Below are 57671 nucleotides of genomic sequence, written 5' to 3'. Positions count from 1 at the left end.
TGGATGCCGGCCAGCAGATGTCGCAGCTTGCGAGCTTCTCGCAGGTCGAGCAGACGATCAAGACCAACACCCATCTGAAGAGCATGCTGCAGGCCGAAGCCCTGACGCGCGCTTCCGACCTGGTTGGCAAAACGGTCAAGAGCGCCGACGACAAGGTCACCGGCGTGGTAAAGGAAGTCGAAGTCTATTCGGACGGCGTCGTCGCCATCACAGAAGCTGGTGACAAAGTGCTGCTGCAGGCCGGTGTGACCTTCTCGAACGGTCCGATCGCGACTACACCTGATAGCGGCACCGATTCGGACGTGCCGGCAGGTTCCTGACATTGAAGAGGCGGCATGATGCCGCCTTTCCGGAATAAAGGATGCGACGATGAACGAGGCCGATGCGCTTGATATCATGCAGGCGGCAGTCTGGACGGTTCTCGTCGCGGCCGGTCCCGCCGTTCTCGCGGCCATGATCGTTGGTGTCGCCATCGCCTTCATCCAGGCCCTGACCCAGGTTCAGGAAATGACGCTGACCTTTGTCCCTAAAATCGTAACGATCATGATCGTTCTCGGCGTTGCCGCCCCGTTTGTGGGCGCGCAGATCGCCCTTTTTTCCAATCTCGTCTTTTCGCGGGTTCAGTCGGGCTTCTGACGCCCGTCCCGTCTGGATGCCATCCTCGCGCAAGCTTCAGCGACTAGGGATAGGCTGAAGCATCGGGCTGAATTGCGTCAGCGATTTTAGAAAACCGGTGCCGCGGAACCGTGCGGCGGCTTTTCCGTCGCCCTTCTCATGAAGAGACAGGACGATTTTATGGCGCAACCACCAGTCATTTCCTTGCCCAAGGTAAGCCCGAGCATGCGGGATGTCGGTTTCGCATTGGGCATCGTGTCGATCCTCTGCGTGCTGTTCCTACCGATTCCGGTCGTTCTGGTGGATGTCGGGCTGGCCTTTTCCATAGCACTTTCGGTCCTCATCCTCATGGTGGCGCTCTGGATCCAGCGTCCGCTGGATTTCTCGTCTTTTCCAACCGTGCTGCTGATCGCGACCATGATTCGCCTGTCGCTGAACATTGCGACGACGCGTGTCATCCTTTCGCACGGCAACGAGGGGCCCACGGCGGCGGGCGGCGTGATTGCGGGCTTCTCCAGCCTCGTCATGTCCGGCGACTTCGTGATCGGTCTGATCGTCTTTCTGATCCTGATCACCGTCAACTTCATCGTTATCACCAAGGGTGCCACCCGTATCGCCGAAGTCGGCGCGCGCTTTACGCTGGATGCCATTCCCGGCAAGCAGATGTCGATCGATGCCGATTTGTCCGCCGGCATCATCGATGAAAAGGAAGCGCAACGCCGTCGCCGCGAGCTGGAAGAGGAAAGCTCGTTCTTCGGTTCGATGGACGGTGCCTCGAAGTTCGTACGCGGCGACGCGATCGCCGGCCTGATCATCACCGCGATCAATATTTTCGGCGGCATCATCATCGGTTACTTCCGCCACGGCATGCCGATCGGCGAGGCTGCCGATGTTTTCGTAAAGCTTTCGGTCGGCGACGGTATCGTTTCGCAGATCCCGGCCCTTATCGTGTCGCTGGCGGCCGGCCTTCTGGTGTCGCGCGGCGGCACCTCGGGATCGACGGATCAGGCCGTCATCAATCAGCTGAGCGGATATCCGCGTGCCTTGATGGTCGCAGCCATGCTGATGGGGCTTCTTGCCGTCATGCCGGGATTGCCCTTCCTGCCCTTCACGCTTTTGGGCGGCATCATGGCCTTCGGCAGCTGGTATATTCCGCGCCAGGTCGAAGCGGAAAGCGCGCAGCGCCGTCAGGAAGAGGAGGACAAGGTTCTCCAGACCAACGAAGCGGAAAAGGACTCCGTCAAGCAGGTCCTCAAGACGTCCGAAATCGAACTTGCCCTCGGCAAGCAGGTTTCGACCCGCCTCCTCGGCGCGCATCAGGAACTGGCTTTCCGTGTCGGCAAGATGCGCAAGAAATTCGCGACCCAATACGGCTTCGTGGTGCCGGAGATCAAGGTCTCCGACGACATCATGATCCCGGAAAAAGCCTACCAGATCCGTGTCCATGGCACGACGATCGCGTCGAGCAATCTGCGCGTTGGCGATGTTCTTGTCGTGACGGGGGCAGGGCGCAAGCCGAGCATTCCGGGCGACGAAATCCGCGAACCCGCCTTCGGCATGCCGGCCGTTTCCATTCTCGAGACATTCACCGAGGATTTGAAGCGCGAAGGTTTCCACCCGATCGACAATGTCTCTGTGGTGCTGACGCATCTGAGCGAAGTCATTCGCAACAATCTGCCGCAATTGCTGTCCTACAAGGACGTCAAGATCCTCATCGACCGGCTGGACCCGGAATACAAGAAGCTTGCCGACGAAATCTGCTCGTCGCACATGTCCTATTCCGGCCTGCAGGCCGTGCTGAAACTGCTGCTCGCCGAACGTGTGTCGATCCGCAACCTGCATCTCATTCTGGAAGCGGTCGCCGAACTTGCCCCGCATGTGCGCAAGACCGAGCAGATCGTCGAACATGTACGGGTGCGCATGTCGCAGCAGCTCTGCGGCGATCTTGCCGACAATGGCGTATTGCGTGTGCTTCGCCTCGGCAACAAATGGGACATGGTCTTCCATCAGGCGCTCAAGCGCGATCAAAAGGGCGAAATCGTCGAATTCGATATCGATCCCCGCCATCTCGAGGAATTTTCCGAGCAGGCATCGAAAGTTATCCGTGAATTCATGGATCGCGGACTACCCTTTGTCCTTGTCACGTCGCCGGAAACACGGTCCTATGTGCGCATGATCATCGAACGACTCTTTGCGACCCTGCCGGTTCTCTCGCATGTGGAACTGGCCAAGGGGCTGGAGATCAAGATTCTGGGCGCCATTTCATGATAACCGACCCGCAAGGGACAATTATCGCATTGTTCCTTGCAATTTGCCGTATCGGCGCCTGCTTCATGACCATGCCGGGCTTTTCCAGTTCGCGCATCTCGCCGCAGATACGCATTCTCCTGTGCGTTGCGGTGTCCATGGCGCTTCTGCCGGTACTGTGGGATACGATCTATCCGAAAGTCTCCGGCGCAAGCCAGGGCGCCGTTGTCGGCCTCATCTTCACCGAGATCGTCATTGGCGCAATGTACGGGCTGATCGCGCGGTTTTACACGCTCGGCTTCCAGTTCACGGGCGCGCTCATCGGCGCATCCATCGGGCTTAGCGCTCCCGGCGGAGCGGATGCCGTTGAAGACGTGCAGGAAAACCAGATATCGAACTTCATCACCTTCGGTGGGCTCATGGTGCTGTTCATCCTGGATTTCCATCATATCGTCCTGCGGGCGCTGGTCGATTCCTACGCCACGACACCGGTCGGCGCGCTCATCAGCGGCCAGAAGATGCTGATAACCCTGACAGACACGCTGCGCGCCTCCTTTTCCATCATGCTGCGGCTTGCCAGCCCCTTTGTAATTTACGGTCTGATGTTCAACGTTGCGGTCGGCCTCATCAACAAGCTGGCGCCGCAGATACCGGTCTACTTCATATCGACGCCTTTCGTTCTCGCGGGCGGTATTTTCATGCTTTACCTGTCGATCGCGGCCCTCATCCGGCAATTCGTGGATGGTTTCGGCCCGGTCTTCATCGGCTTCTGATCTGGAGAAAACGCCATGGCTTCGGACAAGCGTTCGGCCAAACTCAAGCGCCTGGTAACGGTCCAGCGCCACATGGAGAAAATGGCCGAGGTGGAACTGGCCGACACCACCCGCGTACGTGCCGAAGTGGCGCAATCCATGGAGAACGTGCTTGAAGCGATGAGTTCCATGGAGCCGGTCCACCAGACGTTCTCCAGGCACTATTCGGATCGTTACGGCCGCCTTGTCGTCAAGGACCGTCAGCTCTCCGGCGTGCAGCAATTGCAGGAAAACAAGGTGCTCAAGGAAAAGACCAAGGCCGACCGGCTGGAGGACAGGATGCACCTCGCGCGCGATCTCGAGGATCGGGAGGCCGACGACAATGCAATCTACGATCTGTTAGAAATCACGAACGCATCCCGGACACCAGCCTCCAGCAAGGTTGGCGATCCATAGTCTGTCCCGTTGTTGCATCGTTGGGCGTCCAGAGAGACGTATTCAGCGGTGTTTCTTGATTGAGCGAACGCCCCGGTTTTAATGCCGCCCGTTCGTCAGCTCGGGAGTTCTGGACGTGGCGATATCGGTTATAAGCGATCTGGTGATGGATGTGGTTCGCGCTGCGGACCCTCAGGAAGTGCAGGTCGCCCAGGAAAAATTGAAGGCGAACAAGGCGGCTTTCGCTGCGACGAGCCTTGCCGATTCGGGCAAGGGCTTTGGCGCTGCCATTGATATGCTTGACAGCGCCACCTCGAAGGCAGGTCTCGGCAATACCAACATCCGCTCTGCCCGTACCGAAGTTCCGGAAACATATCGCAAGTATGAGGCTTCCGTGCTTCAGACCTTCGTTGCCAACATGCTGCCGAAAGACAGCGAGGAGGTCTACGGCAAGGGCAACGCCGGCGAGATCTGGAAAAGCATGATGGCGGAACAGTTTGCCGACACGATCTCCAGAAATGGCGGCGTTGGCATTGCAGAACAGGCCTACAAGGATGCGTTGCGGAAAGCCGAGAGCAAAGGCATTACCGACGTATCCATGAATGACAAAGACCATAATGCTGCAATTCGGATGGTGGCGGAGTTCGAAAGGCAGGTCCTCGGCGTTTCCAATGATAAAACGGACGAGGCTTGAGCATGATAAATCATAACGAGGAGACAAGCATGGACCTTATGTCGAACGACCACCGCATCAAATCCGTTCTCGGCCGTCTTGAAATGATCATCGACAATGAGAATGACAATATCGGTAAGGACCCCCAGTTCGATTTCAAAGTCTCCAATGCCCATAAAAGCCGTTGCCTCTATGAGTTGACGATGTTGTTCCGCGATACGCCCCATGAGGAAATCGCCGCCGGACATCTCGATCAGGTGCAGGGCATCAAGTCCAAGCTCGCGACCAATGCCAGCCGCGTCGAGGCGCATCTGAATGCGGTTCGCGCTGTTGCGGATCTTCTCAAGACCGCGATCCAGGAAGCCGATACGGACGGCACCTATTCCCAGGAACAGTTCATGTACGGCGCAGCCTCCTGATGTTGAAGCTTCTTCTCACCGGCGTCTGGGTTTGCGCCGTCACGCTCGGCGCGGTGTATTTCTCCGTCCAGATGGCGACGGCCCCCTCGTCGGGAGATGAGGCGGGGGCGAAAAAGGCAAGTCTGCAATTGGTCAAAGGCGAAAGCATCACCATCCCCGTCATCAATGACGGTGGTGTGAACGGTTATTTCCTCAGCCGCATTTCCTTGCGTGTCGACAAGGACAAGATGGCGAAGATCGAACTGCCCGCAACGCAATTGATGACCGACGAACTCTTCACGCTTCTGGCGGGTTCTTCCATGGTCAACATCGCCAATATCTCCACCTTCGACCCTGATGTCTTCAAGCAGCGCATCCGAGAGGGGCTGAACAAGAAACTTGGAGACGAGGTGGTCGGGGACGTCCTGATCGAGCAGCTCGATTATCTATCGAAGGCCGATATTCGCGAGCAAAAGGGCAACGGCTCGCCCCGGTCGGTGAAGCTTGTCGAAGGCGAGAAAGTCGACACCGGAAAAGAAGCGGCCCCAAGCCACTGATGGCGGCGCGGTGCAGGCCACCGGTCTGGTTAATCGCCCCTTTCTATTTTCCGGAATATTCGATCGGTTGCCTTCAGGGTAAATTCAACCAGCACCTGTATAAACAGACCCATGAGCTGCCGTCCCGCAAACCATGCGCCGGATTGGCGGCGGTGGATTTGGCATTCGGGGGCTCGCATGAATTTCGCAGCAGATTTTGCGCGGACGGGATCGCAACGGAATATTCACGGACTGCGCGTCTGTGATCTGGACTGGAACGGGGCGCTGGAAATGGTCAGCGGCCAGGCTTCAGCTTGTGATGGCCACACGATGCTCTCGTTTCTTACCATCCAGAATGCCAGGCTGTCCCTCAAGGACATTGCTTACAGGCAGATTCTGGAAAGCTGTCTGCTTCTGCCGCAGGGCAGGGGGATGAATGCCGCCGCACGCGCCGAACACGGCAAGCCTCTGCCCGAGACCATCGATGGCGTTGCCTTCGTCATGGCACTTCTGACCTATATGGCGGTGCCGAAACGTATCGGCGTTGCGGGGGATGATGCAGCACAGGTCGGAGAGGTCCTCGCCAAGCTGCGCGCACATGCGCCCTGGCATGATTTCGTGATGCTGAACCGGGATACTTCGGGCGTGAAGGTGGATGTCGTGCTGGCGGGCATGCTTGCGGAAAACCAGGAGAAATGGCTGCATCGCAGCATCAATCGCGATGATGCGCGTCTCGTCATCGCGGTCGGTCCCCTGTTCAAGGTGCTGGCGTCCGAAGTGGCTGGCATGCCCGAAATCTTTCGCAAGCTGCATATGAGCTGGCTTTACAGCCTTTGCGCCGAGCCCTGGCACATCGCGCTCGGCAAGGGCTGAGGCGGGTCGGCAAGGCCCGCGTTAACCATTTGTTTGCCACGATCCTTTAACCTCCCGTAAGGTTTTGAAAGCCGCCTGTTGCGGGCGGCGCCGAGCGTGGCAGACGGCTTCAGATGGTTGATCACAGTCCCGATATGATGGCGACGCGCCCTGATGAGGATGGTGTTGCCGTGCCTGCGTCGCAATTTCGCAAACGTTGTCTGCGGCTTCTGACAGCCGGTTGCGTAGCCGCCGCCACCGTTGTGGGGGCTGCACTTCCGCTGCTGCTCATCGATTCCGGTTTTCGCGGATATGTTTCGCAGGCGCATGTCGAGGTTACCCAGACCGGCTACGATGCACCCGATGCGGCACGCTTTCTTGCCATGGCCCGCCGCACCCTGCTTTCTCCTTCCGGTCTGGACCGTATAACGGGCGACCTCAAATTGAAGCCCGCCGACATGGTCGGCGTTCGCAATCAGGGCGAACTTGGCCTGCTTTTCGACCTTTTGACCGGGGCGGATACCCGTTCGCTTTCCCCGCGTGAAGCATTGAACGGTGCTGTGGGCGAGGCGATCCGCCTGGAACTGACGCCGGATGAAAACACGCTGATCGTAACCTCGAAGGCAGCGACGCCGGAAACCGCGATGCGGCTTACGGATTATCTTTCGATGCGTGTCATGGCGGATGGCAAGGCCGGCACCATGACGCCCGCCATGCGCGAGACGGAGCGGGCGCGCACCCGGTTGGACGAGGCGGAAGCCGCCTTGAACGGTTTCCAGATGCGCCACGGCGAGACCGTCCTGGCGGAAGTGCAGCAACTCGAGCAGCAATTGCGCGACCTCAATGACAGCCTTGCGGGGACGACCCAGCAGCAGCAGTCGCTTCAGACGGATCTGGCGGTGGCCACCGGCCTCAAGCCGAATGACGTATTGTCAAAGCCCCTGCCGTCAGGCGCTGCTTTCTCTGTGCTTGAGGACATCAGGCAAAGACATGCAAGTGCCAGCATGGCGCTTTCAGGCGTCTCGGTCGATTACGGCCCGAAACATCCCCGCCGCATCGCCGCCCAGAATGCCGTAGATGCCGTGCAGCCGCTTGTCGCTCCCGCATTGCGTCAGCTGGTCGATGGCTTGCGCGCCGATGAGAAGCGCGTCGCACAGGAAGTTGCAACCGCGAACGCCGAACGAACGAAACATCTCGACCGCCTGAGCAGCCTTGGTGTCACGCCCGGTGAATTCTCCAGATTGCAGGGTGAACTGGAAACGGCGCGAAATACCTATCTTGAGGCGAGCGAGCGTCGGGACATGTCCTCATCCACCACAACCGCCGTTGAGACCCGCCTCACCAGGAAGGCCGGACCGGGCGAATTGTCGCGCGACCTCACACAAGCCGCTATGCTGGCAGGCGGTGGCGCGTTGCTCGGCCTGCTGGGCAGCCTGTATCTCCTGAGCTACCGTCGCCATGACGAGGAAGAGGCACTCATCTTTGATGATGCGCACGTTCTGCCCTCCGAAAAAGCGCCTGAGCAATCGGGGCAGTTTCCCGAGTTCGAGCCGATCGAGCCGGATGTGTTCCATGATCTGGAAGAACTGGCCGCGGATAGCGAATTCGAGCCGGAGGCTGAGTTCGCGGACTATTACGCCGGGGCGGCGAACGATAGCGGATTCGATACCGATGACATTCCGCTGGACGAGCGTGTGCGGCAGGTTCTGATGGGCAACCGCACCGTCAGGAATACCCCCCAGACGACACCGGAGCTGCCGCCATTGCTCAGTGAAGCCCTTGCCGGGCATTTCGATCACGAGCAGGCCGAAGCCGAGGAATTGGCGGAATTGAGACGCGAGTTGGCGCTCTTGAGGGAGCGCCTCGCCGATTACGCCGAGCATCGCGACGACTACCGCAAAACTGCCTGACGAAGCTGCATTTTTGCTTGCATTCCTGCAAAGTCGGCACCATACGGGGCCAACGTAATCCAGCAGGAGCAGGACGCATGGCAGTTGTGATTGACGGAAAGGCAAAGGCGGCTTCGGTAACGGAGGCGGTCCGCAAATCGGCAGAAACGCTTGAGGCGGAACAGGGTGTGAAGCCCGGTCTCGCGGTTGTCATCGTCGGCAACGATCCGGCCAGCCACGCTTACGTGAATTCCAAAAGCAAGACAGCCAAGCAATGCGGCTTCAATTCCGTTCAGCACACGCTGCCGGAAGAAACAACTCAAGATCAGCTTCTGAAGTTGGTCGGTGAACTGAACGCCGATCCCTCCATCCACGGCATTCTGGTACAGCTTCCTTTGCCGAAACACTTCAATTCCGATGAGATCATCCAGTCGATCCTGCCCGAGAAGGATGTGGATGGCCTGAGCGTGCTGAACGCCGGCAAGCTGGCGACCGGCGATCTCGCAACCGGCCTCATCTCCTGCACGCCAGCCGGCGCCATGCTTCTGGTGCGCAGCATTCACGGCGAAGATCTTTCCGGCCTGAACGCCGTGGTCATCGGCCGCTCCAACCTCTTCGGCAAGCCGATGGGCCAGCTTCTCCTGAATGCCAATGCCACGGTGACGATGGCGCATTCGCGCACCAAGGATCTCGCCACCGTCTGCAAGACGGCCGATATTCTCGTGGCGGCGGTGGGTCGCGCGGCAATGGTCAAGGGCGATTGGGTAAAGCCCGGCGCGACCGTCATCGATGTCGGCATCAACCGCATTCCCGCTCCGGAAAAGGGTGAAGGCAAATCGAAGCTGGTCGGTGACGTCGCCTATGATGAGGCAAGCGCAGTCGCTGCTGCCATCACCCCCGTTCCGGGCGGCGTAGGCCCGATGACGATTGCCATGTTGATGGCCAACACCGTCATCGCCGCCTATCGCGCACTTGGAAAGACCGCACCGAAGTTCTGAAATCGGTAGTTACTCTTTCGGAGCCGGTCCTGTGGAGGCGCGGACGACAAGTTCCGCCTTCCAGAGTTCCTGATGAGGTTCGGTCTGGTTAAGCTTGATCCGGTTGATCAGGCGCTGCCCGACACGCACCCCCGCCGCCCGCAAGGATGAGCGGGTGGTGGTGAGCGGCACCGAGAAATTGTCGGGCTTCAACAGCGGCAATACATCGTCATGGGCAATCAGCGAAATATCCTTGCCCGGTTTCAAGCCGCGCTGGTTGAGCGAGCGGATCACGCCGAGTGCCAATGCGGTACTCGCGCATACAATGGCGGTTGGTCGTTCCGGCTGTGACAACAGCGCTTCCATGCCGAGATAACCCTCCTCGTCGGTCATGCTGCTGTGTCTTGTATTTTCCGGGCGCAATGTCAGACCGTTTGCCGTCAGCGCCTTTTCCACCCCGAGACAGCGGCGGAAGGTGAAGTCGTAGCCCTCCGGCCCGTTCAGAAGCCCGATCCGCTTGTGGCCAAGCTGAAGCAGCAGCTGGGTCGCATCGCGAAATGCGGCCTCATTGTCCACGTCGAGAAAGGGATAATCCTCTTCCACGCCGATGGAGCGGCCATGGACGAGGAAGGGCAGGGAAAGCGATTGCATCATGGCGATGCGGGCGTCGTTCTTCTTCATATAGGCGAGGTAGATGCCATCGACGCTGCCGCTCGCCGCCAGCCCCCGCAGGGCTTCCCGTTCCTTTTCCGGCTCCGTGGGCGTGATGACGAGGTGAAATCCGCTGCGAGCCGCTTCTTCGCCTAGACCGCTCAGGAATTCGCCGAAATGCACATCCGAGCGGTGGTGCTCGCCAACCGGCATGACCAGTCCGATGGAGCCGACCTTGCCGGTCGCCAACCGTTGCGCCGCGGCATTCGGGCGATATCCGGTCTTTTCGGCGGCTTCCATGACGCGGCGGCGCGTCTCTGCGCTCACCTCGGGATATCCGTTGAGCGCTCTGCTGACGGTTGTCTGAGAAATCCCCAGCAGTTGCGACAACTGTTTCAGGTTCATGTCTGTTTTTCCTCCATGCGCGCGCATCGGAAATGGCAAAAGCCTCTCCTCTAACTCCCAAAGCGCTTTAGTTTTTTACCAGTCCCTGCCGGTTTTCTCAATCGAAAATGATAGCCGCCTTTCTAAGTAAGTATGACTATTCATACGACAATGCGGCATGTCCAGCGAAAGAGCCTCTTGACTCCTTCTCAATGACAATGAGATGAATAGGCAGCCAAAGCGCTTTGATTTATGGGAGATGCTTTGAGCCTTTTATGTGATGGGAGGTAAATCACATGCAGAAGACCTTTTTGGCGACGGCGGCTTCTATAGTGCTGCTGTCGGGTTCGGCCTTTGCCGCCGATCTGAAATTCGCGCCCGGTCAGGATGCCAAGTTCAACTGGAAAAGCTACGAAGACTTCAAGGCGGCCCATGCCGACCTGAAAGGTCAGACGCTGACGATTTTCGGGCCCTGGCGCGGTGAGGACGAGGCGCTGTTCCAGACGGTGCTGGCCTATTTCTCCGACGCGACCGGCGTGAACGTCCGCTATTCCTCCTCGGAAAACTACGAACAGCAGATCGTCATCGACACGCAGGCGGGTTCTCCGCCCAACATCGCCATCCTGCCGCAGCCCGGTCTTCTGGCCGATCTCGCCGCCAAGGGTTTTCTGGTTCCGCTCGGCGATGAGACCGCAAACTGGGTCAAGGACAATTACGGCGCTGGCCAGTCCTGGGTTGATCTCGGCAGCTACAAGGGCAAGGACAGCAACAAGGCTTACTTTGCATTTCCCTTCAAGGCCGACGTGAAGTCGCTCGTCTGGTACGTACCTGAGAACTTCGAGGAAGCGGGCTATAAAGTGCCCGAGAGCATGGAAGACCTGTTCAAGCTGACGGACCAGATCGTTGCCGATGGCGGCACACCCTGGTGCATCGGCCTCGGTTCCGGCGGTGCGACCGGCTGGCCGGCAACGGACTGGGTGGAAGACCTGATGCTGCGCACGCAGCCACTCGACGTCTATCAGAAATGGACGACGAACGAGGTGAAGTTCACCGATCCGGCCGTAGTTGCGGCAATCAATGAATTCGGCAAATTCGCCAAGAACGAAAAATATGTCAGCGGCGGCGTTGCGGCTGTGGCCTCCACCGACTTCCGCGACAGCCCGAAGGGTCTCTTCGACATTCCGCCGAAGTGCTACCTCCACCATCAAGCGTCCTTCGTGCCGTCCTTCTTCCCTGATGGTACCAAGGTCGGAACGGATGTGGATTTCTTCTATATGCCGACCTATGCCGCAAAGCCGGAACTCGGCAAGCCAGTTCTGGGCGCCGGCACGCTCGTCACCATTACCAAGGAAGCGCCCGCCGCCAAGGCTTTCGTCGACTTCCTGAAAACCCCGATTGCCCACGAAGTCTGGATGGCACAGTCCAGCTTCCTGACGCCGTATAAGGGTGTGAATGTCGATACCTATGCCAATGAGCAGATGAAGCGCCAGGGTGAAATCCTCACCTCCGCAACCACCTTCGGCTTTGACGGTTCCGACCTGATGCCGGGCAAGATCGGCGCGGGTGCATTCTGGACCGGCATGATCGATTTCGTCGGCGGCAAGTCGGCCGATCAGGTCGCTGCCGATATCCAGAAGGCCTGGGACGGCCTGAAGTAACCTCAACAGAGCTTGACCCGGCGGTGATGCCGCCGGGCCTTTGCCAACGGAACGGCCGTCGACCGCATAAAATCAGCGCGGCGCGGAGAGGATCAAGGGAGGGAACATGGCTCAACAACTCGTTTCTGCCATCGGCGTCATGGTGGCCGGCGTTTTTGCCTGCGCTGCCTATTATTGGCTATCCGACAAACTGTTGCAGGTAATCTTTCCCGTCCGCTCGGGAGACGTGTTGCAGGCATCCCGCAACCTCAACCGCCGCGCGTCGGTCAGGCCCTGGCTGTTCATCGGCCCCGCCCTTCTCCTTCTTCTCGTCTATCTGGTCTATCCCGTCATCGCCACGCTCATCCTCTCGTTCTATGACCGGACCGGCGCCGAATTCGTAGGTCTTGCCAATTATCGCTGGGCATTTTTCGATGCCGGCTTCAGGCAATCGATCTTCAACAACATCCTCTGGCTGGCCGTGGTGCCGGCCGCCTGCACCTTCTTCGGCCTCGTTATTGCTGTCATGACCGACCGCATATGGTGGGGCAACATCGCCAAATCCATCGTCTTCATGCCGATGGCGATCTCCTTCGTCGGTGCCTCCGTCATCTGGAAATTCATTTACGAGTATCGCGCCGAAGGTCAGGTGCAGATCGGCCTCCTCAACGCCGTCGTCGAGTTTTTCGGCGGCAGCCCGGAGGTGTGGATTTCCATGCCCTTCTGGAACAACTTTTTCCTGATGGTCATCCTCATCTGGATTCAGACCGGCTTTGCCATGGTCATCCTGTCGGCAGCGCTGCGCGGCATTCCGGAAGAGACAATCGAAGCGGCCGTCATCGATGGCGCCAATGGCTGGCAGATCTTCTGGAAGATCATGGTCCCGCAAATCTGGGGCACCATCGCCGTCGTCTGGACGACGATCACCATTCTCGTTCTCAAGGTTTTCGACATCGTGCTGACCATGACCAACGGTCAGTGGAACACTATGGTTCTCGCCAACCTCATGTTCGACTGGATGTTCCGCGGCGGCGGTGACAGTGGCCGAAGTGCGGTCATAGCGCTCGTCATCATGGCGGCCGTCACCCCGATCATGGTCTGGAACATCCGCCAGGCGAACCGTGAGATGGAGGGCCGCTGAGATGGATATCGTAAAACGTCTGCGCCGCGTCGGCCTGCCGCGCCTCATCGTCCATGCCAGCGTGCTGGTCGTCGTGCTTCTCTGGCTTCTGCCCACACTCGGTATTCTCGTAAGTTCCCTGCGCGACAAGGACCAGATCACCGTGTCGGGCTGGTGGACGGCCTTTTTCAGTTCCGAGCAGACCGCGGCGGTTCGCCTTGCCGACGCTGCCGTGCAGAAGCAGGACGGGAACCGCTACGTCATATCAGGTAATGTTTTTGAAAGCGGACAGGGGGGCAAGGTTGCAGCCTTCGGCGTTCGCGTGCAGGAGCCGACGGCCTTCAAAGCCGGTGAAGCGGCAGATATCGGCGACGGGGAAACGCTGCTCGTCAACACCGATGGCACCTATGAATACAGCAAGGCCTCAAGCTTCGAGGGTTCTCGCGGCAAGCGCGTCTATATTTCCGTCGCGACACCGCCGGTCTTCACACTCGACAATTATCGAACCGTCCTGACCTCCGAAGGCATCGGCCAGTCCTTCGTCAACTCGCTGACAGTCGCCGTTCCGGCAACCGTCATCCCTATCCTCATCGCCGCCTTTGCCGCCTATGCGCTGTCATGGATGAGCTTTTCCGGCCGCAATTTTCTGATTGCGATGGTGGTGGGCCTGATCGTCGTACCGTTGCAGATGTCGCTGATACCGCTCCTGAAACTCTACAACGAAATCGGCAATATCTTCGGCGTACCGTCCAAGACCTATGCCGGCATCTGGCTGGCGCACACCGCCTTCGGTCTGCCGCTCGCCATCTACCTGTTGCGCAACTACATTTCCGGCCTGCCGAAAGAGATCATCGAAAGTGCGCGTGTCGACGGCGCGAGCGATTTCGAAATCTTCGTCAAGATCATCCTGCCGCTGTCCTTCCCGGCGCTCGCCTCCTTCGCCATCTTCCAGTTCCTGTGGACCTGGAACGACCTGCTCGTCGCCATGGTCTTCCTCGGCACGCAGAAGGATGAGCTGGTGCTGACCGGTGCTTTGAACGCGCTGCTCGGTTCGCGCGGCGGCAACTGGGAAATCCTCACCGCCTCGGCCTTCGTTACCATTGTCGTGCCGCTCGGCGTCTTCTTTGCCCTTCAACGTTATCTCGTGCGTGGCCTGCTCTCAGGCTCCGTCAAGGGAGGCTGATTATCCATGAACGCCCATACCAGACAGGATGAGACTATGACCGCTCCGGTGACTTCCGCTTTGACGCCCAACAAGGATTGGTGGCGCGGCGCCGTGATCTATCAGATCTACCCGCGCTCCTATCAGGACTCCAATGGCGACGGCATCGGCGATCTCAAGGGCATCACCGACCGGTTGGCGCATATTGCCGGTCTCGGTGCCGACGCCATCTGGATTTCGCCCTTCTTCACCTCGCCAATGAAGGATTTCGGTTATGACGTCTCGAATTATGTCGATGTCGATCCGATGTTCGGCACGCTTGCCGATTTCGACGGGTTGATCGCGGAAGCGCACCGTCTGGGTATCCGCGTCATGATCGACCTCGTCATGTCGCACACGTCTGACCAGCATCCGTGGTTCGTGGAAAGCCGCGCCAGCCGCAACAATCCGAAATCGGAGTGGTATGTCTGGTCGGACAGCAAGCCGGATGGCACGCCGCCCAACAACTGGCTGTCGATCTTCGGCGGCTCCGGCTGGCAGTGGGACCCCACCCGCATGCAATATTACATGCACAACTTCCTGACCTCGCAGCCGGATCTCAACCTGCATAATCCGGAAGTGCAGGAAGAACTGCTCAATATCACCCGCTTCTGGCTGAAGCGCGGCGTCGATGGTTTCCGCCTCGATACCATCAATTTCTATTTCCACGATCTGGAATTGCGCGACAACCCGGCGCTGGCGCCGGAGCGCCGCAACGCCTCCACGGCACCTGCGGTCAATCCCTACAATTTCCAGGAACATCTCTACGACAAGAACCGCCCCGAAAACATCGCTTTCCTGAAACGCTTCCGCGCCGTGCTGGACGAGTTTCCGGATATTGCCGCCGTCGGAGAAGTGGGCGACAGCCAGCGCGGGCTCGAAATCGTCGGTGAATACACCTCCGGCGACGACAAGATGCAGATGTGCTACGCCTTCGAATTCCTGGCGCCGGATGCGCTCACGCCGCAGCGTGTTGCCGATGTGCAGGCGGATTTTGCCAGGGCCGCACCGGAAGGCTGGGCCTGCTGGGCTTTCTCCAACCACGATGTCGTTCGCCATGTCAGCCGCTGGGGCGAGCATGTCGAGGATAAGGATGCTTTCGCCAAGGTGCTCTCGGCGTTGTTGATGACGCAGCGCGGCTCCGTCTGCATCTATGAGGGTGAAGAGCTGGGCCTTACGGAAGCCGATATTGCTTTTGAGGATTTGCAGGACCCCTACGGCATTCAGTTCTGGCCGGAATTTAAAGGCCGCGACGGTTGCCGCACACCGATGGTGTGGGATGCGGGCCATGCGCAGGCCGGCTTCTCGACGTCGGACAAGACCTGGCTGCCCATTCCGGCCGAACACAAGCAGCGCGCCGTCAGCGCCCAGCAGGGCAACGAGGCATCCGTGCTGGAGCATTACCGCCGCTTCCTTTCCTTCCGCAAAAAGCATCCCGCTTTTGCCAAGGGCGGCATCGAATTCCAGCCAGTGGAGGGCGATGTGCTGAGCTACACCCGCACGCTCGGCAACGAAACCGTTCTGTGCCTCTTCAATCTGTCCGCGACGTCAGCAAAGGCGACGCTGCCGGAAGGGAACTGGGAGGTTCTCGAAGGCCACGGCTTTGCAAGCGATGTGGACGGCAGAAGCGTAGAACTTCCGGCATGGGGCGCTTTCTTCGCCCGTTACGCCTGATAGAGCAGGGAGGAACAACCCATGACAAGTCTCGTTCTCAAGGATATCCGCAAATCATACGGGCAGGTAAAAGTCCTGCACGGCATCGATCTGGAGATCGAACAGGGCGAATTCATCGTTTTCGTCGGGCCGTCCGGCTGTGGGAAATCGACGTTGCTGCGCATGATTGCGGGTCTGGAGGAAATCACCGGCGGCGAAATGTTCATCGACGGCCAGCTGGTCAATGAAATCCCGCCCTCGCGTCGCGGCATTGCCATGGTGTTCCAGTCCTATGCGCTTTATCCGCATATGACTGTTTACGACAACATGGCCTTCGGCATGAAGATCGCCAAGGAGAACCGTCAGGAGATCGACCGTCGCGTGCGCGCCGCTGCCGAAATCCTGCAGCTGACGCAATATCTGGAGCGTTTGCCCAAGGCTCTTTCTGGCGGCCAGCGCCAGCGCGTCGCCATCGGCCGTGCCATTTGCCGCAATCCCAAGGTGTTCCTGTTCGACGAACCCCTGTCGAACCTCGATGCCGCGCTGCGCGTCGCAACCCGCATCGAGATCGCCAAGCTCAATGAGCAGATGGCAGACACGACGATGATCTACGTCACCCACGATCAGGTGGAGGCGATGACGCTGGCCGACCGTATCGTCGTTTTGAATGCGGGTCGTGTGGAACAGGTCGGCCCGCCGCTGGAACTTTATGAAAACCCCGCCAACCTCTTCGTGGCGCGGTTCATCGGCTCGCCCGCCATGAACATCATTGCGGCAAAAATTGCCGTAACCGGGGAGCGGACTTCGATCGAACTTGCCGGCGGCAAGACGCTGAACATCGTCGTTCCCACGCCTGCAACCGAGCAGGGCAAGGCCGCGAGCTTCGGTGTCCGGCCGGAGGATTTGAGCATCGTCACCGGCGACGATTATCTTTTCGAGGGAAAAGTCGCGATCGTCGAGGCTCTCGGTGAAGTGACCCTGCTTTATCTCGAAGCGCCCAAGGGGCAGGAGCCGATCATCGTCAAGGTGCCGGGCATCGTATCCGTCGCCAAGGGTCAGACCCTGCGTTTTGCGGCACCGCAGGCAAAGCTCCATCTCTTTGATGCCGAGGGCAAGAACTACCGCAGATAGTTGCAGAGACAATGGCCGTGAGCTTCAGGAAACATGCCCCGGAACGTCCCGTTCCGGGGTTTTTTCATGATATTTTGCCGCTGTGGAAAAATGCCAAAAATGTTCCGTCTTCGGTCTGTTTAAGGTGACGCTGATATGAATTGTTAAAGACTACGTTTTAATCTTGGAGACGTTGAAAGAGCATGGAGGTCAGGGCGTGCAGAGCAGTGCGGGTGTTATCAAGAACAGTTACCTGACCAAGGAAGAATCCTTCATGTACGACCGCGAAGGCCGGTTTCGCATGGAAGACACCATGAATGCGGCGCGCATCGAATATACCGAGAAGGCCGTCATGCATATGGCCGCTCGCCGTTGCGACGTCATTCGCATTTCCCAGACCGAGGCCGTGCTGGCGCTGCTGACGAAATACAATCTTCCGAACCAGTTCTATCTGGATATTCCCGACGCCCGCATCACCAAGATCGGCTGCGTTATGTTGCGCGTCAACGCCAACAACACCATCCACGTCCGTTTTCTGCGCATGTTGACGCAAAAGGAACTCGACCGCATTTTCGTGTTCAGCACACATCCGGCGCACAAGGACCGGAAGCTCGATATCCGGTCTTTCTAAGGAGCTGGAGAATCTCCGGCTTCAGGAAAGCCCACCCAGAACCGTCTGCTTCAGCTTCACATCCGGCACTTCCGCAAAGGCAAGATCGCTGCGGCCGAAATAGGATTTCTGGTTGGTGGCGGACCAGTCGTTGCAGACCAGTTTGTAGCGCTCTCTTGCGACCGGTTTTTCCGGCATGGCGTAAAGATAATCGCCGGTGCGGTCAGCAAGCGGAATGTTGCCGTCCTGATTGCAGCGCTTGAGGATTTGCGCAAGCGTTTCGCCATCCACTTCCGTCACCATCAGCTTGCCGTCGAAACGCAGCGAGGCGTTGAAATCGTAGCGGCGGATATCACCCCTTGGCAAACCAGCGCCGAAGGAGGTGTGGCCGATGAAGCCGACATCCGCGCCGGTTTTTGCGGCGATCAGTTGCGCCACACGGCGTCCGGCCTCGTCAACTGTCATCGCCTTTTCCGTTTTGCCGACAACCGCCTTCTCTTCTGCCGTCAGATGTTTGTCGAGCGTCTGTTCGATCAGGCCTTTGAGCGCCGGGGAGGAGGGGGCGTCGCTGTCGATGGCGACGGTCTCGATCGTCGGCGCCTTGCCAGCAGCTTCGATCGTCGCAATGGCCATGGAGGTGCACCATGAACCCGTGTGTACATAGCGCGTCGCACCCTGTTCATGCACGAAGTTCAGGTGATCGTGGCCGCCGACCAGCAGGGTGCCATCAGGCAGCAATGGCAGGATATCGCGGTCGGCAACAACACCGGCGTGGCTGAGAACGATGTTGATGGCCTCCGGCTTGACGATTGCCGGCAGATTCGCCTTGGCCCATTCCACAGGCTGCGGAATATCCAGCATCTCACGCGTCGCCTTCGGATAGGTATTGATCGCGTTGGTGGCAAGGCCCGCAACGACGACCGGCCGTCCGCCCACACTCACCTCCGCACTGGCCGGTGCATAGGGTGCGCCGCTGCGCTTGTCGATGATGTTGGACAGCACGTTGATGCCGAGCGCGCGGGCACGACTGACGAAATTGGCGAGGTCGTTATCGATATCCGGTTCATGGTTGCCGATATTGACGACGGTGGGCGCGAGCCTGGCGAGCGCCGAGAGGAACGTCCACTCGATTTCGCCGGACGACCGTGTCGCCACCGCATTGCCGGTTTCGAACAGGTCGCCGTTCAGAAGAATAATGTGGGGTGCCTTGTCAGCTGCGATGCGCATTTCTATGGCTGCTAGGAGCTGCCCGATGCGCTCATAGGCCGAATGCAGGTCGGAAATCACGATTGCACGCAGGGCCACATCCTGCGCCTCCGCCGGCGTTGCCACCACCATCAACGGCAGTATGGCGGTGCCAGCCATAAGCTTCAGCACGTCACGGCGTTTGCTTGAGAAAATCGTCATGTCTGGCCCCATCATCTTGAAATGCGTCATCGTCCCGCGGCTGGCTGAGAAGCCCCTATAGGGCGATCATCACAGCCGCATGACAAGTTTGGCGTTTAAGAGACGGGAAATAAAGCGGTTTCAGCGCGGGTTATGCGGGTCATGCCAAGAGGGTGCGGAGGCGAGGCCGAATCCGGCCTTCGCCTCCGGACGATCAATGGAACAGAACGCTGGCGCCCTGGTCGGCAGGGCCGACATTACGGCGGAACGGGGCGAAAAGTTCGCGGCCCATGCCCCATTCGTTGGCGGAAAGGTCGGCGCGCGCCGGTTCGCGCTTTGCCAGCTCTGCGGCTGGAACAAGCACTTCAAGCGTTCCGGAAATGGCGTCGAGACGGATGATGTCGCCATCGCGGATGAGCGAGATCGGGCCGCATTCGGAAGCTTCCGGCGTGACATGGATGGCGGCCGGCACCTTGCCGGAAGCGCCGGACATGCGTCCGTCCGTCACCAGCGCCACCTTGAAGCCGCGATCCTGCAGTACGCCAAGTGGCGGTGTCAGGCGGTGCAGTTCCGGCATGCCGTTGGCCTTCGGACCCTGGAAGCGGACGACAGCGATGAAATCGCGGTTGAGCTTGCCGTCCTTGAAGGCATCCTGAAGCTCCTGTTGGTCGTTAAAGACGATCGCGGGCGCTTCGATGATATGGCGTTCGGGCTTGACGGCGGAGATCTTGATGACCGATTTGCCGAGATTGCCGGTCAGCATTTTCAGACCGCCGGTCGGCTGGAACGGCATTTCAATGCTGGCGAGAACCTTCGGGTCGTGGCTCTGCTCGGGAGAAGGCTCGCGGGTCACCGCGCCGTTTTCGTCAAGCTTGGCATCCACGGTGTAGGCTTCGAGCCCCTGTCCGAAGACGGTGCGGACATCGTCATGCACGAAGCCCTGTTTCAAAAGCTGCTTGATGAGGAAGCCCATGCCGCCTGCGGCGTGGAAATGGTTCACATCCGCAAGACCGTTGGGATAGACGCGGGCAAGCAGCGGCACGGTATCCGATAGGTCGGAAATATCCTGCCAGGTGAGGATGATGCCGGCTGCGCGCGCCATGGCGATCAGATGCATGGTGTGGTTGGTCGAGCCGCCCGTCGCGTGCAGGCCAACGACGCCGTTGACGATCGAGCGCTCATCGATCATTTCGCCCGCAGGCGTGAATTCGTTGCCCTGCGCGGTGATGGCGAGCGCCCGCTTGGCGGCCTCGCGTGTCAGCGCGTCGCGCAGCGGCGTGCCGGGATTGATGAAGGAAGAGCCGGGCATGTGGAAACCCATGATCTCCATCAGCATCTGGTTGGAATTTGCCGTGCCGTAGAAAGTGCAGGTGCCGGGACCATGATAGGATTTGGACTCCGCCTCCAGCAGCTCGGCGCGCCCAACCTTGCCCTCTGCATAAAGCTGGCGAATGCGGGATTTCTCGTCGTTCGGCAGGCCGGTGGTCATAGGCCCGGCGGGGATGAAGATGGAGGGCAGGTGACCGAAGGAAAGCGCTGCGATGACGAGGCCGGGAACGATCTTGTCGCAGACACCGAGATAGACGGCGGCGTCGAACATGTTATGCGACAGGCCGATGCCGGCAGCCATGGCGATGGCATCACGGGAGAATAGAGAGAGCTCCATGCCCGGCTGGCCCTGGGTTACGCCGTCGCACATGGCAGGCACGGCACCCGCAACCTGCGCCACGCCGCCGGCTTGCGCTGCGGCCTCGCGGATGATTGCCGGAAAGGTCTCGTAGGGCTGGTGCGCCGACAGCATGTCGTTATAGGCGGTGATGATGCCGAGATTGCCAACCCGGTCGCCGGCAAGGAGGTCCTTGTCGGCGGGGGAACAGACAGCAAATCCATGCGCGAGGTTACCGCAGGAGAGAGTGGAGCGATGAACCCCCTTCGAAACCTGCAGCCGCAGCCGCTCGAGATAGGTCTCGCGGTAAGGCTTGGAGCGTTCGACGATGCGGGCGGTAATGGCCTGAATGCGGGAATCGGCGGACATGAGCGTTCATCCTGTTCGTTGGTCGAGAACCGGCGTTCCGGGAGATGAAGGACCGGTTATCGTGTTTTCGTCTTGTGTCGTCGGGCGCTGTCGCGGGGCCGCTTGCGCGGCAACCGCATCCAGTTATGGCGCCCAGTAAATATCCAGGGCGGTTTCTGCCCGGTTCAGCACGGCGCGGATCGGCATTTCGTCCTCATCCTCGCCCGACTGTGCTTTTTCAAGCGCCGCCTTTTTTGCTGCACCTTCGATGTGGAGCACCAGAAAACCTGCATCGTGAAGGCTGGAGAAGTTGAACGTCAACCGTTCTTCCCCCGCGGTTTCCGCCGCCATGGTCAAAACGCCGCGCGGTTCGTCAAGGTCGAGCGCTTCGTAGAGATTGTCGCCACCGGGAAAGAACGATGCCGTATGCCCATCCGTTCCCATGCCCAGCACGACGACATCAAAAGGATCGCAGATCGCTTCGGTCTTGACGGTCGCAAGCGTCGCTGCATCCTCAGGCGAGGCCGCGGGCTGGAACAGCGGCACGAAATAGGCCGCCTTCGCCTTGTCCTGCAACAGGTTCTCGCTGACCAGCCGGTGGTTCGAGCGCTCGCTCTCCGGCGGCACGAACCGTTCGTCCACCAGCGTCACGCTGATGTTGCTCCAGTCGAGATCATGATGGGAAAGCGCCTGGAAGAACAGCTTGGGCGTTGAACCGCCCGAAACGGCAATGCTTGCCGTTCCGTATTCTTTCGTTGCCGCGTCGAGACGCGCGGCAACATCCGCCGCCAGGGTTTTCGCCAGTTCAGCGGCTGTGTCGAAGACATGGATTGTTTCGCTCATACCCGCGCCCTCAGTCAGCATCGTGCCAGGTGCGGCCGTCGCGCTCGATCAGTGCGATCGAGCCGCTCGGACCCCAGGTTCCGGCAGTATAACCCTGTACGCCCTGTCCCAGCTCTTCCCAGCTCTTGAGGATCGGATCGACCCAGTCCCAGGCCGCTTCCACTTCGTCGCGGCGCATGAACAGTGTCTGGTTGGAGCGGATGGTATCCATCAAAAGCCGCTCATAGGCATCGGGGCTGCGCACATTGAAGGCTTCGGCAAAGCTCATGTCCAGCGAGACCTGACGCAGACGCATGCCGCCCGGGCCGGGATCCTTGATGAGCAGCGACTGCTTGACGCCTTCGTCCGGTTGGAGGCGAATGACCAGCTTGTTGGCTTCGATCTTGCCGGCCGCATCGTCGAAGATCGAATGCGGGATCTGCTTGAACGTGACGACGATTTCCGAAACGCGGGTCGCAAGGCGTTTTCCCGTGCGAATGTAGAAAGGAACGCCTGCCCAGCGCCAGTTGGCAATTTCGGCCTTGATGGCGACGAAGGTTTCCGTGTTGGAAACGCCGCCCTCCAGCTCCTCCAGATAACCTTTCACCGGGCCGCCTGCGGAAGCGCCGGCGCGGTACTGGCCGCGAACCGTCAGCTTTTCAACATTGCTGGTGTTGATCGGCTTCAGGGAGCGCAGAACCTTGAGCTTTTCGTCACGCACGGCTTCCGCGTTCATGGAAGCGGGCGGCTCCATGGCAACGAGGCAAAGCAATTGCAGAATGTGGTTCTGCACCATGTCGCGCAACGCACCGGCCGTATCGTAATATCCGGCGCGACCCTCAAGGCCGACAGCTTCTGCGACCGTGATCTGCACGTGGTCGATATGGGCGGAATTCCAAAGCGGCTCGTAAAGCGCGTTGGCAAAACGCAGTGCCATCAGGTTCTGCACCGTCTCCTTGCCAAGATAGTGGTCGATGCGGAAGATCTGTTCTTCCTTGAAGACGTGGCCGATGGTGTCGTTGAGTTCCTGCGCCGAGGCAAGGTCGCGGCCGATCGGCTTTTCAACGACGATGCGGGTCGAGCGGGTGATAAGCTTGTGTTCGCGGATCTTGTCGGCGATATCGCCGAAAATGCCGGGCGCAACAGCGAGATAGAAGGCGCGTATGCGCTCCTTGCCCTCATCGAGCAGCTTCTTCAACACGTCCCATCCGTTGCCGGATTTTGCGTCGACGGGAACGTAGAAAAGCCGGTTGAGGAACAGCGCAACCTGCGCATCATCATATTCGCCCGCCTTCAGATGCTCCTTCAGCGCGTCCTGCGCGAATTTGCGATATTCCTCATGGCTCATGACCGAACGCGACGCGCCGATGATACGGGTCGGCTCCGTGAACTGGCCTTCGACCTGACGGTGATAAAGGGCCGGCAAAAGCTTGCGCTCTGCCAAATCGCCTGTGCCGCCGAAAACGACACAATCAAAAGCTTCAACAGGAATGATCTGACTGCTCATATCGATACTCTCGATCTTCAAGGGTTGGGGCATCCATAATCTAATCGATTTAAAAATGCCAGTCTCAGTTATGTGAAATTATGAATTTTGGTTTCACGGGTCGAAAACCCGTACCGATTGTCATTGAGTGATGCCGGCTAGAAAGCAGGGTTCTTGAACAAGCCTTTGGCCGGCGGCGGAACGGAAAAAAAGAAAAAAACGACGATTGCTGCGATTTTCCCCATCCATGATCGCGGTGATGGCTCATCGACCTTGTGCGAGGCATCTATACTGTCCAGCAGCAGTCTTGCCTCATGCCGCTGCCACTCCGGCACCCGGATTTCCATGCCTCCGAACGCGACCGTCAAATGCCAGTTCACGGAAACGATATGGGCCGAGGGCAGGGTGGTGTGGATGCCATAGGCGCGCAGAAACGAACACGTCACGGCGGTTTCCGCCATCCCGTAACCGGTCGCAATCGTTACAAGCCTGTCGCTAGGTCTTTCCATCAGATCTCCAGAGGTGGGCGGATTTCCTAAAACCTGTCTCGCAATGCGTACCATGAGAGCGCCAGGAAAAGCAGCGGTGCCCGCAGCGATGCGCCGCCGGGGAACGAAGGAACCTTCAACCGCGCGAATGGCGCCAGCATATCCTGTCTGCCGAGAACGAGATCGGCATAGAGCTTGCCGCAATAGTTCGACAGCATCACCCCGTGTCCGGAATAACCGCCGATGGAGGTGACCCCTGGCATGACTTCCCGCACGAACACCCGCCTTGGCAGGGTGATGCCGACGGAGCCGCCCCAGGAATGGGTGATCTCGACATTTCCGAGTTCGGGATAGATTTCAGCGATCTGCCGGCGAATATGGCTGGAAATGTCGCGCGGCGTATCGGCCGTATAGGCCTCGCGCCCGCCGAACAGCAGCCGGTTGTCGACCGTCTTGCGGAAATAGCGCACCACGAAACGGGAATCGGCCACGGCTTCCTTGCCGGGAATAATGTCGGGATAAGCGTCAAGCGGTGCGGTCGCGCCGATGAAGGAGCGGATGGGCATGATATGGGCCGCCGTTACCGGTTCCAGATTGCCGATATAGGCATTGGTCGCAATCAGCACCCGCGTTGCGGTCAGCGTGCCGGAGGGCGTTTCGATGATGGTCTTGCCGCCCGCCTGGCGTATGGATTTGGCGGGCGTCATTTCATGGATGCCGGCGCCCGCCTCTTTTGCGGCTTTCGCAAGCCCGACCAGCAGCTTCAGCGGATGGATATGGCCGGTGCCGGTATCGCGTGTGCCGCCGAAATAATGGCTGGAGCCGACACGTCTGCGTGCGTCCGCCCGCTCCATGTAGGAAATATGCGGATAGCCGTAGCGATTGTTCATCGCATCGACGCTTTTGCGGTAATCGTCTTCGTAAGCAGCCTTGTGCGCAACATAGAGCTGCCCCGGCAGATACTCCATGTCGATGCCGTGATCGCGGGCGAAGTTGAGGACGTAGTGTTTGGCATCCTCGGCGATATCGAACAGTACCTTCGACTGCTCGAAGCCGATCTCGTCTTCCATCTCGTCGGGAAAAGAGCGCTGCCCGGTGCCGAATTGCCCGCCGTTGCGGCCGGATGCGCCGTCGCCGAAACGATGCGCCTCGATCAAGGCGACGGAGACACCGTTGGCGGCAAGATTAAAGGCGGCCTGAAGCCCGGTATAGCCGCCGCCGACGACCGCGACATCCACTGCTTTCGACCCGTCGAGCGCCGGATATTGCGGCCGCTCCTGGGCGCTTGCCTGATACCAGGAAATCCCCGGCGCTATCGGGCTTTGCCACGTCATGCTTCAGACCTCACACGTTGAGAAGCAGGAATTCCCGCTCCCATGGGCTGATGACCTGCATGAATGTCTCGAATTCCCCGCGCTTCAGGCCCGCATAAAGGCCGACGAATTCATGGCCGAACACCCGCTCGAACTGTTCTTCGCCTTCCAGCAGCGCCACGGCTTCCAGCAGCCCGCGCGGCAGGTCGATGGAGCCTTCATTGGCCGTATCGGCGGTCGGTTCGGTCGGCTCGATATTGTTGACGATGCCGAGCCAGCCGCAGGCAAGCGAAGCGGCAAGCGCGAGATAGGGATTGGCATCCGAACTCGGCAGGCGGTTTTCGACACGCCTTGCCTGCGGGCTGGAAATCGGCACGCGGAAAGCCGTCGTGCGATTGTCGTAACCCCAGGCATTGTTGACCGGGCAAGCCATGTCAGGTGTCAGGCGGCGATAGGAATTCACGTAAGGAGCAAGCATCACCAGCGCGTTCGGAACATAACGCTGCATGCCGCCGACGAAGGCGAAGAACTCCTTGGATGGGCCGCCGTCCTTGTTGGAGAAGATATTGCGGCCGCTGTCGATCTCCACCACCGACTGATGGATATGCATGGCCGAACCCGGCTGACCCTGCATGGGCTTGGCCATGAAGGTGGCGTAGATGCCATGCTTCAATGCTGCTTCACGGATCGTGCGCTTGAACAGGAACACCTGGTCGGCAAGTTCGATCGGATCGCCATGGCGCAGGTTAATTTCCAGCTGGGCCGGGCCTTCCTCATGGATCAGGGTATCGATCTCGAGGCCCTGTTTTTCGGAGAAGTGATAGATATCGTCGATCAGTTCGTCGAACTCGTTGATGCCGGCGATGGAATAGCTCTGCCCACCGACAATGGAGCGTCCGGAGCGGCCCTTCGGCGGATGCAGCGGATAGTCAGGGTCGTCATTCATGGCGACCAGGTAGAATTCGATTTCCGGCGCGACGACCGGCTTCCAGCCTTTTTCCGTGTAAAGCGAAAGCACGTTTTTCAGCACGTTGCGCGGCGTATAGGGAACGAAATTACCCTCGGCATCCACGACATCGCAGATCACCTGCGCGGTCGGGTCGCTTTCCCATGGCACCACGGACAGCGTGGAAAGATCAGGCACAAGCTTCAGGTCGCTGTCGCGCGGCTCATAGCGGAAGTTTGCCGTCTCATCCGGGTATTCGCCCGAGATCGTGTGGCGATAGAGCGCGGAGGGCAGGGCAAGCGAGGTGTCGCCCGTAAATTTCGCCGTCGGCATCATCTTGCCACGCGCAACCCCGGCGAGATCGGGTGTTATGCATTCAATATCCTCGATACCGCGCGCCCTCAACCATTGCGAAGCTTCGCGCCAGGAGGAAACGCCACGGGTAGAGGAAAGGTCGAGGGGAGGTTTCTTTGCCATGGTTGCCTGTTTCTTCGGGCGGAGCATGGTTTTCTTCGGGGGCATGTATCACCGGGTCTGTGTTTCGACTGGCGCCATCATAACCGGAGTTTGGCAATTGGCGAGGGGGAAAGCGCCATTGACAACGGGCGACACTTCGAAAAGAGGAAAGGGAGAAGCAAACGGAAAACAACTATGGCAGACAAATGTGACGTGCTGATTTTGGGGGCGGGGGCTGCCGGCATGATGTGCGCCATCCGCGCCGGCCAGCGCGGCCGCTCCGTCATCATCCTCGACCATGCCAAGGCGCCGGGCGAGAAAATCCGCATCTCCGGCGGCGGCCGCTGCAATTTCACCAACATCCACGCCGGGCCGAAGAACTATCTCTCCGCCAACCCGCATTTCGCCAAATCCGCACTTGCCCGTTACACGCCGCGCGATTTCATCGCTCTGGTCGAAAAACATCGTATCGCCTGGCATGAAAAGACGCTTGGGCAGCTGTTCTGCGACGATAGCGCCAAGGACATCATCCGCATGCTGCTTGGCGAAATGCAGGCTGCAAAGGTGAAATTGAGGCTCGAAACCGCTGTTTCTGATGTCGCCCATGATGGCGGCCGGTTTCGCGTGACGACCTCCGGCGGCGTCATCGAGGCGGAAAGCCTTGTGGTCGCAACTGGCGGCAAGTCGATCCCGAAAATGGGTGCGACCGGTTTTGCCTACCAGATCGCCGAGCAATTCGGCCTGTCGCTCATCGAGACGCGCCCCGGCCTCGTGCCGCTGACGCTTGATCCTGCGGCACTGGAAAGGCTGAGCCCCCTTGCCGGTGTTGCCGTGCCAGCCGAAATTTCCCATGCCAAAACGGCTTTCAACGAAGCACTGCTGTTTACCCATCGGGGCCTGAGCGGCCCCTCGATCCTGCAAATCTCCTCCTATTGGCGGGAGGGCGATACGATCCGCCTTAAACTGGAGCCTGCGCGCGATATCGTCGCCTTGCTAAAGGAAGCGAAACAGAAGAACGGCCGCCAGTCGGCCCAGACCGCTCTTGCGGAAATCCTGCCGAAACGGCTGGCGCAGCATGTCGTGGAAAAATCGGGGCTGACCGGCAACCTTGCCGATATGTCAGACAAGGCTCTGGCGACACTGGCAAATGAGGTGCAGGACTGGCAGATCAAGCCAGCCGGTTCCGAGGGATATCGCACGGCGGAAGTCACTCTTGGCGGCGTGGATACGACCGGCCTCGATTCCCGCAGCATGGCAGCGAAAACCGTGGCGGGCCTCTATTTCATCGGCGAATGTGTTGACGTGACCGGCTGGCTGGGCGGTTATAATTTCCAGTGGGCCTGGGCCTCCGGTCAGGCAGCAGGTGAATTCGCCTGAAACCGCTCGTATTAACACCTTGTTAATGGGCACGGGTCATCCTGACAGAATGCCAGCAAAGCCGAATCTCGTTGTGGTTCCGCTGTACATGATGTCATGCTGGAGGCTCTTAACAGGGCATGGGTCGGTTGAGTTTTTCGTCAGGAGCCCGCGCATGAACAGATCCGCACATCGCCGCCCTCGCGCCATTGCCATCGCCCGCGCCGAAAGCGAGAGCAGGCAGTTGGCCTTTCGCCTGACTGCAATCGCAGCCGGTGCCGTGGCTGCCCTGATCGCCCTTTTTTATTAAGGTCAGGCTCTTCGCTTTCGCCCTTGCAGCAACCGCGATAAACAGCCGCCACGGCCAGGATGCCTCGGCCATATCGGCATAGAATTTCTCTTCCTGCCGGATGGCTTCCCGCCGCGTGCGCGGCGTCTGGTTTTCGATGATGGCCAATGCTGAATAAAATACGTGCATGTCACTCTCCATGTTGCGGAGGGCCATGATGCACGCCGTTTTTTGATTTATCTGCGCAAGAAAATGCGCTACGTTTTTCATAAATGAAAAACGTCACTTGGGATTCATACCAACTTTTCCTCGATGTGTCACGCAGCGGCGGCCTGACGGGTGCTGCGGCGCTGACGGGTTTGAGCCCTGCGACTATCGGGCGACGCATGATCGAACTGGAGGAGCGCATTGGCAAGGCGCTGTTCCAGCGCAGCCAGACGGGATACGCGCTGACACCGGATGGCCGCGCGCTGTTTGACCGCCTTCAGGCGATGGAAAACGCGGCAAAGGATATCGAGGGATGGCAAAAGGCGTCGTCGGCCTCTTCCGTCGTGCGCATTGCCGTCGGCACCTGGAATGCCTGGCTGCTTGCAGTAAATTTCTCCGCCATCTGCACGGATCGCGACGATTTCCGCATCGATCTTTTCATCGCCGAACAAAGGGCGTCTTTGGCGCACCGTGAAAACGACATCGGCATTCGCGCTTTCGAGCCCGAGGAACGCAACCTTGCTGCCATCAAGACGGGGGAGGTGGCCTATGCGCCCTACAGGTTGCGCAACGCCGCCAGCTCCGTTTCAGACCGGTGGTTGGCGGTGGCGGAAGAAAACGCCATTTCCGCCTACCTGCGCTGGCCGCATGAAAACCGGCGGGACAATATCGTGGTGACCGTCAACAGGCCAACGGCACTGCTCGATCTCACGCTGGCCGGGGCAGGGGTTGCCGTGCTGCCGTGTTTCGTGGGCGATGCCGACGCGCGGCTGATGCGTGAGGGTGACGAAATCGAAGCGCTTCGTCACAATCAGTGGATCGTCATGAACAATGACGATCGCCACCGCCGCGATATACGGACGGTGGCGGACCGGATGACGCGTCTCATCAAGCGACATTCCGATTTGTACGCCGGACGAAAAAGCCGTCCGGCATGAGCGGTGTCACGCAGCAGCACTTCCCTGCGCGACGATGACCGGGATCAGGAGATCGCCCCAGTTGCCGCCCCCGCCGTGATGGCGGGCTGAGCGGACGAGTTCAACGGAAACACCGGCCTCAACTGCCTTCATGACGGCCTGATTGAGGCGGTGCAGATCGTTGGCCAGCATGCGGATGGCGACCTGTTGATCCTGCGTCATGGCAGAGGACTGCTCCTCGGCGCGTTCCTTGACGTGGGTCTTGATGGGGTTATGGGCATTCATGGCATTTCTCCTCTCTTTATTGGTTGGGGTTCTTGATGCGATTTGCAAGCCCTTCCCGTTCAAGGGAAGGGCAGTTTTCCAGTTTATTCCGCCGCCGGGCGGAACTGGTCGTGCTCGGTGGATTCCTTCATGGCGGTGGTCGAAGACGTGCCGCCCGAGATTGCCAGCGACACGGCGTCGAAGTAGCCGGTGCCGACTTCGCGCTGGTGTTTGGTGGCGGTGTAGCCGTTAACCTCGGCCGCGAATTCCGCTTCCTGAAGCTCGGAATAGGCCGCCATCTGCCGCTCCTTGTAGCCGCGCGCCAGTTCGAACATGCCGTAATTCAGCTGGTGGAAGCCGGCCAGCGTGATGAACTGGAACTTGTAGCCCATCGCCCCGAGTTCGCGCTGGAACTTGGCAATCGTCGCGTCGTCGAGGTGCTTTTTCCAGTTGAACGACGGCGAGCAATTGTAAGCCAGCTTCTTGCCGGGGTGCACCTTGTGCACGCCCTCGGCAAACCTGCGCGCCTGCTCGAGATCTGGCTTGGAGGTCTCGCACCAGATCAGATCGCAATAGGGCGCATAGGCCACCGCACGGGCGATGCAGGGTTCAAGACCGTTCTTCACCTGATAGAAGCCCTCGACGGTGCGGCCGGCATCGTAATCGACGAAGGGCTGGTCGCGCTCGTCAATATCAGAGGTCAAAAGCTTGGCTGCCTCCGCATCGGTGCGGGCGATGACCAGCGTCGGCACGCCCATGACGTCGGCTGCAAGTCGTGCCGCCGTCAGGTTGCGAATATGCGCCGCCGTGGGGATCAGAACCTTGCCGCCGAGATGGCCGCACTTCTTTTCAGATGCCAGCTGGTCTTCATAGTGAACACCGGCTGCACCGGCCTCGATGAATGCCTTCATGATCTCGAAGGCGTTGAGCGGTCCCCCGAAACCTGCTTCCGCATCGGCAACGATCGGCGCGAACCACGTGTCGACCGAAAGGCCCTTGCCCTCTGCCGTCTCTATCTGGTCTGCCCGTTGCAAGGTGCGGTTGATGCGCTTTGCGAGCTCTGGCGCCGCATTGGCGGGGTAGAGCGATTGGTCCGGATACATGGCGGAGGCCGTGTTGGCATCTGCCGCAACCTGCCAGCCGGAAAGATAGATCGCCTTCAGCCCGGCGCGAACCATCTGCATGGCCTGGTTGCCGGAAAGCGCGCCGAGCGCATTGATGAAATTCTCTTCGTTGATCAGCTTCCACAGCCGGTTGGCACCCATCTCGGCCAGCGAATGGCGGATTTCAACGGAGCCGCGCAGCCGCTCCACGTCGGCGGCGGTGTAAGCGCGCTCGATGCCGTCGAAGCGTCCCTGCGGTGCACCCGGAACAAGTTTGTAAAAATCCGTCATACTTCTCTCTCCCATGACAAATGCGGTTTCAGAAACGTACTGTCTTCAACTGTGTGAAGCGCCGTTCGATGTGACTACATTTACATTTTCATGAGTTTGAGCGCCAGAACAAACATAAAAACAGTGACTTGAAAGAGGTTATGCTGTAGTGTGCATGACAGGGTGGAGCTGTAAAATTGTAAATTTTGTAAAGGACTTTCGCTCGGTGAGCTTGTAACAGACTTGTATGAGTCGCGGGGATGGAGAGGTTAAGACTGTGTCGGAAAACAAGATTTTTGCTGGCCCGCGCGTGCGCCGTATTCGCAATGGTCTGGGCTTGACGCAGACGGCGATGGCCGAGGCGCTGGCAATCTCGCCCTCCTATCTCAATCTCATCGAACGCAACCAGCGGCCCCTGACCGTGCAATTGCTGCTGAAGCTTGCCTCGGTCTACAAGGTCGATCTGGATGACCTGCAGGGTGAAAGCGCCGGTTCCGCCGGGCAGCTGCGCGAGGTCTTTGCTGATCCGCTGCTGGTGGGCGAGGTGCCGTCGCCGCAGGAGCTGATCGAGGTGGCAGATGCCGCGCCCAATGCGGCAAGTGGCGTCGTCAAGCTGTACCGGGCGTATCGGGAACAGGCGCAGCGCCTGTCCGACCTCTCGGATCTTCTGGCGCGCGAAGGACATGAGACGGCGCTTTCCTCCACCCGCCTGCCGATAGACGAGGTGCGGCACGTCTTTGAAAACCGGCCGGCCTATGTCCATTCCATCGATACGGCGGCAGAAGAACTCCACAAGCAATTGTCGGCGGGCGAAGATCTCGCAGCGGGCCTTCGCGCATGGCTTCAGAAAAACCACGGTATCGTGGTCAGAACTCTGCCGGTCCATGCCATGCCCAATCTGCGGCGGCGTTATGACCGCCATTCCATGCGGCTGTTTTTGTCCGAGCGCCTGTCGCAGCCGGATCAGCTCAGGGAAATGGCGATGGAAACCTGTCTTCTGGCGCTTCGAGAGGAGATTGGCGCTGAGCTGGAGACGCTTGGCCTGAAGGGGGAGGAGGCACGGCGCATTGCCCGCTTCGAGCTGGCGCGTTATGCCGCCCACGCCCTGATGATGCCCTATGGTGCGTTTTTGAGTGCCGCCCAGCGCGCGAAATACGATCTCGATGTCCTGCGATCACGCTTCAATGTGTCGTTCGAACAGGCCGCCAACAGGCTCGTCAGCCTGCAAAGGCCGACGGCTACGGCAATCCCGTTCTTTTTGATGGAGACTGACAATGCCGGCAACCGTTTCCGTCTTGCGGGCGCCGGTGGCTTCCCGAGGGCACGGTTTGGTGGCCTCTGTCCGCGTCTTAATATCCACGCAGCTTTTGCCCAGCCGGGGCAGGTGCTGGTGGAGCCGGTGGAGATGCCTGACGGTGACGCCTTCCTGACTGTGTCGCGCACGCTTGAAGGCCCGCAGGCCGGTTTCGGCGAAAGGGTGCGGCGAACGGCCGTGCTTCTGGGCTGCGATCTCGCCCAGGCCGGGGAGACGGTCTACGGGGCTGCCGGCGCAGGTGGGCCGACCATTGCCATTGGTCCCTCGTGCCGGCTGTGTGAAAGGCAGGGCTGTCTGTCGCGGGCGGAGGCCCCGCTGACGAGGCCGCTCGGCCTGGACGAAATGGTGACCGGTCTTAGTGTTTTCGACTTCCAGTAGAGGTTTCGCATCACTTTTTTCCCGGTGGAACACATTCGGTTGAAAATGCTGTGCTGCACATTTCCCGCTTGCTCCCTTTTGTTTTCCTTTCTAGTCTCACTAAAAAAGGGGATCACGCTTCCGTCACGAGGATGCGTTAACAGGAGAAATCATGAAAAACCGTTCGCTCCGTTTCACTTTGGCTCTCACAACGGCGCTCGTTGCTGCAGGCTCGGCAATGGCCCAGGAGAAGGTCGTTCACGTCTTTAACTGGTCGGATTATATCGACGAATCGATCCTCACCGATTTCACCAAGGAAACCGGCATAAAGGTCGTTTACGATGTATTCGACAGCAACGAACTCGTGGAAACGAAGCTTCTGGCCGGCAGCTCCGGCTACGACGTGGTGGTGCCGACTGGCCCCTTCCTCGCCCGCCAGATCAATGCCGGTGTTTTCCAGAAACTCGACAAGTCCAAGTTGCCGAATCTGAAGAACATGTGGCCGGATGTCTCCGAGCGTCTGGCGAAATACGACCCCGGTAACGAGTATGCCGTGAACTACATGTGGGGCACAACAGGCATCGGCTATAACGTCGCCAAGGTGAAGGCGGCTCTCGGTGATGTTCCGGTCGACAGCTGGGATATTCTCTTCAAGCCGGAAAATGCCGAAAAGCTGAAATCCTGTGGCATCAATATTCTCGATGCATCGGACGAGACCTTCGCCATCGCGATGAATTACCTCGGCAAGAACCCGGACAGCAAGGAAACGGCCGATCTGGAAGCGGGCGGTGCCGTCTATTCGAAGATCCGTCCCTTTGTGAAGACCTTCAACTCCTCCGCCTATATCGACGAGCTGGCAAATGGCGACAGCTGCATCACGATCGGCTGGTCGGGTGACATTCTTCAGGCGAAAAAGCGTGCCGAAGAAGCCAAGAACGGCGTCGAGGTGAACTACGTCATCCCGAAGGAAGGCACCTATATGTGGTTCGACAACCTTGCCATCCCGGCGGATGCCAAGAATGTCGAGGAAGCTCACACCTTCATAAATTACCTGATGCGCCCGGAAGTCATCGCCAAGGCGTCCAACTATGTTCAGTATGCGAACGGCAACCTTGCCTCGCAGGCGCTGATGGATCCGTCGGTTGCCAAGAACCCGGCGGTCTACCCCAATGCCGAGACGATGAAGAAGCTCTTCACCATCTCACCCTACGGACCGAAGGAACAGCGCGTCTTGAACCGTGTCTGGACGCAGATAAAGACCGGTAGCTGATAGCTCCGCGCGCTGGTTGAGAAACGGCCGGCGGGCCTGTTTCTCTGATACCTTGCCGGCAGGTCACGCAACCTGCCGGCGCTGCCCGCCTCATGGCATCGGACCGAAAAGTGTGACGCGGTTTTCGGGAAATCCGATGCTCAAATCTACAAAATCAACGGGATTTGAGGGTAGGGTGAATGGCGAAAACTCTGGGGCCGGTCAAACGCAAATTTAGCCCTTGGGACAATCCCGATGCGGTTCCCTTCATCCGGTTTGAAAACGTCACCAAGCGGTTTGGCGATTTCGTCGCCGTCGATAATCTGACGCTCGATATTTACGAGCGGGAGTTCTTTTCGCTGCTCGGTCCTTCCGGCTGCGGCAAGACCACGCTGATGCGCATGCTGGCCGGTTTCGAGGAACCGACCAATGGGCGTATTCTCCTTCAGGGCAAGGATATTTCCGGCGTGCCGCCCTACAAGCGCCCGACCAATATGATGTTTCAGTCCTACGCCCTTTTCCCGCATATGTCGGTGGAGAAGAACATTGCCTTCGGTCTGGAGCAGGACGGTCTGCCCAAGGCAGAAATATCCTCGCGGGTCGAGGAAATGCTGCGGCTCGTCAAGCTCAGCGAGTTTGCCAAGCGCAAGCCGAGCCAGCTTTCGGGCGGCCAGCGGCAGCGCGTGGCGCTTGCCCGCTCGCTTGCAAAGCGGCCGAAGGTGCTTTTGCTGGATGAACCGCTCGGTGCGCTCGACAAGAAGCTGCGCGAGGAAACCCAATTCGAGCTGATGGACATCCAGACCAATCTCGGCCTCACCTTCCTGATCGTCACCCATGACCAGGAAGAGGCAATGACGGTGTCGGACCGGATCGCGGTCATGGACAAGGGCATTGTGGTGCAGGTGGCAACACCTGCCGAGATCTACGAAGCGCCGAACAGCCGTTACGTGGCGGATTTCATCGGCGACATCAATATTTTCGACGCCAATGTCGTCACTAACGCGTCCGATATCGGCAAGCCGGGACTGGTGACACTCGATTGCGACGGGTTGACAGTTGCCGTGGAGCAGGAATGCGCCGCGGTCACCGGAAGCCGGGTGGCTTTCGCCATCCGCCCGGAAAAGGTCCGCATCTCGCTCGATCAACCCACCGACAGCGCCGTCAATTCCGCTTATGGCGAAGTCTGGGATATCGGCTATCTCGGTGACTTCTCGGTGTTCATCGTCAAGCTTGCCGATGGCCGTGTCATCCGTGCAGCGCAGGCGAATGTCTCGCGTCTCGTGGATCGCCCGATCACCTTCGGCGATATGGTGTGGTTGAACTGGAAACAGGATTCCGGTCTTGTGCTAACGCACTGAGGGAGGCTTTTATGGCGATCACCACTCCTGAAAACCGGCAAAGTCCCTGGCGATGGCTGGTCGTCGCGGTTCCCTATTTCTGGCTGATGCTGTTTTTTGCAGCGCCCTTTTTCATCATTTTCAAAATATCGCTTTCGGATACGGCGATATCCATGCCGCCCTATACGCCAGTCTTCGAAGGGTTTTCGAAGCTTGGCGCGTTCTTCTCGCAGCTGGATTTCGAAAACTACCTGTTTCTGACGGAAGACCCGCTCTACATCGACGCCTATCTCTCGTCGCTGCGCATCGCATTCATCTCCACCTTCCTGCTGTTGCTGATCGGTTATCCCATGGCTCTTGCCATGGCGCGTTCGCCGTCATCCATCCGCCCGACGCTGGTGATGCTGGTCATCCTGCCGTTCTGGACCTCGTTCCTGATCCGCGTTTACGCCTGGATCGGTATTCTGAAGCCCGAAGGTCTGCTGACGGTGCTGTTCCAATGGCTCGGTTTTCTGGGGCCGGACCAGCAGGTCAATATCTTCCGCACCGAGACGGCGATCTTCATCGGCATCGTTTATTCCTATCTGCCGTTCATGGTGCTGCCGCTTTATTCGGCGCTGGAAAAATTCGACAATACGCTTCTGGAAGCGGCGGCCGATCTGGGTTGCCCGCCCTGGAAAGCCTTCTGGAAGATTACCTTCCCGCTGTCGCTGCCGGGCGTGGTGGCCGGGTCGATGATCTGTTTCATCCCGATAACCGGCGAATTCGTCATTCCCGATCTGCTTGGCGGTGCGCAGACGCTGATGATCGGCAAGACCCTCTGGACTGAATTCTTCGGCAACCGCGACTGGCCCCTGGCATCCGCCGTTGCGGTGCTGCTTCTACTGTTGCTGGTGGTGCCCATCGCCATCTTCCAGAACCAGCAGAAGAAAGTCGGGTGAGGCCATGAAACGCGGAAAATTCGACATCACCGTCCTGACCCTCGGTTTTACCTTTCTCTATATCCCGATCATCATCCTGATCGTTTATTCCTTCAATGCCTCGAAGCTGGTCACCGTCTGGGGCGGATTTTCGCTGCAATGGTACAAGTCCATGTGGTCGAACCAGGGGCTGATGGATGCAGCCTGGGTGACGCTTCGTGTCGGTATTTTGAGCGCCACCATCGGCACCATCCTCGGAACGCTGGCGGCGCTGTCTCTGACGCGCTTTGCGCGCTTTCCGGGACGCGTGCTGTTTTCGGGCATGATCTATGCGCCGCTCGTCATGCCGGAGGTCATTACCGGTCTGTCGCTGCTTTTGCTGTTCGTGGCCGTCGGGGTGGATCGCGGTTTCTGGACGGTGGTCATCGCCCACACCACCTTCACCATGTGTTATGTGGCAATCGTCGTGCAGTCGCGCCTGTTGACCTTTGATCGCAGCCTCGAGGAAGCAGCGCTCGATCTCGGTTGCCCGCCGGTCAAGACCTTCTTCAAAATTACCCTGCCGCTGATCTTCCCGGCCGTCATCGCCGGCTGGATGCTGGCGTTTACGCTGTCGCTCGATGATCTCGTGATCGCAAGTTTCGCCACTGGTCCAGGTGCGACGACGCTGCCGATCAAGATTTATTCGCAGGTTCGTCTTGGCGTCACACCTGAGATCAACGCCATCTGCACGATCCTTATCGGGCTTGTCACAATCGGCGTGATTGTCGCTTCCATCGCCTCCAAACGCACGGAACTCCAGCGGATGAAGGACGAACACGCAGCCGCGCGCAACTGATCGAATATTCCTCTCCGATTTCTACGCGTTACTGTTGAGGCGTCGATAAAATTAGAAACCTGTAATTTAGTTTTCGACTTTTACGGTCTCAAAATAGGAATTATCGTCGGTAATTGATCGATTTTGGTTTTAACCGCTTGTTAATAGGAGTTGGCGGAAAGTAAATCCCAACGCAGGGCTGTCAAACTTTAGATAGCCGGGATTGATAATTTCCATATGGCGAGGTTGTCCCCCTTTCTCTCGTTAAAAAAGCACAACTAATACAGGCGGCCGAGAGGCCGCCTTTCTTTTTGCCGCCATGCGGGTTGCCTTCAGCGGTTTTCCGGATGATCCATCGATTTCGACACGAGAAGCACGGGGATAAGCCCGGCAATGATGATGATGATCGCCGGCACGGCGGCATCCTGCACCCTTGAGCGGGACGCGTCTTCATAGACCAGCGTGGCGAGCGTGTTGAAGCCGAAGGGCCGCAGCAGGATCGTCGCCGGCAGCTCCTTCATGGATTCGATCAGTACCAGAAGAAAGGCTGTCAGCGCCGCAGGCCGCATATTCGGCAACAGCACCTTGAACAGTGTCTGCAACCGGTTGCGCCCAAGCGTTCGCGAGGCCATGTCGATATGCGGCGAGAGCTTCTGGAACCCGGCATCAAGCGTTCCCTCCGCCATGGTCATGAAGCGCACCGAATGGGCGTAGATGATGGCAAAGGCAGTGCCTGACAGCAGCAGGCCGCTCGAAAATCCGAAATGGGAGCGGACAAACCCGTCGACGTGATTGTCGAGACCGGCCAGGGGAATGAGCACGCCGATGGCGAGCACCGTTCCCGGCACGCCATATCCCATGGAGCCAAGTCGCGCGGCCACCTTTGACGTGCGCGAGCGCTCGGTGCGGATGGCATAGGAAAATACGAAAGCCGCAATCAGGGTGACGAAGGCGGCGGAAAGCGAGACCTCGAGACTGTGACCGAGTGCTTTCAGCAGCTTCGGCGCAAACAGCGCATCCAGCCTTTTTGCGGCGTAACCGCCAAGGACGATGACGGGAATGAGGAAACCACTCGCCACGGGAACGATGCAGAAGAGGCTTGCAGACCAGCGCCGCCAGCCGCGAAGGCTTTTCAACCGGTGGCGTTGCGCCATGGACGTGGCTTTTGGAGCGGCAAAGCGCTGTTTTTCGCGGGCATTGCGTTCGATGAAGATCAACGCGCCGACGATGAGCAGAATAACAGCGGCGATCTGTGTCGCATTGGCAAGATTGCCGCGATTGAGCCAGGTCTCGTAAATCGTGAAAGTCAGCGTCTGGACACCGAGATATTCGACAGCGCCAATATCGTTCAGCGTTTCCATCAGGACCAGCGAAAGACCGATGGCGATCGCCGGCCGCGCCATCGGCAATTGAACGGAAAAGAATACGCCAAGCGGTTTCGCACCAAGCGTGCGCGCAGCTTCGGCCGCAAACCGTCCCTGCATGGAAAAGGCGGCGCGGGCCGAGAGATAGACGTAAGGGTAAAGCACCGAACTCAGAACCACCACGGCGCCGCCAAGCGAGCGTACGTCCGGAAACCAGTAGTCGCGGATGCTGTGATAGCCGAAGACGGCGCGAAGGGCGCTTTGTACCGGGCCGGTGAAATCGAGGAACTCGCCGAAAGCATAGGCTGCCAGATACGAGGGAATGGCGAGCGGCAGGACAAGTGCCGCCGACAATACCCGCCGCAAAGGGAATTCGAATGTGGTGACGAGCCAGGCGCAGACAATGCCGAACAATGCCGTCGTTGCGGCCGTCATCGCCAGCAGCAGGAAGGTGCGAAACCCGGCGCGCGGCAGAACGTTGGCTAGAAGGTGTTGCCATCCTTCCGTGCTGCCGGTCAGCGCCAGCCAGAAGACCGCTAGAACAGGCATGGCAGCGATGGCTGCGACGATGACCGCCGTGATGGGCAACAATGAAACGCGTCTTGTTGCCGGAATGGAAACCGTCATGGAAATGCCAGCCTGCTGTCCTGCGAAAGCCTCAACCGGCTGTCCGTTTAGCCGGCGGTTCCCGCATTGCTACGCCCGCATGGCCTCAGTTGGCAAGAACCCGCTGCGACGGAAAGGTAATTTCCACCAGCGTTCCCTCGTTCGGTGTCGAGGTGATGGAGAAGTTCGCACGGTTGGCGTCCACCATCGCCTTGGTCAAGGGAAGGCCGAGCCCGGTGCCATCGCCGCGCACGCGCTTGCCCGATGACGCCACCTGCCGGAACGGCTTCATGGCCTGTTCCAGCTCCGCCCGCGTCATGCCGATGCCCGTATCGCGGATACGCAGCGCGACGCTGCCATTGGCCTCATAGGCGGTGGAAACCACGATCTGGCCGCCTGATGGCGTGAAGCGGATGGCGTTCGACAGGATGTTGAGCACGATCTGCTTGATCGAGCGCAGGTCGGCAACGATCTGTGGAACGGATTGCGAAAGCGCCGTGCGGATGATGACACGCTGATTGTTGGCCTGCGGCTGCACCAGCGAGACCGCCTCGGCCACCGTCTCGTTCAGCGGAACCGCGATGAAATCGACATCCATCTGACCGGCTTCGATCTTGGAGATGTCGAGGAGGTCGTTGACGATATCGAGCACATGCCGGCCCGAACGTCCGATATCATTGGAATATTCCACATAACGCGGATGACCGATCGGCCCGAAACGCTCGGTCGCCATCATGTCCGCGAAGCCGATGATGGCGTTGAGAGGCGTGCGGATTTCGTGGCTGACACGCGCAAGAAAATCGGTCTTGTGCGCATTGGCGGTTTCCGCCGCGCGTTTGGCGTTGCGTAACTCTTCTTCCGTGCGCTTCCACTGGGTGATGTCACGGATGACCACGCAATAGCCGTGCGAGGATTTGAGCCGCCCGATCGTCATGAACAGCGGCAGAAAACCGCCGGATGCCTCGCGGCCAATCACCTCGCGGCCATCGTTCAGCACGCTGGCGACACCGTTATTGGCAAGGCCGGAAAGATAGTCCAGCACCGCGCGCTGGCTCTCATGCGCAAACAGGGTGACGAAGGGCTTTCCTGCGATTTCGCCATTGTCGTAGTTGAATAGCGCACTGGCGGAGCGATTGAGCGAACGGATTTCGCCGTCGTCTCCCAAAAGCACCACGCCATCCGTTGCCGTTTCCAGAATGGAATGCAGTTCTTCGACTTCGCCCTGCAATACGGAAACGCTGCCTGTGTCGGCATTCGCGGTTTCCGCCGCTGACGTATTCTCGTTGGCTGCCGTCACCGGTGCCTGCTTTTCTTCCAGCGGAACCAGCGACAGCATCAGCGCCTTGGTGTCTTCCCAGCGGATGGATTGCAGCCGTGCCTTGACCGGAATGATGTCATTTTCGGCGCTGACGACGACCATGCCGCCTTCGTTATCAGGCATATCCTCAAGCTCCTGCCGTTGCAGCAGGGCTTCCAGTCCACCGACCTCGTCCAATTCATCAAGAGAGCCGTAGCCCGTCAGCCGCAGAAAATCCGGATTGGCATGGATCAGCCTGTCACCGGCATGCACCAGCAGTGCCACGGGCATCTGGTCCAGCGTTTCGGCGCTCAGCGCATCGGCGGGGCGCAGCGGTGGGCTAACCATCGCAGCGGCGATATCGGCCGCCGGTACCACCTCGTTGAAGGCGACTGTCTTTTCTTCGATCTGGATTTCATCGGCAGGCTTGTTAGTGGCCGCAGGGCGTTCGCCGCGAACATAGTCCGCGAAGAGATCGTCTTCCTCAGCCGGTTCTGCGACATTAACGTCTTCTTCCAGCACGGGCGGCAGGTCCACCTGCGTTACCGCGTCGATATCGTCTTGGATATGCTGTGCAGCCGGATCGGTAGAAGGAGCGTCTTCTTCCGCCTTCGGGCCTTCGTCTGAAACGGCATCTACGGGTGCCAGCGTCCGGCCAATTTCGCGGAAGGCGGCCTGCTCGCCTGCGGTCAGGCCCTCGCGGGAGCGCCAGCGGCGCTCTTCCAGATGGACGACCTTGTCGGAGGTTGGCTCCGGCTCTGGTTCCGGGGTCGGTACGATTGCCAAGGCCGGCACTTCGAATTCCGGCGGGCTGTAATCGTGGGGCCGCTCTTCGTCCGAAATCTCGGCTGGCGCATCTTCAGCGGCCGGGATTTCCTCATCGAGCTCATCGAGAAAAGCCAGCAATTCCTCGTCTTCATCCGCGGCAGCCGGCTGCGGCAAAACCTCGGTTTGAAGGATGTCTTCGCCGTGCAGGAAGGTGAGGCCGGTGGCGTGCGGATCCTCTGCGGCATCGGCCAGCCGCACGATGCCGAAACCACGGAAACCGTCAAATTCGCGCGAGCGCGTATAGGTGGGAAGGGCGGCGAGATCGATCGGCACCATGAGAGACGTGCCTTCAACCGGCCAATAGATCGTCTTGCCAGACCAGGTATCACGGCGGCCGAGAAGCTCGCGAATCTTGCCTTCCGGATCGAGATTGAACAGTGCCGCCACATCGGCAAAACTCATGCCTTCGACAGCTGCCGCCTTCGCGCCCACAGCCTCCGCAAATTCGTGCGAGATCGAGCTGAAGCGGCCCTCGGCATCGATTTTCCAGACGAAACGGGATGCACGCGCACCGGCGTTGAAGACAAAAGGCCGGGGTTCGTCGGTCGGTTCCACGGCCGCCGGGGCATCCTCTTCAACGGGTGCAGCGTCCTGCGCCGCTATTGTTTCAGCGACCTCATCTTCCGCCTCTGCGCGCTCCACGTCCGGGGCCTGTTCGGTATGGTCTTCGCTGGAAGCCTGACCAGCTGCCGGAACCTCTGCCTCATCCGCATCCAGTTCGAAGAGATCGGCAATATCGTCCGTCATCGCCGCATTCGCAGCCGTATCGGCATCCTCCAGCGGGACATCCGCCGGAGCATCCGTTTCTTCTTTTGCTGCAAGCAATGGCAGGACGGTTTCCTCATCCTGTTCCACAGTCACTTCGTCTTCGACGTCGGAAGGCAGTTCCGGCACGTCCTCCACATCTTCTATCCCGGCGACGGCGTCGAGCACGGAATCGAACGAGGCAGCCGTTGCGGCAACAGGCGCGGTCTCGGCGACCGGCAAAGCCGGTTGGGCGGCGGCCGGGGTTTCCTGCGGCTTGTCTTCGGCAAAGCCGTTAACGGGATCGAGCGTCCCGAGCGCGGTTTCGACCACGAACAACAGATTGAGTTCTGGCGATGTCGTGATCTGGCCGGCGGCGGCGGGCATGTAACCCTTGCCGGTCGGCACGGGCCGTTTGACGAGGTGGCCAGCCTGACCTGCAGCCATCCTAACCAGCGTCCTTGCCGTATGCGGCGTGATGCCGAGCGACACAAACTTGGCCGAGGCGGCAACGACCTCGTTATCGCCATTGATGACAGCGATATGGATGTCGGGATCGTCAAAGCCTTCAATCATGCGCCTTGCGCATTCCGCCGTGTCGGGTGCGGCTTGATCGGTGAGGGCGGAAAACAGAATAGCAGGCTGGCCCGGTTCGGCCTCGATGATTTCCGCCTTGGCGGTAACGGCAAGGCTGCGGAAGCCGGCATTGATACGAATGGTAAAAGGCAGGCTGTCGCCCGTCTTCGAAAGACGCGCCGCCGTCGCGGCCAGCTGCCGGAAGGTCACGTCCTGCCGTTTGGGTCCCTGTTCGAGAAAATCATAGACCATCGGCGTGCCGAACAGCGCTGCACCGCGCCCATTGGCCCAGAGCGCACTCTGAAGATCGAGCGAGAACAAAGCCATCGCCTCGCCGCGCCCGAAACCTTCGCGCACCCGTTCATGCACTGCGATATCGATAAAGGGATACTGGACGGCGGGCATGTCGAAACCTATTCTGGCACTACCGGACCTTGCGAGGCTTTCGGCTTCCTCATGAAGCTGAAACGTAAACCCGCTGAGGCACCACGTTAACAGAATTTTAAATAACTTCACAGGGCGGCGCGGTCCACCGCCGCCTGAATGAATCGCCAAATAGAGTTAACATGAACAGGCCCGGCGAGACCCGTTCTGGCCCCGTTCCAGATTGCAAGCGGTATACCCGGCTATCGACTGTTGCCAGCTCTGGCGCCATGAAAACGGCTTGCCTTTCCAAGCCTTTTTTCGCAAAATTCGCTGAAGGACTTGCAAATAGCGAAAACACCTTTTATGTCACCCCCCGTGGCGCCGGTTCGGCGTTTGATGTGCGGTTGTAGCTCAGTTGGTTAGAGCGCAGGTTTGTGGCACCTGAGGTCGGAGGTTCGAGACCCCCCAACCGTACCATCTCCAATTTCCTAAAATTCCTGAAAATCATTGCAGCGATTTCAAACCCGATTTGGGTTATCGCAAACGCATGTCTTTGCTGCGCGTCGACTGTGCGGTTTCCTCGCTTCCAAAAACCATTTGGCTAAAATCTCTTGCGCTGGTATTGTCCGCCCAACGAAACCTTATGAAAGCCAGCAGCATAGCGTCTACGCTTGTGCGCGGCGAAATGGACAAGACAGTGATCGACCCCGGAAACGGCCCAAAGCCGTCGGAACAAGGGGCGTCGGTGGCAAACAAAGGGAAAGCGAAGCGATCCCGTCGTGGCAAGAAAAACAGGCGTGACGGTAAACCCCGTGACGTTGCTGTGCTGTCGCATGATGTTGCCGCAGATGTTCCGGCCGGTTCCCCCTATGTATCGGCTCTCGAGCCGGATGCCGAACCGCGCAAAAGAAAGCGGCGTCGGCGTTCCCGTGGCAAAGGCACCTCCCATCAGACGCCGCCTGCTGCCAGTGAACAGCCAGAGAATGTCGTCGCAACGGATGCCACCAATCCATCCTCCGTGCCGCCTGCCGGTGGTCGCAAGTCGCGTAACCGCAAGCGGGCTCACCGTGATCCGCGCAGCCGCGATCCGCAGGGTCGCCCGCTGGTTCCCTCCCATGCGCCCCGACATGTTGGCAAGCAGAACGGTCGCGCCAATGGGACGGCTCAGGAACCGCACCGGCAACAATCCGAAATGTCCGCCCGTCACGGCGCCCGCCATCAAGAGCATGGCTCCGAATTCGCAACGGACATGTATGCGGCGCTCGATCTCGGAACCAATAATTGCCGACTGCTGATCGCGCAGCCGACACGGCCCGGCCAGTTCCGGGTCGTCGATGCCTTTTCGCGCATCGTCCGGCTGGGCGAGGGGCTGGTATCGACCGGCCGTCTTTCAGACGATGCCATGGATCGCGCGGTGGAGGCTCTCAAGGTCTGCTCCTCGAAACTTGCTGGACGCCCGATCAGGCGTATGCGCCTCATCGCCACCGAAGCTTGCCGGGCAGCAACCAATGGCGAGGAGTTTCTGGAGCGGGTTACCCGGGAAACCGGGCTCAAGCTTGAGATCATCAGCCGCGAGACGGAAGCGCGTCTCGCCGTTTCGGGTTGCGCTTCCCTAGTCGGGCGTGAAGCCCGTTCGGTGGTGCTGTTCGATATAGGCGGCGGATCGTCGGAAATCGCGGTCATCAAGGTCGGCGAAAACCGTTCCAACCGGCTCGCCAACCACATCACCCACTGGACATCGTTGCCGGTCGGCGTTGTTACCCTCTCGGAACGCCATGGTGGCCGCGATGTGACGCCGGATGTGTTTGCCGCCATGGTGCGGGAAGTCGAAGGCCTGCTGGATGCCTTCCAGTGCCCGCCTCTGGCGCCGCTTGCGCATCACGAGGATTTTCACCTGATCGGAACCTCGGGTACGGTGACGACGCTTGCGGGCGTTCACCTCGACCTGCCGCGCTACGATCGCCGCAAGGTGGATGGCCTCTGGCTTTCAGATACCGAGGTGACGGCGATGCAGGACAAGCTTCTGGCATGGGATTTTGCCGGCCGCGCCGCCAATGCCTGCATCGGTCCTGACAGGGCCGATCTGGTTCTGGCCGGCTGCGCCATCCTCGAGGCCATTCGCCGTCGCTGGCCGGCGCGGCGCATGCGTGTGGCCGATCGCGGGCTGCGCGAAGGCCTGTTGACGGATATGATGGCGGATGACGGCGCATGGCGGCGTAACCGGATAAGGCGCATGCAGATGGCACGGCAGGACAGAACGGAAGGTTTGACATGAGCAAGGCGCCCACAAGCACCAATCGCACCGGCCGAAAGATCGGTCAGAAGGTCAAGAAGACCAAGCTCAAGGCCTCATCGCGCCGCTGGCTGGAACGTCATATCAACGACCCCTATGTGCAGCGCGCCAAGCTGGAAGGCTATCGCGCCCGCGCCGCCTTCAAGCTTCTGGAAATCAACGACAAGCACCAGATCCTGAAGGGTGCCACCCGCATCATCGACCTTGGTGCGGCACCCGGAAGCTGGTCGCAGATCGCTTCTAAGGTTACCGATTCCACCGAGGATGATATCCGCGTCGCCGCTATCGATTTTCTCGAAATCGATCCCATCCCCGGCGTGAAGATCCTGCAGCTCGACTTCCTCGATCCGACCGCACCGGACCAGTTGATGGAGGCCGTTGGCGGCACGCCGGATCTGGTGCTGTCCGACATGGCGGCACCAACCACGGGCCACCAGAAGACGGACCACATCCGCACCATGCATCTGTGCGAAGTCGCGGCCGATTTCGCGGTTCAGGTGCTGGCGGAAGGCGGCCATTTCCTCGCCAAGACCTTCCAGGGCGGCACGGAAAAGGCATTGCTCGACATGCTGAAGAAGAACTTCAAGCAGGTCCTGCATATCAAGCCGGCGTCCTCGCGCTCGGAATCGGTCGAAATGTTCCTGCTCGCCAAGCATTTCAAGGGCCGGACAGCCGAAACGCAGTCCGTTATGCACGTGGATGAGGCGGACGAAGACTAATCATTCTGCCGGTTGCGAGACCTTGCCGCGGTGGCCGGAAACGGCCGCGCCCGCTTGCGCGTCCATGCGGATGATCGGCACGATTGCAAACAGCGAGACCAGCGCCACGATGGTGAAGGCAACGTGGAAATCGGCAAGCTGCAGATGCGAGCCGGATAACATGCTGCTGACTTCCAGGATGGCGGCTGCGAAAGCCACGCCGAGCGCAAGGCTGATCTGTTGCAGCACGGACGCCATCGAAGTTGCCTGACTTGCCTGGCTGTCGTCTATATCGGAATAGCTGAGCGCGTTGGATCCGGTAAAGAAGAAGGAACGGGCAAAGCCCGCCGTGACCAGGCAGATCATGATCAGCGGGTAGGGCGTTTCCGGCGTGAAGAAGCTGTTGGCGAGCGTCGTGAAGGCGCCGACGATGCCGGCTCCGATCAGCGTTGATCTGAACCCCGTTGCGGCAAAGACCCGCTTGGCCATGAATTTCGTGGTGATCGCGCCGATTGCCCCGGCAAAGGTGATCATGCCTGATTGAAACGGGTTGAGCCCGAAACCGATCTGCAACATCAACGGCATCAGGAAGGGAATGGCGCCCGTGGAAATGCGGAAGGCGGTGCCGCCAACGGTGGCCGCCCGGAATGTCGGGTTGCGGAAAATGCGGAAATCCAGAATGGGGGCAGGGTGGTTTGCCGCGTGGCGCACATAAAGAAAGCCGCAGATGAAACCGATGACCGTCGAAGCGATGCCGATGGCGGGCGGCAGTGCCGGAAGGCTGACGACCGACACGCCGAAAACCACGCCCGATGCTGCGAGACCGGATAACACGAAACCCTTGCCGTCCATCGGTGGCGGATTGGTGGTCTCGATTTCCGGCAGGAAGATCGTCGACAGCCAGATGCCGATGACGCCGATGGGCACGTTGATGAGGAAAATCCAGTGCCATGAAAAATAGGTGGTGATGAAGCCGCCGATCGGCGGGCCGGTCAGAGGGCCGACAAGCGCCGGTATCGTCAAAAGCGCCATGGCGGAAACCAGTTCGCTGCGTTGCGTCGTCCGCAGGAGGACGAGGCGGCCAACGGGCGTCATCATCGCCCCGCCCATGCCTTGCAGGAAGCGCGAAACGACGAATTCGAATACCGATGACGAGACCGCGCAGCAGATCGAACCGACGACGAAGACGCCGATGGCGAAACGGAAGATTTTCTTCGCGCCGTATTTGTCGGCCATCCAGCCGCTGATGGGAATGAAGATCGCCAGCGACACCATATAGGCCGTGAGTGCGAGCTTGAGCGTGATCGGACCCACATGAAGATCGGCCGCAATGGCCGGAAGCGACGTTGCGATGACGGTGGAGTCCATCTGCTCCATGAAGAGAGCGACTGCCAGGATCAGGGGAATGATGCGGTTCATGAGGCTGCCTGCGGCTCTCCGCTGCGACAATGGTATCGCAGTTCCTCCTACGCCTGATGGGCCGACTTGCCAACACGTTAATTATCAATTTCTGAAGTTCCGATCAAACCTGCGTGAGGCCGGTTTTCTTGCAACTTTCTCGCTCTATTGTCCGTTGGGCAAAGTGACATTGGCGAGAATCGGGAGAAAAATGATGACTCAATCCTTGAGCATGAGCAGACGCGGCCTTATCGGTGTGGCGGGAGCAAGCGTTCTCGGCGCGCCGCTTCTGATGGCGCGCACCGCAACGGCGCAGACGAACCAGCCGCAAACTTCCATGGAGATCAAACACGCCATGCCGCCTGAAACCAATCGCTTCAAGCTTGGTAATTTCGAAGTGCTTGTCGTGAAGGATGGCGCGCGCGCCGCGCCCAATCCGGGCGAGACCTTCGGCACCGATCAGTCGGCGGAAACCGTCGGCAAGCTGCTGGAAGACAATTTTCTGCCGAAGGAGCAATTCGTCAATTCCTTCTCGCCGGTTCTCGTAAATACCGGCACGGACCTCGTGCTGTTCGACACGGGTTTCGGCGAGTCCGGCCGTGGCGCCGGTAACGGCCGTCTTATCGAAGGCATGGCGGCTGCCGGTTACTCTCCTGACGACGTGACCGTGGTGGTGTTGACCCACATGCACGGCGACCACATTGGCGGATTGATGGAAAAGGGCGCGCCGGCCTTCCCCAAGGCGCGTTATGTTTTCGGCCAGGCGGAATATGATTTCTGGACGGACGAGAAGCGGGTTGGCACGCCTGCCGAAGGCGGCCAGAAGGGCGTCATCGCCAACGTCAAACCGCTGGCGGAAAAGGCGACCTTCATCGGCGACGGCGCTGACGTGGTTTCCGGCATCACCGGCATTGCGGCGTTTGGCCATTCGCCGGGCCACATGATCTTCCGTGTCGAATCCGAAGGCAAGCAGCTGATCCTGACGGCTGATACGGCCAACCATTTCGTCCTGTCGCTGCAAAAGCCGGATTGGGAAGTGAAGTTCGACATGGATAAGGCGGCGGCAGCTGCAACCCGCAAGAAGGTCTACGACATGATCGCCACGGACCGGCTGCCGTTCCTCGGCTATCACATGCCTTTCCCGGCGGTCGGTTACGCGGAAAAGCTGGATACGGGGTACCGTTTCGTGCCGAAGTCCTACCAGTTCGACATCTGATGCATATCGCGCAAAAGCGTTAAGCGGTTTTGCGATAACGACATGCGTAAAAACAAGCAGTTAAAGCGCGTCGTGCGGAACAAGGATCCACAGGACGCTCTTTAACGCCTGCTGCAATGCAGCAACAGAATAAGCCCGGAAGGTCATTCCGGGTTTTTTCTATTTCCTTCCTGTCATGAACGTGTTACCAGCCCTCGCCAACTTCCAAGCAATCCTTGCAGGGCGCCGGGGTGAACTTTTCGTTCCGGGACGGCCACGCATTTTCATTATGAAGGAATTTGGTCATGGCACGCATCATTCAAACACCCACTGGTTTGGACGCTCTCACATTTGACGATGTGTTGCTGCAACCCGGACATTCCGAGGTTATGCCGGGACAGACGAATATCGCCACCCGCATTGCCCGTGATATCGATCTCAACCTGCCGATCCTCTCTTCCGCCATGGACACGGTCACGGAAGGCCGCCTTGCCATCGCCATGGCGCAGGCCGGCGGCATCGGCGTCATCCACCGCAACCTTACCCCCATCGAACAGGCCGAAGAAGTCCGGCAGGTAAAGAAGTTCGAGAGCGGCATGGTCGTCAACCCGGTCACCATCGGCCCGGATGCCACGCTGGCAGAAGCACAGGCTTTGATGAAGGCGCACGGCATTTCCGGCATTCCGGTGGTTGAAAACGGCGGTGCCGGCGGCCACAAGAATGGCCGTCTCGTCGGCATTCTGACAAACCGCGACGTGCGTTTCGCATCCGATCCGCAGCAGAAGATCTATGAACTGATGACCCGCGAAAACCTTGTTACGGTCAAGGAAAGCAGCGTCGATCAGCAGGAAGCGCGCCGTCTGCTGCACAAACATCGCATTGAAAAGCTGCTGGTGGTGGATGGAAAGGGCAATTGCGTCGGCCTCATCACCGTCAAGGATATGGAGAAGTCGCAGCTCAACCCCAACGCCACCAAGGATGCGCAGGGCCGTCTTCGCGCCGCTGCCGCAATCAGCGTCGGTGCCGATGCCATCGAGCGCGCAGAACGCCTCATCGATGCCGGTGTTGACCTTCTGGTCGTCGATACCGCGCATGGCCATTCGCAGCGCGTGCTCGATGCCGTTTCGGTGGTCAAGAAGATGTCGAACTCCGTTCGCATCATCGCCGGCAATGTTGCGACCGCTGACGGCACCAAGGCACTGATCGATGCCGGCGCCGATGGCGTCAAGGTCGGTATCGGCCCTGGTTCCATCTGCACCACCCGTATCGTCGCCGGCGTTGGCGTTCCGCAGCTTGCTGCGATCATGGCCTCGGTCGAAGTGGCCAATGCTGCAGATATTCCTGTCATCGCCGATGGCGGCATCAAGTTCTCGGGCGATCTGGCGAAGGCTATTGCCGCCGGCGCCTCCGCCGTCATGATCGGCTCGCTTTTGGCCGGCACGGACGAAAGCCCGGGCGAAGTGTTCCTCTATCAGGGCCGTTCCTTCAAGGCCTATCGCGGCATGGGTTCCGTTGGCGCCATGGCGCGCGGCTCCGCCGACCGTTATTTCCAGGCGGAAGTGCGAGACACGCTGAAGCTCGTTCCGGAAGGTATCGAAGGTCAGGTTCCCTATAAGGGTCCGGTCTCCGGCGTCCTGCACCAGCTGGCCGGTGGCCTGAAGGCTGCCATGGGTTATGTCGGCGGCGGCACGATCAAGGAATTCCAGGAGCGCGCCACCTTCGTGCGCATTTCCAGCGCGGGCTTGCGCGAAAGCCACGCCCATGACGTGACGATCACTCGCGAAAGCCCGAACTACCCCGGCGCGGTTTGATCTTTCGAACCGAATCCGCAACAACATAGTCTCAGTATTTGGCGCTCCCCGATTCATGCCGGATCGGGGAGCGTTATTGTGATTGGAGGAGAAAGCATGTCACCAACGACCGCAATGTTCTGGCCGATGATAGCCCATGCATTTCTCGTGTTCGTTCTTTACGCCCTACTGCTTTACCGCCGCAAAAAATACACGCTGACGGACCGTGACACCGCGCTCAGATATCGCGATACGGGACAGGAAGGGCGCGAAAGCTATCTGGTCAACCGAAACATTGCCAACCAGTTCGAGCTTCCGGTTCTCTTCCACCCCGTCTGCCTGCTGCTTTATATTACCGACGCGGACAATATCGTTACCGTCGTTCTGGCCTGGCTGTTCGTGATTTCCCGTTATGCGCACTCCTTCGTTCACGTCACCAGCAACCGTTTGCGTTATCGTGCGCCATTGTTCGCGATTGGTTTCGCGCTTCTCGTCTGCCTCTGGGGCTGGCTCGCCATCTGGTTGGCGCTGGAGTGAGATGGCACCGTAAGGTTGCTTCATAAGTGAGACAATCGCGCCTCTAAAATGCTGCGATTTGCGATGGGTCAATTCCGTGACGCCCCATCCCCGGTAGTCTCTGCCTCGCCGTCGAGAATTTCAGGCGAGCAGAGATTAGGGAGTATGTCATGGCTAAAACAATGAAGGCCGCGGTTGTCCGCGCATTTGGCAAACCGCTGACCATCGAGGAAGTGGCGATACCGGATCCCGGCCCGGGTGAAATTCTCATCAATTACAAGGCGACCGGCATTTGCCACACGGACCTGCACGCCGCAACGGGCGATTGGCCGGTCAAACCCAATCCACCATTCATCCCCGGCCATGAAGGCGTCGGCTACGTCGCCAAGATCGGCGCTGGCGTGACCGGCATCAAGGAAGGCGACCGCGCCGGCACGCCGTGGCTTTACACCGCCTGCGGATGCTGCATTCCGTGCCGTACCGGCTGGGAAACTCTTTGCCCAAGTCAGAAGAACTCGGGTTATTCCGTCAATGGCAGCTTTGCGGAATACGGGCTTGCCGATCCGAAATTCGTTGGCCGACTTCCCGACAATCTGGAATTCGGTCCCGCTGCACCCGTGCTCTGCGCCGGTGTCACCGTCTACAAGGGTCTCAAGGAAACCGAAGTGAGGCCCGGCGAATGGGTGGTCATATCGGGCATTGGCGGGCTTGGTCATATGGCCGTGCAATATGCCAAGGCCATGGGCATGCATGTCGTTGCCGCCGATATTTATGACGACAAGCTGGAGCTTGCGAAAAAGCTGGGCGCGGATTTTACCGTCAACGGTCGGGCGCCGGATGCGGTGGAACAGGTGCAGAAGGCGACCGGCGGCGTCCACGGCGCGCTCGTGACGGCGGTTTCGCCCAAAGCCATGGAGCAGGCCTACGGTTTCCTGCGCTCCAAGGGCACGATGGCACTTGTTGGCCTGCCGCCGGGCTTCATCTCCATTCCGGTTTTCGAAACGGTGCTGAAGCGCATCACGGTGCGTGGCTCCATCGTCGGCACGCGGCAGGATCTGGAGGAGGCGCTTTCCTTCGCTGGTGAAGGCAAGGTAGCCGCTCACTTCTCCTGGGACAAACTCGAAAACATCAACGACATCTTCCGTCGCATGGAAGAGGGCAAGATCGACGGCCGTATCGTCGTGGACCTTGCCGCCTGAGACAGATGACCAGCGGCGGCGCTCACGCAAAAGTGTGCCGCCGCTTGTTCACCGGGCGACGATCTGCGCTATCCTCCCTGTGCATCTGCGCGTTCAGGGAGAAGAGAGCGATGGACGACAAGCCGAAGATTACGCAGGCCATGATCGACGCTTACGATGAATATACCCATCTCAGCCTCGATCGCCGCAAATTCATGGAAAAGCTCAGCCTGCTTGCCGGCTCCGGCGCAGCTGCTGCCGCAATCGCGCCGCTTCTTTCGGCCAACAGCGCCCGTGCGGCAATCGTCGCGCCTGATGATGCGGGTATCGTTGCGGAAGAGGTGACCTATCCCGCCCCCGGTGGCGAGATGAAGGGCTATCTCGTCACGCCGAAATCGGTTTCCGGCCCCATTGGCTCGGTTATCGTCATCCATGAAAACCGGGGCCTGAACGACCATATCCGCGATGTGGCAAGACGCGTGGCGCTTGCGGGGTTCAGGGCGCTTGCGGTTGATTTTCTGTCGCCGCAGGGCGGCACGCCTTCGGACGAGGATAAGGCACGGGAGATGTTCAGCGGCCTCGATATGGACGCAACAGTCGCCAATGCCGAAGCCGGTCGGGTGTGGCTCGCTGCAAGGCAGGGTGCGAACGGCAAGGTTGGTGCGGTCGGTTTCTGCTGGGGCGGCGGGCTGGTCAACCGGTTCGCCACCAAATCGGCAGGCCTGAATGCCGGTGTCGCCTATTACGGCCAGCAACCGCCGGCGGCCGATGTGCCTGCTATCAAGGCGCCCCTGCTGTTACAGTATGCCGGTCTGGACGAGCGCATCAATGCCGGTATCGACGCGTATAAAAAGGCGCTGGAGCAAAACGGCAAAACCTTCGAAATCTTCGTTTATGACGGCGTCAACCACGCCTTCAACAACGATACGTCCTCGGCGCGATACGACAAGGCCGCGGCCGATCTCGCCTGGGGCCGGACAACGGAGTTCTTCAAAAAATATCTGGCGTGATGGGGTTTTGGTCCGCTGTGACGGACAACCCCTGAAATTCCACTCTAGACGCCGCCAGCCCCGCGTTTCAAATGCTCATCAAGCCGGGGCATGATCTCAACGAAATTGCAGGGCAGGTGGCGGTAATCGAGCTGGGCTTTGAGAATACCGTCCCAGGCATCCTTGCAGGCGCCGGGAGAGCCGGGCAGCACGAAGATGAAGGTGGCGTTTGCCACGCCGCCGGTCGCCCGTGACTGGATGGTGGCGGTGCCGATCTTTTCATAGGAAATGCGATGGAAGATGGCGGAAAAGCCGTCCATGCGCTTTTCGAAGAGGGGTTCCAGCGCCTCGGGTGTCACGTCGCGGCCTGTAAAGCCGGTGCCGCCGGTGGTGATGACCACATCCACGCTCCCGTTGAGCGTCCAGTCGCGCACGGTGTTGAAAATAGCAGCCTTGTCGTCTGCCACGATGGTGCGGGCGGCGACCTTGTGTCCGGCTTCCTCTATGCGTGCGACTAGCGTGTCGCCGGACTTGTCATTCTCAAGCGTGCGGCTGTCCGAAACGGTCAGAACCGCGATGCCGAGGGGAATGAAGGGTCTTTCGCCTGCCATGGCCTTATCCTCGAATTGTGTTGTCTTCAGATGGTCCGCGTCGCCTGAAAATACCAGCCGGGGCGCTTGTTTCGAAGCGATGTTTCCGCTTTTTGGGCGGCCTCGAAGGAATGAAATAGTCCAAAACAGGTGGCACCCGAACCGGACATGCGCACAAGGGAAGCACCTTCCTGCAACAGCATACCGGCGATTGCGCCGATATCCGGCAGGAGTGCCTTCGCGGGGACTTCCAGATCGTTTCGGCTTTGCGCCAGAAAATCCATCCAGCCGCCTTCTTTCCGCTCCGGCAGGGGCGGGTTGGCCTTGTCGAGCAATCGCCGAAAAATCTCCGGCGTCGAGACCGCTTTCAGAGGGTTGGCCAGCACCAGAAAGAATTCCGGCAGATCGGAGACCGGCTCGATATCCTCGCCGATACCTCGTGCGATGAGTGGGCGGCTTTCAAGGCACATCGGCACGTCAGCGCCAAGCGCAAGCGCGATGGGTGCGAGATTTTCAGAAACAATCCCGGCATTCCAGTGCCGCAACAGCGCCCGCAGTGTCGCTGCCGCATCCGCTGAGCCGCCGCCAATCCCGGAGGCGACCGGCAGGTTCTTTTCGAGATGGATGGCAACCGGGCGTGCCGATTGACCTGCCGCCACAAGCGCATCACGCAAAAGGTCTCTGGCACGGACGACGAGATTGTTGCCGCCATCGCCTGCGCGCAGCAGATCGCCAAACGGGCCGGAGATGGAGAAAGTGTCGGCATCGGCATCACGAACATGGATCGCGTCGCCTGCTTCGGTGAAGGTCACCAGCGTCTCGAGCAGATGATAACCATCTGCCCGCTGACCGGTTACATGCAGTGCCAGATTGATCTTGGCCGGGGCCGCCTCGGTTGTTTCGACAGCCCCGGTAATGTCATCCGCGCGCATGTCGCGTCAGGATTTCTTGTCCGGGGCAGGGGCAACAGGGGCCGGTGCTGGCGGAGCCGGCGGCTGCGGCGCGGCCTCCTTCTTGGCGGTGTTTTCGGCGTCCTTTTCCAGCGGCGGCAGGCCGTTGGCAATCTTTTCCTTCACCTTGGCCTTGTCCAGATCGTCATTGTCGCCAATCAGCGCGCGGTTCCACTGATACACGGCCTCGATCTTGCGACCGACACGCCAGTAGGCATCGCCCAGATGATCGTTGATAGTCTGATCGCCGGCCTTGAGCTCGATTGCCCGCTCCAGTTCGGTCACGGCCTGGTCAAATGCGCCCAGCCGGAAATGCGCCCAGCCAAGCGAATCGACGATGTAGCCGTCATTCGGCCGAAGCTCGACCGCGCGGCTGATCATCTTCATCGCTTCGTCGAGGTTGATACCCTTGTCCACCCAGGAATAGCCGAGATAGTTCAGCACCTGCGGCTGTTCCGGGTTGAGTTCGAGCGCACGCTTGAAGTCCGGCTCGGCCTTGTCCCATTCCTTCAGGCGCTCATGGGCGATGGCGCGCTGGAAGAACACGGTCCAGTCCGACTTCTGCGGCACGGCACCGATCACCTCGACAGCCTTGTCGTAGTTTTCGGCCATGGCCTTGTAGTCCTTGGCGTCGGAAAGCACGCTGCCATAGGCGAGGTAAGAACGGATATCCTTCGGATCGGATTGCAGCAGGGATTGCAGGTGGTTGCGCGCTTCCTCCACCTTGCCCGTCTGCGCCAGCGTCAGCCCGAGCTGCAGCTCGGAGATGCGGTGCATCGGCGAATCTTTCGGCACGTCGCGGTAGAAGGCGATGGCGCGGTCGGGCTGTTTCATCGCCTCGGCAAGTCCGCCGAGAAGGATCAGCGTATCGGCGCTTTGCGGATCGAGCGCCCGCGACGTCTGAAGGTAAAGCGTGACGATCTCTTCGGCACCTTCGCGGTTCAGCGCGCCCGCGATGGAAAACATCACGGAAGCCGCGCCTTCAACGGCATTGGTGATCTGCTGCGGCGGCTTCTCGCCCTTCTCGATGGATTGGCGAAGCGCTTTGAGAGGCGCATAGTTCGGCGCAAAAGTGTCGCCGACCGCAATTGCGTCCAGCGCCTTCTGCTTGTTGCCGGCTGAAGCTTCCAGCCGTGCAAGCGCCATCACCGCGCGCATATAGGTGTCGGAAGCGGTTGCCCCGCCTTCACGATCCGTCACGGCCTCATTGAGGCTCTTGCGGGCAGCATCTGTGTTGCCGGAGACAAGGGCGATCGCCGCGGCATTGTATTTCTGGAAAATCGAAATCCAGCCCGGACCCTTCATGTTGTTGACGAGGGCCAGCGCTTCCTTGGGCTTGCCTGAACCGGCGCGCGCCCATGCCGTCAGAAGCGTGTTGACCATGCGGTCGAGATCGTTCGGGCCGGTATATTTCAGGATTTTCTCGGCTTTGACGAATTCCTTGTCCTTGATGGCGTCGAGGCCGCGCACGATGGTCGTCACGCGTTCGACGGAGGTATCGTCCTTCATCGAATCGGCAATCTTGGCGCCAGCCTCGAAATTGCCGCTCAAGAGTTCGGCGATCATCAGGCGCTGGCGGATTTCCGAATTGGCCGGATCGAATTCCAGCGCCTTCTTGTAGAGCGAAATCGCGGTGGGGTAATCCTGATCGACATCGGCATTGCGCGCGGCAAGGAATGCGCCGGAGAAGGTATTTACCTTGGCAGGATCGAAAGTAACGGCCTTGGCTTCCGTTTTCGTCTCCGCAAAGCCGGGGCTTGCACCCGCGCCAAGTGCGAGAGCGGCGGCAAGAGCCGCGCTGCAGAGAAGACGAAGTGCTGGTTTACGCCGCATGAGGGAACCTTTGCCTTTGTGCAGAAGCACGGAAAAATCAGTTTCCATTGTTTGGTCACGATAGAATGGCTTTTTTGAAGCAACCCCGCAAGAAATTATGGCCCGCGCCACAATCTCCCCTTGCGGGACACCCAGTCCGAAACAGCGGCGGACGGTCTTGTCCATCCGCCGTTTGCCTGAGGCCTCCAGCGTCAGTTGAGACGCTCGATGCAGAAGTCGATGACTTCCAGAAGCGCGTTTTTCCACGGGCTTTCCGGCAGCGGTGCAAGCGCATCGCGGGCAATGGTGCCGTAATGCGTGGCGCGGCCGATCGTATCGCCAAGACCGTTGTATTTGGTGATGAGACCGAGCGCCTTTTCGAGGTTCTCGTCGCTGCTTTCACCGTTTTCGATGGCGTTGCGCCAGAAGGCGCGCTCATCCTGCGTGCCGCGGCGATAGGACAGGATGACCGGCAGGGTTATCTTGCCCTCACGGAAATCGTCACCCGTATTCTTGCCGAGATCGGCGGATTTGCCGCCGTAATCCAGCACGTCGTCAACGAGCTGGAAGGCGAGGCCGAGATTCATGCCGTAGGATTTCAGCGCGCTGCGGCTTGCCTTGTCGGTTTTGGCGACGATGGGGCCAACTTCCGCGGCCGCTGCAAAAAGGGCGGCCGTCTTGGCGCGAATCACCTGCAGATAATCGTCCTCGGTCGTTTCCATGTTCTTGGCGACCGAAAGCTGCAGCACTTCGCCTTCGGCGATGACCGAAGCGGCGGTGGACAGCACATCGAGCGCATCCAGCGAGCCGACATCCACCATCATGCGGAAGGCTTGGCCGAGCAGGAAGTCGCCGACGAGAACGCTTGCCTGGTTGCCCCAGATGGTGCGGGCGGTGGATTTGCCACGGCGCAGATCGCTTTCATCCACCACGTCGTCATGCAGCAGCGTCGCCGTGTGCATGAATTCCACGCTGGTGGCGAGCTTGATATGGTGGTCGCCCTCGTAACCGAACATCGAGGCAGAGGCCAGCGTCAGCATCGGCCGCAGGCGTTTGCCTCCGGACGAGATCAGATGGTTGGCCACCTCAGGTATCATCTGGACATCGGAACCGGCTCTGGAGAGGATAAGCTGGTTCACCCGTTCCATGTCGGCACGGGTCAGGTCGACAAGCGGCTTGACGGATGCGAGTTTGTTTTTGCTTTCTTCAAGCGGTATGACGACGCCCAAGGGACAGGACTCCTGTTCGAATTTGAGTTCGACAATAAAAACTGGCGCCTGTCGCGGCAAGGGGCGAATTGCCGCTAGCCATTCAAAAAAATGGGAATTTGGGGCTTATCCATGCGTGAACTGATCCGTACCAACGATGCCGTGCTGTTATCCTTCGCCGAAAGCCTGATGAAGGACGCCGGCATCCATTGCCTTGTCGC

The 57671-nt window shown here is 59.4% G+C and carries 50 protein-coding genes and 1 tRNA gene (2 of these 51 cut by a window edge); 33 read left to right on the top strand and 18 right to left on the bottom strand.

Going from position 1 to position 57671, the window contains the following annotated elements; translation table 11 throughout:
• The 11 genes from flgD to folD form a co-directional block, all read left to right on the top strand.
• Window positions 1-320: the 3' portion of a flagellar hook assembly protein FlgD gene (gene flgD, locus ASD46_RS04450; RefSeq protein WP_003515114.1), read on the top strand. The gene continues 151 nt to the left of window position 1, outside the view; the window shows 320 of its 471 coding nt (coding positions 152-471); the start codon falls outside the window, past its left edge; the stop codon is at window positions 318-320.
• Between the two features lie 49 nt (window positions 321-369).
• The gene (locus tag ASD46_RS04445) at window positions 370-636 is read left to right on the top strand and encodes a flagellar biosynthetic protein FliQ (RefSeq protein ID WP_003515115.1); all 267 of its coding nucleotides are present in this window, start codon (window positions 370-372) and stop codon (window positions 634-636) included.
• A gap of 159 nt (window positions 637-795) precedes the next feature.
• Window positions 796-2883: a flagellar biosynthesis protein FlhA gene (gene flhA / locus ASD46_RS04440; protein ID WP_003515116.1), complete on the top strand. Its 2088-nt coding sequence runs from the start codon at window positions 796-798 to the stop codon at window positions 2881-2883.
• A complete protein-coding gene (fliR, locus tag ASD46_RS04435; RefSeq protein WP_003515118.1) occupies window positions 2880-3635 on the top strand; it encodes a flagellar biosynthetic protein FliR in 756 nt (251 codons plus the stop codon). Before flhA ends, fliR begins: the two co-directional genes overlap by 4 nt.
• 15 nt (window positions 3636-3650) lie before the next feature.
• Complete coding sequence (locus ASD46_RS04430; RefSeq protein WP_003515120.1) at window positions 3651-4070, top strand: hypothetical protein; 420 nt, start codon at window positions 3651-3653, stop codon at window positions 4068-4070.
• Window positions 4071-4185: 115 nt separating this feature from the next.
• Window positions 4186-4743: a rod-binding protein gene (locus ASD46_RS04425; protein WP_003515121.1), complete on the top strand. Its 558-nt coding sequence runs from the start codon at window positions 4186-4188 to the stop codon at window positions 4741-4743.
• Window positions 4744-4772: 29 nt separating this feature from the next.
• Window positions 4773-5141 (top strand): hypothetical protein, encoded by a 369-nt coding sequence (locus tag ASD46_RS04420; RefSeq protein ID WP_003515122.1) that lies wholly within the window; start codon window positions 4773-4775, stop codon window positions 5139-5141.
• Window positions 5141-5677, top strand: a complete 537-nt coding sequence (locus ASD46_RS04415) for a hypothetical protein (RefSeq protein ID WP_003515123.1) — start codon at window positions 5141-5143, stop codon at window positions 5675-5677. Before ASD46_RS04420 ends, ASD46_RS04415 begins: the two co-directional genes overlap by 1 nt.
• Before the next feature lie 177 nt (window positions 5678-5854).
• Complete coding sequence (locus tag ASD46_RS04410; RefSeq protein WP_025592490.1) at window positions 5855-6529, top strand: WecB/TagA/CpsF family glycosyltransferase; 675 nt, start codon at window positions 5855-5857, stop codon at window positions 6527-6529.
• 113 nt (window positions 6530-6642) lie between these two features.
• Window positions 6643-8418 carry a hypothetical protein gene (locus ASD46_RS04405; RefSeq protein WP_060641860.1) on the top strand — a complete coding sequence of 592 codons (1776 nt, stop codon included), beginning with the start codon at window positions 6643-6645 and terminating at the stop codon, window positions 8416-8418.
• Between the two features lie 77 nt (window positions 8419-8495).
• A complete protein-coding gene (gene folD, locus ASD46_RS04400; RefSeq protein WP_003515126.1) occupies window positions 8496-9395 on the top strand; it encodes a bifunctional methylenetetrahydrofolate dehydrogenase/methenyltetrahydrofolate cyclohydrolase FolD in 900 nt (299 codons plus the stop codon).
• Between the two features lie 9 nt (window positions 9396-9404).
• Here folD and ASD46_RS04395 read toward each other — a convergent pair whose 3' ends face one another.
• The gene (locus ASD46_RS04395; protein WP_003515127.1) at window positions 9405-10430 is read right to left on the bottom strand and encodes a LacI family DNA-binding transcriptional regulator; all 1026 of its coding nucleotides are present in this window, start codon (window positions 10428-10430) and stop codon (window positions 9405-9407) included.
• 275 nt (window positions 10431-10705) lie between these two features.
• Here ASD46_RS04395 and ASD46_RS04390 point away from each other — a divergent pair, with 275 nt between their 5' ends.
• The 6 genes from ASD46_RS04390 (at window position 10706) to ASD46_RS04365 (ending at window position 17761) form a co-directional block, all read left to right on the top strand.
• On the top strand, window positions 10706-12067 hold the full coding sequence (locus ASD46_RS04390) for an ABC transporter substrate-binding protein (RefSeq protein ID WP_013635489.1): 1362 nt from the start codon (window positions 10706-10708) through the stop codon (window positions 12065-12067).
• 106 nt (window positions 12068-12173) lie between these two features.
• Complete coding sequence (locus tag ASD46_RS04385) at window positions 12174-13187, top strand: carbohydrate ABC transporter permease (protein ID WP_003515131.1); 1014 nt, start codon at window positions 12174-12176, stop codon at window positions 13185-13187.
• Window position 13188: 1 nt separating this feature from the next.
• Entirely contained in the window at window positions 13189-14349 is a 1161-nt protein-coding gene (locus ASD46_RS04380; RefSeq protein ID WP_060641859.1) for a carbohydrate ABC transporter permease, read from the top strand.
• A 36-nt stretch (window positions 14350-14385) separates the two neighbouring features.
• Window positions 14386-16041: an alpha-glucosidase family protein gene (locus tag ASD46_RS04375; RefSeq protein WP_025592496.1), complete on the top strand. Its 1656-nt coding sequence runs from the start codon at window positions 14386-14388 to the stop codon at window positions 16039-16041.
• 21 nt (window positions 16042-16062) lie between these two features.
• A complete protein-coding gene (locus tag ASD46_RS04370) occupies window positions 16063-17151 on the top strand; it encodes an ABC transporter ATP-binding protein (protein ID WP_013635492.1) in 1089 nt (362 codons plus the stop codon).
• A 253-nt stretch (window positions 17152-17404) separates the two neighbouring features.
• Window positions 17405-17761, top strand: coding sequence for a hypothetical protein (locus ASD46_RS04365; protein ID WP_034501827.1), 357 nt, complete (start codon window positions 17405-17407; stop codon window positions 17759-17761).
• Between the two features lie 21 nt (window positions 17762-17782).
• Here ASD46_RS04365 and ASD46_RS04360 read toward each other — a convergent pair whose 3' ends face one another.
• From ASD46_RS04360 to ASD46_RS04330, 7 genes are all read right to left on the bottom strand, one after another.
• Window positions 17783-19147 (bottom strand): metallophosphoesterase, encoded by a 1365-nt coding sequence (locus ASD46_RS04360; RefSeq protein WP_025592497.1) that lies wholly within the window; start codon window positions 19145-19147, stop codon window positions 17783-17785.
• Window positions 19148-19340: 193 nt separating this feature from the next.
• The gene (gene edd, locus ASD46_RS04355; RefSeq protein WP_025592499.1) at window positions 19341-21161 is read right to left on the bottom strand and encodes a phosphogluconate dehydratase; all 1821 of its coding nucleotides are present in this window, start codon (window positions 21159-21161) and stop codon (window positions 19341-19343) included.
• A gap of 123 nt (window positions 21162-21284) precedes the next feature.
• Window positions 21285-21983, bottom strand: coding sequence for a 6-phosphogluconolactonase (gene pgl / locus ASD46_RS04350; RefSeq protein WP_025592501.1), 699 nt, complete (start codon window positions 21981-21983; stop codon window positions 21285-21287).
• 10 nt (window positions 21984-21993) lie between these two features.
• Complete coding sequence (gene zwf, locus ASD46_RS04345) at window positions 21994-23469, bottom strand: glucose-6-phosphate dehydrogenase (RefSeq protein ID WP_003515142.1); 1476 nt, start codon at window positions 23467-23469, stop codon at window positions 21994-21996.
• A gap of 137 nt (window positions 23470-23606) precedes the next feature.
• Window positions 23607-23957 carry a hypothetical protein gene (locus ASD46_RS04340; RefSeq protein WP_025592503.1) on the bottom strand — a complete coding sequence of 117 codons (351 nt, stop codon included), beginning with the start codon at window positions 23955-23957 and terminating at the stop codon, window positions 23607-23609.
• A gap of 26 nt (window positions 23958-23983) precedes the next feature.
• The gene (locus ASD46_RS04335) at window positions 23984-25270 is read right to left on the bottom strand and encodes an NAD(P)/FAD-dependent oxidoreductase (RefSeq protein WP_003515145.1); all 1287 of its coding nucleotides are present in this window, start codon (window positions 25268-25270) and stop codon (window positions 23984-23986) included.
• 10 nt (window positions 25271-25280) lie between these two features.
• On the bottom strand, window positions 25281-26717 hold the full coding sequence (locus ASD46_RS04330) for a glutamine synthetase family protein (RefSeq protein ID WP_013635499.1): 1437 nt from the start codon (window positions 26715-26717) through the stop codon (window positions 25281-25283).
• A gap of 129 nt (window positions 26718-26846) precedes the next feature.
• On the opposite strand from ASD46_RS04330, the gene ASD46_RS04325 reads away from it, so the two are divergent.
• Entirely contained in the window at window positions 26847-28028 is a 1182-nt protein-coding gene (locus tag ASD46_RS04325) for an NAD(P)/FAD-dependent oxidoreductase (protein ID WP_025592506.1), read from the top strand.
• Between the two features lie 109 nt (window positions 28029-28137).
• On the opposite strand, the gene ASD46_RS04320 is transcribed toward ASD46_RS04325, so the two are convergent.
• A complete protein-coding gene (locus tag ASD46_RS04320) occupies window positions 28138-28485 on the bottom strand; it encodes a hypothetical protein (RefSeq protein WP_003515148.1) in 348 nt (115 codons plus the stop codon).
• 83 nt (window positions 28486-28568) lie between these two features.
• Here ASD46_RS04320 and ASD46_RS04315 point away from each other — a divergent pair, with 83 nt between their 5' ends.
• Window positions 28569-29441, top strand: coding sequence for a LysR family transcriptional regulator (locus ASD46_RS04315; RefSeq protein WP_025592509.1), 873 nt, complete (start codon window positions 28569-28571; stop codon window positions 29439-29441).
• A 6-nt stretch (window positions 29442-29447) separates the two neighbouring features.
• Here ASD46_RS04315 and ASD46_RS04310 read toward each other — a convergent pair whose 3' ends face one another.
• Window positions 29448-29705 (bottom strand): hypothetical protein, encoded by a 258-nt coding sequence (locus tag ASD46_RS04310; protein ID WP_003515151.1) that lies wholly within the window; start codon window positions 29703-29705, stop codon window positions 29448-29450.
• Window positions 29706-29788: 83 nt separating this feature from the next.
• Window positions 29789-31078, bottom strand: a complete 1290-nt coding sequence (aceA, locus tag ASD46_RS04305; RefSeq protein ID WP_025592511.1) for an isocitrate lyase — start codon at window positions 31076-31078, stop codon at window positions 29789-29791.
• Between the two features lie 256 nt (window positions 31079-31334).
• Here aceA and ASD46_RS04300 point away from each other — a divergent pair, with 256 nt between their 5' ends.
• The 5 genes from ASD46_RS04300 to ASD46_RS04280 all read left to right on the top strand — a co-directional run bounded on the left by ASD46_RS04300 (window position 31335) and on the right by ASD46_RS04280 (window position 37073).
• Window positions 31335-32750, top strand: coding sequence for a helix-turn-helix domain-containing protein (locus ASD46_RS04300; protein WP_035197888.1), 1416 nt, complete (start codon window positions 31335-31337; stop codon window positions 32748-32750).
• Between the two features lie 151 nt (window positions 32751-32901).
• Window positions 32902-33999, top strand: coding sequence for a polyamine ABC transporter substrate-binding protein (locus tag ASD46_RS04295; protein ID WP_003515154.1), 1098 nt, complete (start codon window positions 32902-32904; stop codon window positions 33997-33999).
• A 179-nt stretch (window positions 34000-34178) separates the two neighbouring features.
• Window positions 34179-35336, top strand: coding sequence for an ABC transporter ATP-binding protein (locus ASD46_RS04290; RefSeq protein WP_013635505.1), 1158 nt, complete (start codon window positions 34179-34181; stop codon window positions 35334-35336).
• An 11-nt stretch (window positions 35337-35347) separates the two neighbouring features.
• Entirely contained in the window at window positions 35348-36256 is a 909-nt protein-coding gene (locus ASD46_RS04285) for an ABC transporter permease subunit (RefSeq protein ID WP_003515156.1), read from the top strand.
• A gap of 4 nt (window positions 36257-36260) precedes the next feature.
• Entirely contained in the window at window positions 36261-37073 is an 813-nt protein-coding gene (locus tag ASD46_RS04280) for an ABC transporter permease (protein WP_060641858.1), read from the top strand.
• A gap of 311 nt (window positions 37074-37384) precedes the next feature.
• Here ASD46_RS04280 and ASD46_RS04275 read toward each other — a convergent pair whose 3' ends face one another.
• Both ASD46_RS04275 and ASD46_RS04270 read right to left on the bottom strand, forming a co-directional pair.
• Entirely contained in the window at window positions 37385-39043 is a 1659-nt protein-coding gene (locus ASD46_RS04275) for an ABC transporter permease (protein WP_035197892.1), read from the bottom strand.
• Between the two features lie 85 nt (window positions 39044-39128).
• A complete protein-coding gene (locus ASD46_RS04270) occupies window positions 39129-42872 on the bottom strand; it encodes a PAS domain-containing sensor histidine kinase (RefSeq protein WP_035197894.1) in 3744 nt (1247 codons plus the stop codon).
• Between the two features lie 361 nt (window positions 42873-43233).
• Here ASD46_RS04270 and ASD46_RS04265 point away from each other — a divergent pair.
• From ASD46_RS04265 to ASD46_RS04255, 3 genes are all read left to right on the top strand, one after another.
• Window positions 43234-43310, top strand: a tRNA-His gene (locus tag ASD46_RS04265).
• A gap of 166 nt (window positions 43311-43476) precedes the next feature.
• On the top strand, window positions 43477-45108 hold the full coding sequence (locus ASD46_RS04260; protein ID WP_025592521.1) for a Ppx/GppA phosphatase family protein: 1632 nt from the start codon (window positions 43477-43479) through the stop codon (window positions 45106-45108).
• Complete coding sequence (locus tag ASD46_RS04255) at window positions 45105-45845, top strand: RlmE family RNA methyltransferase (RefSeq protein ID WP_003515161.1); 741 nt, start codon at window positions 45105-45107, stop codon at window positions 45843-45845. Before ASD46_RS04260 ends, ASD46_RS04255 begins: the two co-directional genes overlap by 4 nt.
• Here the strand turns inward: ASD46_RS04255 and ASD46_RS04250 are convergent, their stop codons facing one another.
• Window positions 45846-47243 carry an MDR family MFS transporter gene (locus tag ASD46_RS04250; RefSeq protein WP_003515163.1) on the bottom strand — a complete coding sequence of 466 codons (1398 nt, stop codon included), beginning with the start codon at window positions 47241-47243 and terminating at the stop codon, window positions 45846-45848.
• Between the two features lie 193 nt (window positions 47244-47436).
• Here ASD46_RS04250 and ASD46_RS04245 point away from each other — a divergent pair, with 193 nt between their 5' ends.
• The 5 genes from ASD46_RS04245 (at window position 47437) to ASD46_RS04220 (ending at window position 52911) form a co-directional block, all read left to right on the top strand.
• On the top strand, window positions 47437-48438 hold the full coding sequence (locus ASD46_RS04245; RefSeq protein ID WP_025592523.1) for an MBL fold metallo-hydrolase: 1002 nt from the start codon (window positions 47437-47439) through the stop codon (window positions 48436-48438).
• A gap of 284 nt (window positions 48439-48722) precedes the next feature.
• Window positions 48723-50228: an IMP dehydrogenase gene (gene guaB, locus ASD46_RS04235; RefSeq protein WP_003515165.1), complete on the top strand. Its 1506-nt coding sequence runs from the start codon at window positions 48723-48725 to the stop codon at window positions 50226-50228.
• Window positions 50229-50342: 114 nt separating this feature from the next.
• Complete coding sequence (locus ASD46_RS04230) at window positions 50343-50744, top strand: MAPEG family protein (protein ID WP_003515166.1); 402 nt, start codon at window positions 50343-50345, stop codon at window positions 50742-50744.
• A 149-nt stretch (window positions 50745-50893) separates the two neighbouring features.
• Window positions 50894-51922 (top strand): alcohol dehydrogenase AdhP, encoded by a 1029-nt coding sequence (adhP, locus tag ASD46_RS04225; protein WP_003515167.1) that lies wholly within the window; start codon window positions 50894-50896, stop codon window positions 51920-51922.
• Window positions 51923-52032: 110 nt separating this feature from the next.
• A complete protein-coding gene (locus ASD46_RS04220; protein WP_025592524.1) occupies window positions 52033-52911 on the top strand; it encodes a dienelactone hydrolase family protein in 879 nt (292 codons plus the stop codon).
• A 44-nt stretch (window positions 52912-52955) separates the two neighbouring features.
• On the opposite strand, the gene moaB is transcribed toward ASD46_RS04220, so the two are convergent.
• The 4 genes from moaB to ASD46_RS04200 all read right to left on the bottom strand — a co-directional run bounded on the left by moaB (window position 52956) and on the right by ASD46_RS04200 (window position 57471).
• Complete coding sequence (moaB, locus tag ASD46_RS04215) at window positions 52956-53501, bottom strand: molybdenum cofactor biosynthesis protein B (protein WP_003515169.1); 546 nt, start codon at window positions 53499-53501, stop codon at window positions 52956-52958.
• 26 nt (window positions 53502-53527) lie between these two features.
• On the bottom strand, window positions 53528-54412 hold the full coding sequence (locus tag ASD46_RS04210) for a 4-(cytidine 5'-diphospho)-2-C-methyl-D-erythritol kinase (protein ID WP_025592528.1): 885 nt from the start codon (window positions 54410-54412) through the stop codon (window positions 53528-53530).
• A 6-nt stretch (window positions 54413-54418) separates the two neighbouring features.
• The gene (locus ASD46_RS04205; RefSeq protein WP_013635516.1) at window positions 54419-56263 is read right to left on the bottom strand and encodes a tetratricopeptide repeat protein; all 1845 of its coding nucleotides are present in this window, start codon (window positions 56261-56263) and stop codon (window positions 54419-54421) included.
• A gap of 191 nt (window positions 56264-56454) precedes the next feature.
• Complete coding sequence (locus ASD46_RS04200; protein ID WP_003515172.1) at window positions 56455-57471, bottom strand: polyprenyl synthetase family protein; 1017 nt, start codon at window positions 57469-57471, stop codon at window positions 56455-56457.
• 111 nt (window positions 57472-57582) lie between these two features.
• Here ASD46_RS04200 and ASD46_RS04195 point away from each other — a divergent pair, with 111 nt between their 5' ends.
• Window positions 57583-57671: the start of a DUF2007 domain-containing protein gene (locus tag ASD46_RS04195; RefSeq protein WP_003515173.1), read on the top strand. 142 nt of this gene lie beyond the right edge of the window; the window shows 89 of its 231 coding nt (coding positions 1-89); it begins with the start codon at window positions 57583-57585; its stop codon lies beyond the right edge, outside the window.

The sequence above is a fragment of the Rhizobium sp. Root491 genome, from assembly GCF_001427205.1.
Classification (GTDB): domain Bacteria; phylum Pseudomonadota; class Alphaproteobacteria; order Rhizobiales; family Rhizobiaceae; genus Agrobacterium; species Agrobacterium tumefaciens.
This window is presented reverse-complemented; position numbering and strand designations above follow the sequence as displayed.

Coding starts and splice junctions, on each gene's coding strand:
- ASD46_RS04445 (WP_003515115.1), top strand. CDS start 370: ATGAACGAGGCCGATGCGCTTGATATCATGCAGGCGGCAGTCTGGACG.
- flhA (WP_003515116.1), top strand. CDS start 796: ATGGCGCAACCACCAGTCATTTCCTTGCCCAAGGTAAGCCCGAGCATG.
- fliR (WP_003515118.1), top strand. CDS start 2,880: ATGATAACCGACCCGCAAGGGACAATTATCGCATTGTTCCTTGCAATT.
- ASD46_RS04430 (WP_003515120.1), top strand. CDS start 3,651: ATGGCTTCGGACAAGCGTTCGGCCAAACTCAAGCGCCTGGTAACGGTC.
- ASD46_RS04420 (WP_003515122.1), top strand. CDS start 4,773: ATGGACCTTATGTCGAACGACCACCGCATCAAATCCGTTCTCGGCCGT.
- ASD46_RS04415 (WP_003515123.1), top strand. CDS start 5,141: ATGTTGAAGCTTCTTCTCACCGGCGTCTGGGTTTGCGCCGTCACGCTC.
- ASD46_RS04410 (WP_025592490.1), top strand. CDS start 5,855: ATGAATTTCGCAGCAGATTTTGCGCGGACGGGATCGCAACGGAATATT.
- ASD46_RS04405 (WP_060641860.1), top strand. CDS start 6,643: ATGGTTGATCACAGTCCCGATATGATGGCGACGCGCCCTGATGAGGAT.
- folD (WP_003515126.1), top strand. CDS start 8,496: ATGGCAGTTGTGATTGACGGAAAGGCAAAGGCGGCTTCGGTAACGGAG.
- ASD46_RS04395 (WP_003515127.1), bottom strand. CDS start 10,430: ATGAACCTGAAACAGTTGTCGCAACTGCTGGGGATTTCTCAGACAACC.
- ASD46_RS04390 (WP_013635489.1), top strand. CDS start 10,706: ATGCAGAAGACCTTTTTGGCGACGGCGGCTTCTATAGTGCTGCTGTCG.
- ASD46_RS04385 (WP_003515131.1), top strand. CDS start 12,174: ATGGCTCAACAACTCGTTTCTGCCATCGGCGTCATGGTGGCCGGCGTT.
- ASD46_RS04380 (WP_060641859.1), top strand. CDS start 13,189: ATGGATATCGTAAAACGTCTGCGCCGCGTCGGCCTGCCGCGCCTCATC.
- ASD46_RS04375 (WP_025592496.1), top strand. CDS start 14,386: ATGACCGCTCCGGTGACTTCCGCTTTGACGCCCAACAAGGATTGGTGG.
- ASD46_RS04370 (WP_013635492.1), top strand. CDS start 16,063: ATGACAAGTCTCGTTCTCAAGGATATCCGCAAATCATACGGGCAGGTA.
- ASD46_RS04365 (WP_034501827.1), top strand. CDS start 17,405: ATGTACGACCGCGAAGGCCGGTTTCGCATGGAAGACACCATGAATGCG.
- ASD46_RS04360 (WP_025592497.1), bottom strand. CDS start 19,147: ATGACGATTTTCTCAAGCAAACGCCGTGACGTGCTGAAGCTTATGGCT.
- edd (WP_025592499.1), bottom strand. CDS start 21,161: ATGTCCGCCGATTCCCGCATTCAGGCCATTACCGCCCGCATCGTCGAA.
- pgl (WP_025592501.1), bottom strand. CDS start 21,983: ATGAGCGAAACAATCCATGTCTTCGACACAGCCGCTGAACTGGCGAAA.
- zwf (WP_003515142.1), bottom strand. CDS start 23,469: ATGAGCAGTCAGATCATTCCTGTTGAAGCTTTTGATTGTGTCGTTTTC.
- ASD46_RS04340 (WP_025592503.1), bottom strand. CDS start 23,957: ATGGAAAGACCTAGCGACAGGCTTGTAACGATTGCGACCGGTTACGGG.
- ASD46_RS04335 (WP_003515145.1), bottom strand. CDS start 25,270: ATGACGTGGCAAAGCCCGATAGCGCCGGGGATTTCCTGGTATCAGGCA.
- ASD46_RS04330 (WP_013635499.1), bottom strand. CDS start 26,717: ATGCCCCCGAAGAAAACCATGCTCCGCCCGAAGAAACAGGCAACCATG.
- ASD46_RS04325 (WP_025592506.1), top strand. CDS start 26,847: ATGGCAGACAAATGTGACGTGCTGATTTTGGGGGCGGGGGCTGCCGGC.
- ASD46_RS04320 (WP_003515148.1), bottom strand. CDS start 28,485: ATGCACGTATTTTATTCAGCATTGGCCATCATCGAAAACCAGACGCCG.
- ASD46_RS04315 (WP_025592509.1), top strand. CDS start 28,569: ATGAAAAACGTCACTTGGGATTCATACCAACTTTTCCTCGATGTGTCA.
- ASD46_RS04310 (WP_003515151.1), bottom strand. CDS start 29,705: ATGAATGCCCATAACCCCATCAAGACCCACGTCAAGGAACGCGCCGAG.
- aceA (WP_025592511.1), bottom strand. CDS start 31,078: ATGACGGATTTTTACAAACTTGTTCCGGGTGCACCGCAGGGACGCTTC.
- ASD46_RS04295 (WP_003515154.1), top strand. CDS start 32,902: ATGAAAAACCGTTCGCTCCGTTTCACTTTGGCTCTCACAACGGCGCTC.
- ASD46_RS04290 (WP_013635505.1), top strand. CDS start 34,179: ATGGCGAAAACTCTGGGGCCGGTCAAACGCAAATTTAGCCCTTGGGAC.
- ASD46_RS04285 (WP_003515156.1), top strand. CDS start 35,348: ATGGCGATCACCACTCCTGAAAACCGGCAAAGTCCCTGGCGATGGCTG.
- ASD46_RS04280 (WP_060641858.1), top strand. CDS start 36,261: ATGAAACGCGGAAAATTCGACATCACCGTCCTGACCCTCGGTTTTACC.
- ASD46_RS04275 (WP_035197892.1), bottom strand. CDS start 39,043: ATGACGGTTTCCATTCCGGCAACAAGACGCGTTTCATTGTTGCCCATC.
- ASD46_RS04270 (WP_035197894.1), bottom strand. CDS start 42,872: ATGCCCGCCGTCCAGTATCCCTTTATCGATATCGCAGTGCATGAACGG.
- ASD46_RS04260 (WP_025592521.1), top strand. CDS start 43,477: ATGAAAGCCAGCAGCATAGCGTCTACGCTTGTGCGCGGCGAAATGGAC.
- ASD46_RS04255 (WP_003515161.1), top strand. CDS start 45,105: ATGAGCAAGGCGCCCACAAGCACCAATCGCACCGGCCGAAAGATCGGT.
- ASD46_RS04250 (WP_003515163.1), bottom strand. CDS start 47,243: ATGAACCGCATCATTCCCCTGATCCTGGCAGTCGCTCTCTTCATGGAG.
- ASD46_RS04245 (WP_025592523.1), top strand. CDS start 47,437: ATGACTCAATCCTTGAGCATGAGCAGACGCGGCCTTATCGGTGTGGCG.
- guaB (WP_003515165.1), top strand. CDS start 48,723: ATGGCACGCATCATTCAAACACCCACTGGTTTGGACGCTCTCACATTT.
- ASD46_RS04230 (WP_003515166.1), top strand. CDS start 50,343: ATGTTCTGGCCGATGATAGCCCATGCATTTCTCGTGTTCGTTCTTTAC.
- adhP (WP_003515167.1), top strand. CDS start 50,894: ATGGCTAAAACAATGAAGGCCGCGGTTGTCCGCGCATTTGGCAAACCG.
- ASD46_RS04220 (WP_025592524.1), top strand. CDS start 52,033: ATGGACGACAAGCCGAAGATTACGCAGGCCATGATCGACGCTTACGAT.
- moaB (WP_003515169.1), bottom strand. CDS start 53,501: ATGGCAGGCGAAAGACCCTTCATTCCCCTCGGCATCGCGGTTCTGACC.
- ASD46_RS04210 (WP_025592528.1), bottom strand. CDS start 54,412: ATGCGCGCGGATGACATTACCGGGGCTGTCGAAACAACCGAGGCGGCC.
- ASD46_RS04205 (WP_013635516.1), bottom strand. CDS start 56,263: ATGCGGCGTAAACCAGCACTTCGTCTTCTCTGCAGCGCGGCTCTTGCC.